Origin of the sequence: Streptomyces ficellus, assembly GCF_030406405.1 — a bacterium.
GTDB classification, from domain to species: Bacteria; Actinomycetota; Actinomycetes; order Streptomycetales; family Streptomycetaceae; genus Streptomyces; species Streptomyces ficellus_B.
Genome location: NZ_JAUEPL010000003.1, coordinates 1 through 57671 on the forward strand (window position 1 = coordinate 1; position 57671 = coordinate 57671).

The 57671-nt window shown below is 71.9% G+C and carries 48 protein-coding genes, 1 tRNA gene and 2 pseudogenes (1 of these 51 running past the window's edge); 26 read left to right on the forward strand and 25 right to left on the reverse strand.

What is annotated here, in order from left to right; all coding sequences use genetic code 11:
• Window positions 1-1217 (forward strand): outer membrane protein assembly factor BamB family protein (locus QWM81_RS02750; RefSeq protein ID WP_290109808.1); only part of this gene is annotated, 1217 nt, incomplete at its 5' end.
• Here QWM81_RS02750 and QWM81_RS02755 read toward each other — a convergent pair.
• The 4 genes from QWM81_RS02755 to afsR all read right to left on the reverse strand — a co-directional run bounded on the left by QWM81_RS02755 (window position 1214) and on the right by afsR (window position 5668).
• Window positions 1214-1882 (reverse strand): hypothetical protein, encoded by a 669-nt coding sequence (locus tag QWM81_RS02755; RefSeq protein WP_290109809.1) that lies wholly within the window; start codon window positions 1880-1882, stop codon window positions 1214-1216. The genes QWM81_RS02750 and QWM81_RS02755 overlap by 4 nt on opposite strands.
• A 146-nt stretch (window positions 1883-2028) precedes the next feature.
• Window positions 2029-2211 (reverse strand): hypothetical protein, encoded by a 183-nt coding sequence (locus QWM81_RS02760; RefSeq protein ID WP_290109810.1) that lies wholly within the window; start codon window positions 2209-2211, stop codon window positions 2029-2031.
• A 91-nt stretch (window positions 2212-2302) separates the two neighbouring features.
• Window positions 2303-2530, reverse strand: coding sequence for a hypothetical protein (locus QWM81_RS02765; RefSeq protein ID WP_290109811.1), 228 nt, complete (start codon window positions 2528-2530; stop codon window positions 2303-2305).
• Window positions 2531-2722: 192 nt separating this feature from the next.
• Window positions 2723-5668: an SARP-family global regulator AfsR gene (afsR, locus tag QWM81_RS02770; protein WP_290109815.1), complete on the reverse strand. Its 2946-nt coding sequence runs from the start codon at window positions 5666-5668 to the stop codon at window positions 2723-2725.
• A gap of 508 nt (window positions 5669-6176) precedes the next feature.
• On the opposite strand from afsR, the gene QWM81_RS02775 reads away from it, so the two are divergent.
• Together QWM81_RS02775 and QWM81_RS02780 are read left to right on the forward strand one after the other, a co-directional pair.
• Window positions 6177-7730 carry an APC family permease gene (locus tag QWM81_RS02775; RefSeq protein ID WP_290109816.1) on the forward strand — a complete coding sequence of 518 codons (1554 nt, stop codon included), beginning with the start codon at window positions 6177-6179 and terminating at the stop codon, window positions 7728-7730.
• Window positions 7731-7826: 96 nt separating this feature from the next.
• Complete coding sequence (locus QWM81_RS02780) at window positions 7827-8144, forward strand: cupin domain-containing protein (protein WP_290109817.1); 318 nt, start codon at window positions 7827-7829, stop codon at window positions 8142-8144.
• Window positions 8145-8171: 27 nt separating this feature from the next.
• Here the strand turns inward: QWM81_RS02780 and QWM81_RS02785 are convergent, their stop codons facing one another.
• From QWM81_RS02785 to QWM81_RS02795, 3 genes are read right to left on the reverse strand one after another with little or no spacing between them, the layout of a single operon-like run.
• The gene (locus QWM81_RS02785; RefSeq protein ID WP_290109818.1) at window positions 8172-8501 is read right to left on the reverse strand and encodes a putative quinol monooxygenase; all 330 of its coding nucleotides are present in this window, start codon (window positions 8499-8501) and stop codon (window positions 8172-8174) included.
• 37 nt (window positions 8502-8538) lie between these two features.
• Window positions 8539-9309: an IclR family transcriptional regulator gene (locus QWM81_RS02790; protein WP_290109819.1), complete on the reverse strand. Its 771-nt coding sequence runs from the start codon at window positions 9307-9309 to the stop codon at window positions 8539-8541.
• A 10-nt stretch (window positions 9310-9319) separates the two neighbouring features.
• A complete protein-coding gene (locus QWM81_RS02795; RefSeq protein WP_290109820.1) occupies window positions 9320-10786 on the reverse strand; it encodes a CehA/McbA family metallohydrolase in 1467 nt (488 codons plus the stop codon).
• 90 nt (window positions 10787-10876) lie between these two features.
• On the opposite strand from QWM81_RS02795, the gene QWM81_RS02800 reads away from it, so the two are divergent.
• The 3 genes from QWM81_RS02800 to QWM81_RS02810 all read left to right on the forward strand — a co-directional run bounded on the left by QWM81_RS02800 (window position 10877) and on the right by QWM81_RS02810 (window position 15550).
• Window positions 10877-11704, forward strand: a complete 828-nt coding sequence (locus QWM81_RS02800) for an LLM class F420-dependent oxidoreductase (RefSeq protein ID WP_290109821.1) — start codon at window positions 10877-10879, stop codon at window positions 11702-11704.
• Window positions 11705-11758: 54 nt separating this feature from the next.
• Window positions 11759-14350 carry a bifunctional FO biosynthesis protein CofGH gene (locus QWM81_RS02805; RefSeq protein ID WP_290109822.1) on the forward strand — a complete coding sequence of 864 codons (2592 nt, stop codon included), beginning with the start codon at window positions 11759-11761 and terminating at the stop codon, window positions 14348-14350.
• A gap of 78 nt (window positions 14351-14428) precedes the next feature.
• Window positions 14429-15550, forward strand: a complete 1122-nt coding sequence (locus tag QWM81_RS02810; protein WP_290109823.1) for an ADP-ribosylglycohydrolase family protein — start codon at window positions 14429-14431, stop codon at window positions 15548-15550.
• On the opposite strand, the gene QWM81_RS02815 is transcribed toward QWM81_RS02810, so the two are convergent.
• The 4 genes from QWM81_RS02815 to QWM81_RS02830 all read right to left on the reverse strand — a co-directional run bounded on the left by QWM81_RS02815 (window position 15535) and on the right by QWM81_RS02830 (window position 19937).
• Window positions 15535-17109: a sodium:solute symporter family protein gene (locus QWM81_RS02815; RefSeq protein WP_290109824.1), complete on the reverse strand. Its 1575-nt coding sequence runs from the start codon at window positions 17107-17109 to the stop codon at window positions 15535-15537. The two genes, QWM81_RS02810 and QWM81_RS02815, sit on opposite strands and share 16 nt — an antisense overlap.
• A gap of 464 nt (window positions 17110-17573) precedes the next feature.
• On the reverse strand, window positions 17574-17774 hold the full coding sequence (locus tag QWM81_RS02820) for a DUF397 domain-containing protein (protein WP_290109825.1): 201 nt from the start codon (window positions 17772-17774) through the stop codon (window positions 17574-17576).
• Window positions 17775-17997: 223 nt separating this feature from the next.
• Window positions 17998-18864 (reverse strand): helix-turn-helix domain-containing protein, encoded by an 867-nt coding sequence (locus QWM81_RS02825; protein ID WP_290109826.1) that lies wholly within the window; start codon window positions 18862-18864, stop codon window positions 17998-18000.
• Between the two features lie 338 nt (window positions 18865-19202).
• Window positions 19203-19937, reverse strand: coding sequence for a GOLPH3/VPS74 family protein (locus QWM81_RS02830; RefSeq protein ID WP_290109827.1), 735 nt, complete (start codon window positions 19935-19937; stop codon window positions 19203-19205).
• A gap of 179 nt (window positions 19938-20116) precedes the next feature.
• Between QWM81_RS02830 and QWM81_RS02835 the strand changes: the two genes are divergently transcribed.
• The 3 genes from QWM81_RS02835 (at window position 20117) to QWM81_RS02845 (ending at window position 25017) form a co-directional block, all read left to right on the forward strand.
• On the forward strand, window positions 20117-22558 hold the full coding sequence (locus QWM81_RS02835) for a D-alanyl-D-alanine carboxypeptidase family protein (RefSeq protein ID WP_290109828.1): 2442 nt from the start codon (window positions 20117-20119) through the stop codon (window positions 22556-22558).
• 190 nt (window positions 22559-22748) lie between these two features.
• Window positions 22749-24614: a DUF8823 domain-containing protein gene (locus QWM81_RS02840; protein WP_290109829.1), complete on the forward strand. Its 1866-nt coding sequence runs from the start codon at window positions 22749-22751 to the stop codon at window positions 24612-24614.
• Window positions 24615-24675: 61 nt separating this feature from the next.
• On the forward strand, window positions 24676-25017 hold the full coding sequence (locus QWM81_RS02845; RefSeq protein WP_290109830.1) for a deoxyxylulose-5-phosphate synthase: 342 nt from the start codon (window positions 24676-24678) through the stop codon (window positions 25015-25017).
• Between the two features lie 78 nt (window positions 25018-25095).
• On the opposite strand, the gene bla is transcribed toward QWM81_RS02845, so the two are convergent.
• From bla to QWM81_RS02860, 3 genes are all read right to left on the reverse strand, one after another.
• On the reverse strand, window positions 25096-26013 hold the full coding sequence (bla, locus tag QWM81_RS02850) for a class A beta-lactamase (RefSeq protein WP_290109831.1): 918 nt from the start codon (window positions 26011-26013) through the stop codon (window positions 25096-25098).
• Window positions 26014-26129: 116 nt separating this feature from the next.
• Window positions 26130-27485, reverse strand: a complete 1356-nt coding sequence (locus QWM81_RS02855) for a tetratricopeptide repeat protein (RefSeq protein ID WP_290109832.1) — start codon at window positions 27483-27485, stop codon at window positions 26130-26132.
• A gap of 165 nt (window positions 27486-27650) precedes the next feature.
• A complete protein-coding gene (locus QWM81_RS02860) occupies window positions 27651-28079 on the reverse strand; it encodes a hypothetical protein (RefSeq protein WP_290109833.1) in 429 nt (142 codons plus the stop codon).
• Window positions 28080-28750: 671 nt separating this feature from the next.
• On the opposite strand from QWM81_RS02860, the gene QWM81_RS02865 reads away from it, so the two are divergent.
• Entirely contained in the window at window positions 28751-33085 is a 4335-nt protein-coding gene (locus tag QWM81_RS02865) for an nSTAND1 domain-containing NTPase (protein WP_290109834.1), read from the forward strand.
• Between the two features lie 7 nt (window positions 33086-33092).
• Here the strand turns inward: QWM81_RS02865 and QWM81_RS02870 are convergent, their stop codons facing one another.
• Window positions 33093-33992: a hypothetical protein gene (locus tag QWM81_RS02870; protein ID WP_290109835.1), complete on the reverse strand. Its 900-nt coding sequence runs from the start codon at window positions 33990-33992 to the stop codon at window positions 33093-33095.
• 235 nt (window positions 33993-34227) lie between these two features.
• On the opposite strand from QWM81_RS02870, the pseudogene QWM81_RS02875 reads away from it, so the two are divergent.
• The 3 genes and pseudogenes from QWM81_RS02875 (at window position 34228) to QWM81_RS02885 (ending at window position 35045) form a co-directional block, all read left to right on the forward strand.
• A pseudogene (locus QWM81_RS02875) lies at window positions 34228-34445 on the forward strand (prevent-host-death protein).
• Window positions 34435-34654, forward strand: a pseudogene (locus QWM81_RS02880) (PIN domain-containing protein); the annotation flags it as partial. The pseudogenes QWM81_RS02875 and QWM81_RS02880, both read left to right, overlap by 11 nt.
• A gap of 157 nt (window positions 34655-34811) precedes the next feature.
• Window positions 34812-35045, forward strand: a complete 234-nt coding sequence (locus QWM81_RS02885) for a hypothetical protein (RefSeq protein WP_290109836.1) — start codon at window positions 34812-34814, stop codon at window positions 35043-35045.
• On the opposite strand, the gene QWM81_RS29240 is transcribed toward QWM81_RS02885, so the two are convergent.
• Together QWM81_RS29240 and QWM81_RS02895 are read right to left on the reverse strand one after the other, a co-directional pair.
• Window positions 34957-35379, reverse strand: coding sequence for a cold-shock protein (locus QWM81_RS29240; RefSeq protein ID WP_435372311.1), 423 nt, complete (start codon window positions 35377-35379; stop codon window positions 34957-34959). The genes QWM81_RS02885 and QWM81_RS29240 overlap by 89 nt on opposite strands.
• Window positions 35380-35474: 95 nt before the next feature.
• The gene (locus tag QWM81_RS02895) at window positions 35475-35891 is read right to left on the reverse strand and encodes a hypothetical protein (RefSeq protein ID WP_290109838.1); all 417 of its coding nucleotides are present in this window, start codon (window positions 35889-35891) and stop codon (window positions 35475-35477) included.
• Window positions 35892-36615: 724 nt separating this feature from the next.
• Between QWM81_RS02895 and QWM81_RS02900 the strand changes: the two genes are divergently transcribed.
• From QWM81_RS02900 to QWM81_RS02915, 4 genes are all read left to right on the forward strand, one after another.
• On the forward strand, window positions 36616-36930 hold the full coding sequence (locus QWM81_RS02900) for a hypothetical protein (protein WP_290109839.1): 315 nt from the start codon (window positions 36616-36618) through the stop codon (window positions 36928-36930).
• Window positions 36931-37065: 135 nt separating this feature from the next.
• The gene (locus QWM81_RS02905; RefSeq protein WP_290109840.1) at window positions 37066-37482 is read left to right on the forward strand and encodes a hypothetical protein; all 417 of its coding nucleotides are present in this window, start codon (window positions 37066-37068) and stop codon (window positions 37480-37482) included.
• Window positions 37479-39914, forward strand: coding sequence for a caspase, EACC1-associated type (locus tag QWM81_RS02910; RefSeq protein ID WP_290109841.1), 2436 nt, complete (start codon window positions 37479-37481; stop codon window positions 39912-39914). The genes QWM81_RS02905 and QWM81_RS02910 overlap by 4 nt, the downstream gene beginning before the upstream one ends.
• Window positions 39908-41206 (forward strand): DEAD/DEAH box helicase, encoded by a 1299-nt coding sequence (locus tag QWM81_RS02915; RefSeq protein ID WP_290109842.1) that lies wholly within the window; start codon window positions 39908-39910, stop codon window positions 41204-41206. Before QWM81_RS02910 ends, QWM81_RS02915 begins: the two co-directional genes overlap by 7 nt.
• Window positions 41207-41231: 25 nt before the next feature.
• Here QWM81_RS02915 and QWM81_RS02920 read toward each other — a convergent pair whose 3' ends face one another.
• From QWM81_RS02920 to QWM81_RS02935, 4 genes are all read right to left on the reverse strand, one after another.
• A complete protein-coding gene (locus QWM81_RS02920) occupies window positions 41232-41843 on the reverse strand; it encodes a restriction endonuclease (RefSeq protein ID WP_353938275.1) in 612 nt (203 codons plus the stop codon).
• Window positions 41844-42426: 583 nt separating this feature from the next.
• Complete coding sequence (locus tag QWM81_RS02925; protein WP_290109844.1) at window positions 42427-42873, reverse strand: PIN domain-containing protein; 447 nt, start codon at window positions 42871-42873, stop codon at window positions 42427-42429.
• On the reverse strand, window positions 42870-43112 hold the full coding sequence (locus QWM81_RS02930; RefSeq protein WP_073757835.1) for a type II toxin-antitoxin system Phd/YefM family antitoxin: 243 nt from the start codon (window positions 43110-43112) through the stop codon (window positions 42870-42872). Before QWM81_RS02930 ends, QWM81_RS02925 begins: the two co-directional genes overlap by 4 nt.
• A gap of 374 nt (window positions 43113-43486) precedes the next feature.
• Window positions 43487-43559: transfer RNA gene (locus tag QWM81_RS02935), tRNA-Arg, on the reverse strand.
• A gap of 342 nt (window positions 43560-43901) precedes the next feature.
• Here QWM81_RS02935 and QWM81_RS02940 point away from each other — a divergent pair.
• Window positions 43902-45590 carry a class I adenylate-forming enzyme family protein gene (locus tag QWM81_RS02940; protein ID WP_290109845.1) on the forward strand — a complete coding sequence of 563 codons (1689 nt, stop codon included), beginning with the start codon at window positions 43902-43904 and terminating at the stop codon, window positions 45588-45590.
• Here QWM81_RS02940 and QWM81_RS02945 read toward each other — a convergent pair.
• Window positions 45563-46843: a M6 family metalloprotease domain-containing protein gene (locus QWM81_RS02945; protein WP_290109846.1), complete on the reverse strand. Its 1281-nt coding sequence runs from the start codon at window positions 46841-46843 to the stop codon at window positions 45563-45565. The two genes, QWM81_RS02940 and QWM81_RS02945, sit on opposite strands and share 28 nt — an antisense overlap.
• Window positions 46844-47110: 267 nt before the next feature.
• Between QWM81_RS02945 and QWM81_RS02950 the strand changes: the two genes are divergently transcribed.
• The 4 genes from QWM81_RS02950 to QWM81_RS02965 all read left to right on the forward strand — a co-directional run bounded on the left by QWM81_RS02950 (window position 47111) and on the right by QWM81_RS02965 (window position 50788).
• The gene (locus QWM81_RS02950; protein WP_290109847.1) at window positions 47111-47779 is read left to right on the forward strand and encodes a TetR/AcrR family transcriptional regulator; all 669 of its coding nucleotides are present in this window, start codon (window positions 47111-47113) and stop codon (window positions 47777-47779) included.
• Between the two features lie 349 nt (window positions 47780-48128).
• Complete coding sequence (locus QWM81_RS02955; RefSeq protein WP_290109848.1) at window positions 48129-49034, forward strand: LysR family transcriptional regulator; 906 nt, start codon at window positions 48129-48131, stop codon at window positions 49032-49034.
• 117 nt (window positions 49035-49151) lie between these two features.
• Window positions 49152-49703 carry a cysteine dioxygenase family protein gene (locus tag QWM81_RS02960; RefSeq protein WP_290109849.1) on the forward strand — a complete coding sequence of 184 codons (552 nt, stop codon included), beginning with the start codon at window positions 49152-49154 and terminating at the stop codon, window positions 49701-49703.
• Window positions 49703-50788, forward strand: coding sequence for a YeiH family protein (locus QWM81_RS02965; RefSeq protein ID WP_290109850.1), 1086 nt, complete (start codon window positions 49703-49705; stop codon window positions 50786-50788). Before QWM81_RS02960 ends, QWM81_RS02965 begins: the two co-directional genes overlap by 1 nt.
• 150 nt (window positions 50789-50938) lie before the next feature.
• Here QWM81_RS02965 and QWM81_RS02970 read toward each other — a convergent pair whose 3' ends face one another.
• Window positions 50939-51454, reverse strand: coding sequence for a MarR family winged helix-turn-helix transcriptional regulator (locus QWM81_RS02970; RefSeq protein ID WP_290109851.1), 516 nt, complete (start codon window positions 51452-51454; stop codon window positions 50939-50941).
• A gap of 66 nt (window positions 51455-51520) precedes the next feature.
• A complete protein-coding gene (locus QWM81_RS02975) occupies window positions 51521-52042 on the reverse strand; it encodes a GNAT family N-acetyltransferase (protein ID WP_290109852.1) in 522 nt (173 codons plus the stop codon).
• A gap of 148 nt (window positions 52043-52190) precedes the next feature.
• Here QWM81_RS02975 and QWM81_RS02980 point away from each other — a divergent pair, with 148 nt between their 5' ends.
• A complete protein-coding gene (locus QWM81_RS02980) occupies window positions 52191-53192 on the forward strand; it encodes a sigma-70 family RNA polymerase sigma factor (RefSeq protein ID WP_290109853.1) in 1002 nt (333 codons plus the stop codon).
• 190 nt (window positions 53193-53382) lie between these two features.
• Here the strand turns inward: QWM81_RS02980 and QWM81_RS02985 are convergent, their stop codons facing one another.
• The gene (locus tag QWM81_RS02985) at window positions 53383-54339 is read right to left on the reverse strand and encodes a helix-turn-helix transcriptional regulator (RefSeq protein ID WP_290109854.1); all 957 of its coding nucleotides are present in this window, start codon (window positions 54337-54339) and stop codon (window positions 53383-53385) included.
• A gap of 62 nt (window positions 54340-54401) precedes the next feature.
• Between QWM81_RS02985 and QWM81_RS02990 the strand changes: the two genes are divergently transcribed.
• From QWM81_RS02990 to pfkB, 3 genes are all read left to right on the forward strand, one after another.
• Window positions 54402-55943, forward strand: coding sequence for an MFS transporter (locus tag QWM81_RS02990; RefSeq protein WP_290109855.1), 1542 nt, complete (start codon window positions 54402-54404; stop codon window positions 55941-55943).
• A 157-nt stretch (window positions 55944-56100) separates the two neighbouring features.
• Complete coding sequence (locus QWM81_RS02995) at window positions 56101-56862, forward strand: DeoR/GlpR family DNA-binding transcription regulator (RefSeq protein WP_290109857.1); 762 nt, start codon at window positions 56101-56103, stop codon at window positions 56860-56862.
• On the forward strand, window positions 56859-57671 hold the 5' portion of the coding sequence (pfkB, locus tag QWM81_RS03000; protein WP_290109858.1) for a 1-phosphofructokinase. It continues 126 nt past the right edge of the window; the window shows 813 of its 939 coding nt (coding positions 1-813); it begins with the start codon at window positions 56859-56861; the stop codon falls past the right edge of the window. The genes QWM81_RS02995 and pfkB overlap by 4 nt, the downstream gene beginning before the upstream one ends.

Sequence of the window (57671 nt, forward strand, 5' to 3'; positions counted from 1 at the left end):
CCCCGCCGCCCCCCTCGGCCCCGCCGGTCACCGGGCCCGCCCCGGCGCCCCCGGCCGCGTCCGCGCCGGAGGCGGCGGGCCCCGGGCACTGGCGCCCGTGGCGGTTCCGGATGTCCAACGACGTGTGGGGCACCCCGGTCGTCGAGGGCGACCTGCTGTACGTCACCTCCTTCGAGGTGCACGCGCTGGACGTCGGCACCGGCCGGCGCCAGTTCAAGACCCGGGACGTGGCCTGGTCCATGGCGGTCTCCGGCGGCCGTATCCACGCCTCGGACGGGCCCACCCTGTACGCCCTCGACGCGGTCGACGGCAGCGAACGGTGGCGGCTGCCGACCGACGCCTGGGTCTACTGCCTCCAGGTCGAGCGCGGCACCGTCGTCACCGGCACGCGCGGCGGCGGCGTCCAGGCCTGGGAGGCCGCCAACGGCGCCAAGCTGTGGGAGGTCACCGGCGCGCAGAGCGACTTCGAGACCCCGGAGGCCGGCCCGGCCCTCCACGGCGACACCGTGTACGTCTGGCAGGACGCCCGCCTGCGGGCCCTGGACGCCCGCACGGGCACCGAGCGCTGGTCGTACCCGATCGGCGACGCGGCCTCCTGCGGCGGGGTGCCCGTCCGCGTCACTCCGGCCGAGGACGGCCACGTGTACGTCTCGGCCGGCACCCGGGTGCTGTCCATCGACATCGCCTCCGGGCACGTCCGCTGGCACTTCGAGGCCCCGGCCGTCTTCCTGTGCCCGCCCGCGTTCGCCCCCGGGCCCGCGGTCACCGGCGGCGGGGTCTACCTGGCCGACTACCTGGGCACGGTGTACGCGCTCGACGCCACCACCGGCAAGGACCGCTGGCGCATCGCCACCGAGTCCCGCCCGTCGACCGAGCCGGTGCTCGTCGCGGACGGCAACGTCCACGTCGGCAGCGGCAGCGCGGTCTACACCCTGGACGCGGTGACCGGCACCCCGAAGTGGCGCTTCCCGGCCGGCGGCCCGGTCATCGGCGCCCCGGTCGTCGCGGACGGCCGCCTGCACTTCGGCTCCGCCGACCACGTCCTCTACACCCTGGACGCCGGCGGCGGCCAGCTGCGCTGGAAGCTCACCACGGGCGGCGAGATCACCGGCTCGCTGGTGGCGCGGGCGGGTGTCGTGTACGCGTGCAGCAAGGACCGCTGCGTGTACGCGCTCGACGCGGTGAAGGGCACGGCGACGGGCAGGAGCGGACGCTAGCGGCGCGGGGGGCCCTGGTCCTCGGGCCCGCGCGGGCCCTCCTGGCCGTACCCGTACCCGTACCCGTCGTCCGGCCGGCGGCCATCGGCGGGGTCGTGACGGGGGTACTCCGCGGTGGGGGCGTCGCCGCCGGGGTGACCGGTGTAGGGCTGGTGCGGGTACGGCCTGCCGTGCCCGTCGCCGTACCCCTCCCCGTACACCTCCGGCTCGCCGTCCACGCGGCGGCGCCGGCCGAACCTCCGGCCCTCTCCCCGCCGCCGCCCGCTCATCAGCACGGCGGCCAGCAGCAGGAGTATTCCGCCGCCCGCCGCGGCGCCGACGCCCGGGCCGAGGCCCGAGCCGTCGGACTCGACGCTCAGGCTGCCCACGGCCTGGCCCTGGCGGATCATCCACAGGACGGTGAAGCCCAGCACGACCAGCCCCGCGAGGGCCACCAGGAGGCGGGACCGCAGGAGCAGCCCGATCAGCGTCACCAGCGCGGCGAACGCCAACGGCAGCAGGATCGACGTGGCCAGGCCGGCCTTGGTGGCGGTGATGCCGGTGAACAGGTCGGCGACGCGGTAGTCGCGTCCGGGACGGCCGTCGTACCAGGCACGGAAGGGGCTCAAGACGGCGGCCGTCGCTCCGATGAGAGCGAGGACCGAGCCGATGACATTGCGGACCATGCTCGGCCTCCTTGGGTCCGACTCTCGCTTCCGAACCTACGCCGGGCGCCCGGCCCCCGCCACAGGACGGCGCGACCGGCCGGGTGGGCGGGCGGCGCACGACGAAGGGGCCGGACCGCGTGATGGTCCGGCCCCTTCGGGGCGTGTCAGTTCCGCGGGCCGGTGGGCGAGTGGTTGTCGGCCAGAGTGGTGGCCTCGCCGCCGGCCCCCCGGGCGTACGCGGGGGCGACGTCGGACCGGCCGACCGCCACCGTGGACGTCGCGGTGCCCGCGGTGAGGGCCGCGGCGATGAAAGCCACTGCCAGCAGGCGTCGCCTGGTGCGGGCCATGGTCGTCTCCTCGGATCACGATGTGCGTATACCGCGGCCGCGGCGGCTCCCCCTCCGCGCCGCCGCGGCCGCCCCCGTCGGGAGGTGGGTCTCAGGAAGTGGCCGGCGGGATGGGCGAGTGGTTGTCGCTCATCGTGGTGATGCCGTCCTTGGGCGGGATGGGCGAGTGGTTGTCGCTCACCGTGGGGATGCCGTCCTTGGGCGGGATGGGCGAGTGGTTGTCGCTCATCGTCGTGATGCCGTCCCTGGGCGGGGCGGGCGAGTGGTTGTCGCTCATCGTGGTGATCTGTTCGCTCTTGGCGTCGCTCATCGTCGTCATCTCCCCTGTGTCGGCGCCGGTCGGCAACGCCCGTTCGGCGACTCCCCCGTGGGTCGCCGAACGGGCGTGTCGGGACCGCTCACCTTAACGATGAGCACCTTCGACCCGTCTGCCCCCCGACGCGACGGCCCGTTGAGAACAGAGTGCCGGGCGGCCATAAACGAATGCTGAACGCGCCGGTCGGAAGGGGTCTCAGGCAGCGGCGGCCGGCGTCAGGAGCGACCTGACGTCCTCGGCTTCCTCGGCACCCAGGTGCTCATAGAGGGCAAGCGCCTCCTGCCAGCACGCGCGGGCCCGGTCGCACTGCTGGAGGGCGTCCAGCGCCTTGCCCAGGGCCATCAGTACGTTGCCCCGCATACGGTCGCCGCCGATGCAGCCGGCGGCGAGGGCCTGCTCGGCGTGTTGCGCCGCCTGCGCCGGACGCCGTGCGGAGAGGTGGAGCTGAGCGATACGGAAGTGTGCCGTCCCCTCCCAGAGGCGCTGACGTTCCTTGCGGAACATATGGAGCGCCTCGCCGAGCTGCTCCAGCGCCTCGTCCTGCCGGCCGGCGCGCGTCAGCGCGACCCCCAGGGCGTACCTGCCGTTCCCCAGCCGCAGGGTGCTGCCGATACGGTCGTAGATCTCGATGCCGCGGCGGGCGAACGCGATGGCACTGGCGGTGCGGTCGGTGCTCTCGTGCAGACGGGACAGATTGCACAGACCGCTCGCCTCTCCGGGCATGTTCCCGTCGGCCCGGCAGTTGTCGATGGCCAGCAACAGGTGCGTCTCGGCCTCGTCGTAACGGCCCTGATTCAGCGCGATGATCCCGCGGTCGTTGTCCGCCCAGTACACCGGCGCCGTGTCACCGACCTGGAGCGCCAGCTCCCGGGCGCTGCGCGCCTCCTCGTCCGCCTCGGCGTACCGGCCGGCCACCAGGTGCACATTGGTCAGCGTCGTCCGCGCCCGGCCTTCCGCGCGCTTGTCGCCGGCGGCCTGCGCCGCGTCCCGCGCGGCCAGCGCGGCGGCCTCGTACAGCTTGGAGTTGGCGCCGGACTCCGCCAGGTCCTTCGACGCCCACAGCAGGTCCACCGCCCGGCGCAGCCTGCCGTCCGTGGTGCCCTGGCGGGCACAGGCGAGGAGACAGGTTCCCTCCGCGTAGAGCCAGTCGAGGGCGTCATGCCGGTTGCCGAACTCAAGGCCCGCGTACCGCGTCGGCTCCAGGTGGTCCACCGTCGTGTCACCCGGCCGCTCCATGGCGAAGACCCGTACCGCCGTCGCCAGGTAGAAGTCCAGCAGCCGCGACAGGGCCAGGTCCCGTTCGCCCGGGGGCTGTTCGTCGCGTTCGGCGCACGCACGCGCGTAGAGGCGGACCAGGTCGTGGTAGCGGTAGCGGCCGGGCGCCGCCGACTCCAGCAGGGACGTGTCGACGAGGGACTCCAGCAGGTCCTCCGCCTCCTGGACCGGGAGGTCCAGGACCGCCGCCGCGGCCGCCAGGGAGATGTCCGGGCCGTCGGCCAGGCCCAGGAGGCGGAACGCCCGGGCCTGGGCGGGCTCCAGCTGGCCGTAGCCGAGTTCGAAGGTGGCCTTCACCGCGAGGTCGCCCGCCTGGAGCTCGTCCAGCCGGCGGCGCTCGTCCGCGAGCTTGGCCGCGAGCACCGAGACCGTCCAGGTGCGGCGGGCCGCCAGGCGGGAGGCGGCGATACGGATGGCGAGCGGGAGGAAGCCGCACGCGGCGACCACGTCGAGGGCGGGCTGGCGCTCGGCCTGCACCCGCTCGGCGCCCACGATCTTGGTGAAGAGCTGGAGCGCCTCCTCCGGCGACATCACGTCCAGGTCCACCAGGTGCGCACCGGCCAGGTCCACCATCCGCACCCGGCTGGTGACGAGGGCCGCGCACCCGGCCGTACCGGGCAGCAGGGGCCGCACCTGGGCGGCGTCCCGCGCGTTGTCGAGGAGGACCAGCACCCGCCGCCCGTCGAGCGCCGAGCGGTACAGGGCCGCCCGCTCCTCCAGCGTGTCGGGGATCGCCGAGTCGGCCGTGCCCAGGGCGCGCAGGAAGGCCCCGAGCACCGTCTCGGGCTCGGCGGCCCGCGCGCCCGCGCCCTGGAGGTCCACATACAGCTGCCCGTCCGGGAAGCCGGGGCGCGCGGCGTGCGCGACGTGCACGGCGAGCGTCGTCTTGCCGACCCCGCCGATCCCCGCGAGCGCCGACACGGCCATGACCGAGCCCTCGGCCGTGGCCAGCCGGTCGCCCAGCTCCCGTACGAACCCGGCCCGGCCCGTGAAGTCCGGCACCGTCGCGGGCAACTGGGCGGGCCGGGACAGGGCGGGGGCGGGGGAGGACTCCTCCACCGGCTGCGCGAGCTCGGCGTCGGCCTGGAGGATGCGCTGCTGGAGACGGGAGAGTTCGGGCCGGGGGTCGACGCCCAGTTCGTCCGCGAGCAGCCGGCGCGTGTCGGCGTACACGGCCAGCGCCTCGGCCTGGCGCCCGCTGCGGTACAGCGCCAGCATCAGCAGCTCCCGCAGCCGCTCGCGCAGCGGATGCGCGGCGGTCAGCGCCGTCAGCTCGGACACCGCCTCCGCGTGGTGCCCGCACTCCAGGTCCAGGTCCAGCCGGGTTTCGAGCAGCTGGAGCCGCCACTCCTCCAGGCGGGCGCGCTGCGTCTCGGCGTACGGGCCGGGTACGGAGGCGAGGGGTTCGCCGTCCCACAGGCCCAGTGCCTTGCCGATCAGCACGCGGGCCTGGCGCCGGTCGCCGCCCGCCCGCGCCTTCTCCGCCTCGGCGGCCAGTTCCTGCGCGACGTTGAGGTCGAGGGCGTCGGCGCGGCCGCGGATGGCGTACCCGCCCGATTCGCTCACCAGCACGCCCGCGGGCAGGATCTTGCGCAGCCGGGAGGCGTACGTGCGTACCGCCGCGAGGGCCTGGGAGGGCGGTTCGTCGCCCCAGATGGCGTCGATCAGCTCGGCCGCCGTCGCCGTCCGCCCGTCGCGCAGCAGAAGCGCGGCCAGCAGCGCCCGTTGCTGCGGCGACCCGGACGGCAGGGCTTCGCCGTCCCACCAGGCGCGTACCGGGCCGAGCACGCCGAAGCGCAGGTCGCTCACCGCGTTCCGTTGCGGAGCGCGCTGTTCCGGCACTCGCGGCCCGTCGTCACGGTCCATAGCTCCCCCTGCCCGTACCGCTGGTTTCGCCGTCGACAGTCTGCCTTGTCGATGGCGTACGCGTCAGCAGTGGGTGACGCTCTGCACAAGGTCGTGACACGATCCACCCGCCACGGGGCTGACGGGCCGTCAGTCGGGTGCGGCGGTGGGCGGTGAGCGGTGGGCGGTGGGCGGTGGGCGCGGGAGGGCCTCGGCCGGGCCGGCAGCCCGGTCGGCCCTGCGCGGCCCCACCCCGAGGCCGGGATGACGGGCGGCTCGCCGGCCTGGCCGAAAGCCTGGGGTTACCGGCTGAAAAATAACGTGGGAAAATTTAGAAACGGGCAAATCGGACACGGCTGCGGTTCCCGTATATCGAACAGCAGCCCGGGCCCCTACCAATCGGTCGGCTCGGCCGGGAGCGGATCTTTCTTTCCTCGCCCGCCGGCCGCTTCGTACCTCGTAATGCAAGGAAAAGATCGCGGACTTCCATCTTCCGGATGTGGAAACCGCAGCACCTAACGTCCCTCATATGACTCAGCTGGAAGCACGGCCCCAGGCCGGAGACACGGTAACGGGCGCCTCCCCAGGCGGCGTCCGCAGCAAGGGGCTCGGCGGGAACTCGGTCGGGCTCATGGGCGGCGCCGTCATCGGCGTGTCCACCGTCGCCCCCGTCTACTGCCTCACCGCCACGCTCGGCCCGACGGTGAGCGAGGTCGGGCTGCAGATGCCGGCCATCTTCCTCGCCGGCTTCCTGCCGATGCTCCTCGTGGCGTTCGCCTACCGCGAGCTGAACCGGGCGGTGCCCGACTGCGGCACCTCCTTCACCTGGTCGGTGAAGGCGTTCGGGCCCCGCATCGGCTGGATGTGCGGCTGGGGCCTGCTCGTGGCCACGATCGTGGTGCTGTCCAACCTGGCCGGCGTCGCGACCTCCTTCTTCTACCTGCTCCTCGGTGAGGCCACCGGCAGCGAATCGGTCGCCGCCCTCGACGGCAACAAGGCCGTGCACATCCTCACCACGCTCGCCTTCATCGCCGTCGCCACGGCGATCAGCTACCGGGGCATCACCGCCACCAAGTGGGTGCAGTACGCCCTCGTCGGTCTCCAGCTGACCGTCCTGGTGATGTTCGCCTTCATGGCCGTCACCAAGGCCGACGAGGTCGCCGGCTCGCTGGACTTCTCCTGGTCCTGGATGAACCCCTTCGGCGTCGAGTCCTTCGCCGCCTTCACCGCCGGCCTGTCCCTGTCGATCTTCATCTACTGGGGCTGGGACGCCTGCCTGTCCATCAACGAGGAGAGCACCGGCAGCGCCCGGACGCCCGGCCGCGCCGCCATGCTCGCCATGGTCGTCATCGTCGCCTCGTACCTGATGGTCGCCATCGCCTCCCAGATGTACGCGGGCATCGGCGAGGAAGGCACCGGCCTCGGCAACCCGGAGACCTCCGACAACGTCTTCGCCGCCCTCGCCCAGCCCGTCATGGGTTCCGGCCTCGGTGTCCTGCTGTTCACCGCCGTCGTCGCGTCCGCCGCCGCCAGCCTCCAGACCACCTTCATCCCGGTGGCGCGCACCGCCCTGGCCATGAGCACCTACCAGGCGATGCCGGCGTCCTTCGCCAAGGTCCACCCGCGCTTCAAGACCCCCGGCCGGGCCACCGTCTTCGCGGGTGTCGCCACCGGCGCCTTCTACGCCGTCATGTCGCTGGCCAGCGAGAACGTCCTGATCGACACCATCTACGCGCTGGGCCTGATGATCTGCTTCTACTACGCGATCACCGCCTTCGCCTGCGTCTGGTTCTTCCGCCACGAGCTGCGCCGCTCGGTGCGCGACCTGGCCGTCAAGGGCATCTTCCCGGGCCTCGGCGGCCTGATGCTCACGGCCGTCTTCGCCCAGACGCTGTACGACATCCGCGACCCCGCCTACGGCAGCGGTTCGTCGGTCTTCGGCATCGGCTCGGTCTTCGTGATCGGCGTGGGCCTGCTGCTGCTGGGCGTGGTGCTCATGCTGGTGATGCAGCGCCGCAGCCCGGCGTTCTTCCGGGGCGAGGTCCTCACCAAGGAGACGCCGGCCCTGGTCGTCCAGGACTGACGGCCGATCCGGGCGCGGAAGAGCGGTCACCGTGGGACGGCACGGTGGCCGCCCTTCCGTATGCGTAGCTTCGAGCATGGCGGCAAGGTGGAGCGTATGTATGACCTCAACGCCATCGCAGAGGAACACCTCGTCGCCGCCCACGCCGATGAGCACGGGCGCAGCGCCAACCTGATCCTGCGCGACCCGCCGCTGCGGCAGACCGTCATCGCGCTCACCGCCGGTACCACGCTCGACGAGCACAACCCGCCGCCCTCCGGGTCCCTCCAGGTGCTGCGGGGCGTGGTGAAGGTGACGACCGCCTCGGGCGACGTGGAGCTGACCATGGGCTCGCTCTACCTGCTGCCGCCCGAGCGGCAGGGACTGACGGCGGTGACGGACGCCGCCGTCCTGCTCACCGCCGTCAACGACTGAGTACACCGGCCGAGTGCGCCCGGGGCTTCAGTGGCGCGGGCTCAGCTCCGCCATGGCGCCCCAGCCGCTCTGGCCCGGCACCTCGACGTTGATGATCTCCGGCGTACGGGCGATGGCGCCGGCCATGGCCTCCAGACCGGCCTTGAAGTGGTCCGACGCCACGTGCGCGGCGCCCGCCTCCGCGTCCGCGAAGGCCTCCAGAAGGACGAACCGGTCCGGGTCGTCGACACTGCGCGACCAGTCGAAGAACAGGTTGCCGGGCTCGGCGCGGGTGGCGCGGGTGAAGTCGTCGACCAGCGTCAGCCACTGGTCGCGGTACTCGGGACGGACGGTGAACCTGACAGCGATGAAGATCATGCCGTTACGGTCCCCCGCCCGGCGCCGCTCGTCCAGCTCACCCACCCGCGATTCCGGCACCGTCGTAAAACGCGCGCACGCAGTCCGCGACCGCCGCCCGCACCTGCCCGTGCCGGTGGCGGAAGTCCTCCGTCGGCAGCGACACCGACAGGGCGTGCAGCACACCGCCGTCCGCGCCGCCCGGCAGGGCCATCGCGAGACAGGTGTACGCCGGGTCCGCCTCGCCCACCGAGACGGCGAAGCCCTGCCCCCGCACCCGTGACAGCTCCGCCTCGAACCGCTCGGCGGCGGTGATCGTACGGTCCGTGAACCGGGCCATCCCGTGCTCGGCCAGATACCGCCGCCGCACGCTCCGCGACACCCCGGCCAGCAGCACCTTGCCGTGCGCGGTGGCATGCGCCCGCACCTCCGGCCCGGGCACGAAGGGGATCGCGGTGTCCGTCACCGGCGCCGTGCTGTCCACCACGGTGATCCGGCCGTCCCGGTACGCCGTGAAGTACGCCTCCGCCCCGCTCGCCCGCCGCAGCCTCCCCAGCACCTCGCCCACCCCCGGGGCGAGCCCCACATGCCGCTGGAACGACCGGTGCAGCGCCGCCACCCGGGGCCCCGGCGCGTACCCGCCGTCCGCCCTGACCAGGTGCCCGCGCGCGGTCAGCGGCCCCAGCAGGTGGTACACGGTCGACAACGAGCACCCCAGCCGCCGCGCCATCGCCCTGGCGCCGACGGGGCCGTCCGCGTCGGCCACGATGTCCAGGATCTCCAGCGCCCGGTCGACGGACCGGGGCCCGGGGGGAGTGGTGGCGGTCATGGCCCCGACCCTACGCGGAGCCCAGGAACACCGGGTTGGTGAACGCCGCCAGGGCGCCCGGGAGGCCCGGGAGCGTCGCCGGGTGGCGCACCTCCGCCCGTACGTAGGCCGCGTACGCCGCCGTCGTCGTCCACTCCACCGCGCCCGTGCCCGACGCCGGCAGGGCGGCCGTGTGCAGGACGCCCTGGTCCGTGACGAAGCGGGCCGTGCGGCCGGGGGCGCCGGTGACCTCCAGGCGTACGGTCACGGGCGCGTCCGGCGCCACCCGCAGCCGCTCGCCGATACCCGCGTGGCCGCCGCGCCCGCCCGTCGCCGAGAACGCCAGCGAGAGGGCCGCCGACTCCGCCACGTACGACCGCCCCGCCCGCAGCCCCGCCAGGACCGCCTCGCGCGACAGGTCGTCGGCGAGCACGACGGTCTGCGGCTCGCCCACCTTCTGCGGCTCACGGTGCGCGTCGCTGCTGCCCATCGCCGGAATCCACCGCCCCCGGCCGGCGCTCAGCATGCTGTCCCAGTCGGCGAGCGCCACCTCGTCGTCCGGGGTGTACGGGCCGTTCCACACCTCCACCACGTCCGCCTCGCCGAAGCCGAACTTCCAGTTGCAGCCGATGCAGGTGGCGTGCGGGTGCGCCGGTACGACGAGGCCGCCGGCGCGCCGGATCTCGCGGGCGTAGTGCCCGAACCGGTTGTCGCGGGCCCGGTAGCGCCAGTCGACGAACGTGCCGGGGTCGGTGCCGACGGCGACGACGTGCCCGCTGCGGGTGGTGACCTCCTCCCCGGTGAGGATCAGCAGGTCGTCGCCCCACAGGCCGTCCCACGCCCGGTGCGCGGCGTGGGTGTTGTGCTCGGAGGTGTTGAGGAAGTCCAGTCCGGCGGCGCGGGCGGCGGCCGCGATCTCGGCGGGGGTGCGCCTGCCGTCGGAGTACACCGAGTGCAGGTGGCAGTCGCCCCGGTACCAGGCCCGCCCGCGCCCCCTGGCCCGCGACGGCGGGTACACGGGCGCGGGTGTGCGACCCGGCGTGCCGTACGTCAGCGCGACCGTCACCGTGTACGCCAGCCCCTGCGGCGCGACCGTGTACGGGCCGAGCGCCATGTGCCAGGTGCCCGCCCGGACCGGCCCGGGGAGGTAGCCGGGGGTGGCGTCGTCCGCGCGGAGGAAGAACTCGCTGCGCGCCCCGCCCGACCAGCCCCTGAAGCCGCGCCCGCCCAGCTCGGTGCCGCGCTCGTCGAAGATGCCGATGTCCAGGGCGTTGCCCTGCGTGCCGGGCGGGACGGCGGGCCGGTCGTAGGCGTACGACACCCGCAGCTCCCGCACCCCGCGTGGCATCTCCACCGGCACGTACACGTAATCGGGCGAGCCGGGCGGCAGCGTGCCGCGCAGCACCACCTCGCTGCGCCCGCCCGCGAAGCTCACGCCCGGCAGCGTGAACGCCGCCGCCCCCGCCGCGCCCGCCACGAATCCCCGCCTGCCCACCATGCGTACCACCCTCCCGGTGCTCGGTGAATGCCCCGCCAACCCAAGGCGACGGTCTCGGAATTCGCCGCCGTACGCCATACGTTGGGCCGTATGCGCATCGCGACCACGATCTTCCTCACCGACCAGACGATCACCCCGGTACGGCTCGCGCGCGAGCTGGAGCAGCGCGGCTTCGCCGGGCTCTACCTGCCGGAGCACACCCACATCCCCGTCGAACGGGCCAGCCCCTACCCGGCGGGCGGCGACCTGCCGCCCGAGTACGGCCGCACCCTGGAGCCGTTCATCGCGCTCGGCCAGGCCGCCGCCGTCACCGAACGGCTGGGGCTCGGCACCGGCATCACGCTGGTCGCCCAGCACGACCCCATCGACCTCGCCAAGCAGGTCGCGACGCTCGACCACCTCTCCGGCGGCCGCTTCACCCTCGGCGTCGGCTACGGCTGGAACCGCGAGGAGGCCGCCGACCACGGTGTGGCCTGGACGACCCGCCGCGACCGCACCCGCGACCACATGGCCCTGATGCGCGCCCTGTGGGCGGCCGAACCGACCGCGTACGAGGGGGAGTTCGGCTCCGTACGCGCCTCCTTCGCCTACCCCAAGCCGGCCGGCGGCGCCCCCCGCACCCTGCTCGGCGGCGCGGCGGGACCGAAACTCTTCGCGCACATCGCCGAGTACGCCGACGGCTGGCTCCCCATCGGCGGCCGGGGCCTGACGGAGACGATCCCCGTCCTGCGCGAGACGTGGGAGAAGGCGGGCCGTGACCCCGAGGCCCTCCACGTCGTGCCGTACGCCGTGCACCCCTCGCCCGGCAAGCTCGCGCACTACGCGGAGCTGGGCGTCACGGAGGTTGTCCTCCAACTCCCCCCGGCCGGCGAGGCGGAGGTCCTGCGGACGCTCGACGACTACGCCCGGTACCTGTAGCCCCGGACGGGAGCGCACCACGCGTACGTCCCCCGCACTCGTATGCTCGGGGCCATGACGGATGACCAGGCCGGACGCCCCACCGAGAACGCCATGCGACGCGCCCTGAAGCGGGCGAGAGACGGCGTGGCGCTGGATGTGGCCGAGGCCGCCGTCCTGCTCCGGGCGCGCGGCGGGGACCTGGAGGACCTGGCCGCGTCGGCGGCGCGCGTGCGGGACGCGGGCCTGGAGGCGGCCGGGCGGCCCGGGGTCATCACGTACTCCAAGAGCGTGTTCATCCCGCTCACCCGGCTGTGCCGCGACACCTGCCACTACTGCACCTTCGCGACCGTGCCCGGCAAGCTGCGGCGCGCCGGGCACGGGGCGTTCATGTCGCCCGACGAGGTGCTGGACATCGCGCGGCGCGGCGCCGAACTGGGCTGCAAGGAAGCCCTGATCACGCTCGGCGACAAGCCCGAGGACCGGTGGCCGCAGGCGCGCGAGTGGCTGGACGCGCACGGCTACGACGACACCCTCGCGTACGTACGGGCCATGGCGATCCGCGTCCTGGAGGAGACCGGGCTGCTGCCGCACCTCAACCCGGGTGTGATGTCGTGGACGGACTTCCAGCGGCTCAAGCCGGTCGCCCCCTCCATGGGCATGATGCTGGAGACCACCGCGACCCGGCTGTGGTCGGAGCCCGGCGGGCCGCACTACGGCTCGCCCGACAAGGAACCGGCCGTGCGGCTGCGGGTCCTGGAGGACGCGGGCCGCTCGTCCGTGCCGTTCACCAGCGGGGTGCTCATCGGGATCGGCGAGACGTACGAGGAGCGGGCGGAGTCGCTGTTCGCGCTGCGCCGCGTCTCCCGCGCCCACCACGGCATCCAGGAGCTGATCATCCAGAACTTCCGCGCCAAGCCGGACACGGCGATGCGCGGCATGCCGGACGCCGAGCTGGACGACCTCGTCGCCACCGTCGCCGTCGCCCGCCACATCATGGGCCCCTCGGCCTGCCTCCAGGCCCCGCCGAACCTGGTGGACGGGGAGTACGGGCGGCTCATCGGCGCCGGGATCGACGACTGGGGCGGGGTCTCACCCGTCACCATCGACCACGTCAACCCGGAGCGGCCCTGGCCGCAGATCGACACCCTCGCCGAGAGGTCCGCCGCCGCCGGTTTCGAGCTGCGTGAACGTCTCTGCGTCTACCCCGAGTTCGTACGGCGCGGCGAGCCGTGGCTCGACCCGCGCCTGCTGCCGCACGTCCGCGCGCTGGCCGACCCGGCCACGGGGCTCGCGAACCCGGACGCGGAGGTACGCGGCCTGCCCTGGCAGGAGCCCGACGACTCCTTCGCCGCGTCGGGCCGCACCGACCTGCACCGCACCATCGACACCGAGGGCCGTACGGCCGACCGGCGCGACGACTTCGACGAGGTGTACGGCGACTGGGAGGCCCTGCGGGAGGCCGCCGCGCCCGGCATGGTGCCGCAGCGCATCGACACGGACGTACGCGAGGCGCTCGCCGTCGCCGCCGACGACCCGACGCGGCTCACCGACGACCAGGCCCTCGCTCTTCTCCACGCGGACGGACCGGCGCTGGACGCGCTGTGCCGCGTGGCCGATGACGTCCGCGCGTCGGCCGTCGGCGACGACGTCACCTACATCGTCACCCGCAACATCAACTTCACCAACGTCTGTTACACCGGCTGCCGCTTCTGCGCCTTCGCCCAGCGCCGCACCGACGCCGACGCGTACACCCTCTCGCTCGACCAGGTCGCCGACCGCGCCCAGCAGGCGTGGGAGGTGGGCGCGGTCGAGGTGTGCATGCAGGGCGGCATCCACCCGGACCTGCCCGGCACGGCGTACTTCGACATCGCGCGCGCCGTGAAGGCCCGCGTCCCGGGCATGCATGTGCACGCCTTCTCGCCGATGGAGGTCGTCAACGGCGCCACCCGCACCGGCATGTCGATCCGTGACTGGCTGACCGCCGCCAAGGAAGCCGGCCTGGACTCCATCCCGGGCACGGCCGCCGAGATCCTGGACGACGAGGTGCGCTGGGTCCTCACCAAGGGCAAGCTGCCCACGGCCACCTGGACCGAGGTCATCACCACCGCCCACGAGCTGGGCATCCGCTCGTCGTCCACGATGATGTACGGCCATGTCGACCAGCCCCGGCACTGGCTGGGGCACTTCCGTACGCTGGCGGCGATCCAGCGCCAGACGGGCGGGTTCACGGAGTTCGTCACGCTCCCCTTCATCCACACCAACGCGCCCGTCTACCTCGCCGGCATCGCGCGCCCCGGCCCGACGACCCGCGACAACCGCGCCGTCACCGCGATGGCCCGCCTGCTCCTGCACCCGTACATCCCCAACATCCAGACGAGCTGGGTCAAACTCGGCGCGGACGGCGCGGCCGACATGCTCCGCTCCGGCGCCAACGACCTGGGCGGCACGCTCATGGAGGAGACCATCTCCCGCATGGCCGGCTCCTCCTACGGCTCGTACAGGTCCGTCCGGGACCTCGTCGCCATCGCCGAGGCCGCCGGCCGCCCGGCCCGCCCCCGTACGACGCTGTACGGGGACGTCCCCGAGGAACGGCGGCGGGCGGCGGCGGCGTCCGACGGACACCTGCCGGAGCTGCTGCCGGTGCTGCCGGTGCTGACGGACTGAGCGGCCCGCGGCCCCCGGGCGCCCCCGTACCCGTTCGATTACAGTGCTGGCGGCGAACGACGGGAAGGGGCGCGAGGCGTGAGTGCAGCAGCCGCGGCTGTCTGGGGCCGGGCCGAGCAGCAGGACTTCCGTGCCCGGGTACGGGGCTGCCTCCTCGGCGCCGCCATCGGTGACGCCCTCGGGGTCGGCGTGGCCACGCTGTCCGTGGAGGCGATCCGCGAGGCGCACGGACCGGACGGGCTCACCGACCTGGCGCCCGCCTACGGGCGGCGCGGGGCCGTCACGTCCGCCACCCAGCTCACGCTCTTCACCGTGGACGGCCTGATACGCGCCCAGGTCCGCCGCGACACGGGCGCCTGGCACCCGCCCACCGATGTGCACCGCGCGCATCTGCGGTGGGCGGCCACCCAGCGCGACTGGGGCCCCGACGAGCGGCGCAAGGACAACGGCTGGCTGGCCTGCGAGGAGTGGCTGTACGCCCGCCGCGACCCGGCCAGGGCCAACCTCACCGGCCTCGGCGACGAGATCCTCGGCACCCTCGACAAGCCGAAGAACCCCACCGCCCGCGACGCCGGCGCCCTCGTGCGCTCCGCGCCGTACGGGCTGCTGGTCGGCTGGGAGCCGCACCTGGTGTGCCAGCTCGCCGTCGAGTGCGCCACCCAGACGCACGGCCACCCCGCCGCGTACCTGGCGGCCGGGGCCTTCGCCGTCGTGGTGCACGGCCTGGCCCGGGGCGAGAGCGTCGACGGCTCCGTGCAGCGGGCGCTGGCCCAGCTCGCGCCGCGCCCCGGGCACGAGCCGGTCACCGAGGCGCTGAAGCACGCGCTGGGCGCCGTACGCCAGGGCATCCCCAGCCCCGCGCGGATCGCGTCGCTCGGCGACACCGACGGCGAGCACGCCGAGGACGCCCTGGCCATCGCCGTCTACTGCGCGCTCGTGAGCGAGGACGTACGGCACGGGCTGCGCCTGGCCGTCAACCACGACGGTCCGTCGCAGACCACCGGCTCGCTGACCGGCGCGCTGCTGGGCGCCCTGCACGGCGAGACCGCCCTGCCGCCGGCCTGGCTGGCCGAGCTGGAAGGGCGGTCCACGATCCTGGAGCTGGCGGACGACTTCGCCATGGAGATGACCCAGGGCCCGGCGCTGCACGGCCCGGCGGTGTCCGCCCCGGGCTGGCTGGCCCGCTACCCGAGGGGCTGACGCTCGGCGGGCCCGGGGGGCTCCGGTACGGCGGCCGCCCCGCCCGACGCTCCGCCAGCCGCTCCGCCCGCCGGGCTGCCGTCGTCGGAGTGCAGCAGGTCCAGCACGCCGTCCCGCTCGGGCGTGTCCTCCGGCTTGATGAACCCGATCAGGATGTAGAGCACCAGCGAGGTCGCCACCGGCGAGACGATCTGGATCTGGAGCTCGATGCCGTCCAGCCCGTAATTGGTCAGCCAGAAGGCGAACAGACCGGCCGCCCACGACACCAGCGCCGCCGTAGGCCCGGACTTGCGGAACGTACGCAGCAGACCGAGCATGAACGGGATCGCGATCGGCCCCATCAGGCCGGCCACCCACTTGATGACGACGGTGATGATGTCTTTGAAGGTGGGGGAGTTGACCTGGGTGGCGACCGCCATCGACAGCGCGAGGAAGGCGACCGTCGACCAGCGGGCGGCCAGCAGCCCCGCCCGGTGCGTCCAGGTGCGGGCCGCCTTGGACAGGGCGGGCGCGATGTCCCGGGTGAAGACGGAGGCGATCGCGTTGGCGTCGGACGAGCACATGGCCATGGTGTGGGAGAAGAACCCGACGATGACCAGGCCCAGCAGCCCGTGCGGCAGCAGCTGTTCGGTCATCAGGGCGTAGGAGTCGGAGGCGTCCGGCTTCTCGGGGGTGACGAGCAGCGGCGCGACCCACATCGGGAAGAACAGCACCAGCGGCCAGATGAACCACAGCACGGCCGACAGCCGCCCGGAGCGGGTGGCCTCGCGGGCGCTGGGCGTGGCCATGTAGCGCTGGGCCTGGTTCCACATGCCGCCGCTGTACTCGAAGGTCTTGATGAAGAGGTACGCGAGCAGGAACGTCACGGTGTACGGGCCGGCCGTCGGCTCGGCGTGGCCCTGCAACTCGGGCCGGTCCCACACGGTCCACAGCGCGCTGAAGCCGCCGAGCTCGGCCAGGACGGCGACGAGCATGGCGATGCCCGCGAAGAACTGGATGATGAACTGCCCCAGTTCGGTCAGCGCGTCGGCCCACAGGCCGCCGACCGTGCAGTAGACGCCGGTGATGACACCGGTGATCAGGATGCCCTGGTTGAGCGAGATACCGGTGAAGACGGACAGCAGGGTCGCGATCGCCGCCCACTTCGCGCCGACGTCCACGATCTTCAGCAGGACGCCGGACCAGGCGAGCGCCTGCTGCGTGGGCAGGTTGTAACGGTTCTTCAGGTATTCGAGGGGCGAGGCCACATGGAGCCGTGAGCGCAGCCGGTTGAGCCGGGGCGCGAAGAGGTGCGCGCCGATGGCGATACCGATCGCGATGGGGAAGGACCAGGTGACGTACGAGGTGACGCCGTAGGTGTACGCGATGCCCGCGTACCCGGTGAACATGACCGCGCTGTAGCCGGACATGTGGTGCGAGATGCCCGACAGCCACCACGGCATCTTGCCGCCGGCGGTGAAGAAGTCGCTGACATTGTCCACGCGTTTGTGGGACCAGAGTCCGATCGCGACCATCACGCCGAAGTAGCCGATGAGCACGGCCCAGTCGAGACTGTTCATGTGCCCCCTCCAGGGGTCCGCCTTGTGAACGTCGGCGCGCGTCGTCAGTACGTCCGGTCAGCGGTGGCCCCCGTGCGGGAGCGGGGACTTCGGGGATTGAACCGTCTGTTCGAGCAGCTGGTCAAGTGTCCACTGAGTCATGCACATGAACGCAGGACAGAAAGCAGAACGCTTTTACCTGTTCTTGACCCATCGGGGCGTTGTCGCGGTCATGGCGGCGGCCACACGATGATCGGGCGCTTCGTCAGGTCCGTACACGGCCGTACGCGCCGTCACGTCCGTACGCGCCGTACACCCCGTACGCGCCGTACACACGACACAGCGAACCGCACGGGATGCGGGTCCCGTGCGGTCGGCGGAAAGAGGCAGTCGCTGCTCGGTGGTCTGCGTTGGCACATGACCGAGCCCCCTCGGCCGGGACGGCGGACCAGTCGAGAGGGCTCATCGGTGATGCTTCGGCAGGCTCAGAGAGCCCCCGTGCCCACTTCACGCACGAACGCGTTCCACGACGCGGGGACGAACGTGATGGACGGACCGGCGGGGACCTTCGAGTCCCGCACCGCGATCGACGCGACGACGGGGGACTTGACCTCGACGCACGCGCCGTTTCCGCCGGAATACGAGGACTTGGTCCAGGTCTCCGTGGCGCCCTGAATGATTGCCATCTTCTCCGCTCCGGTTCTCGACAGTGACAGCAGTGACTCGCACCGGCCCTGACTGCGGGCTGGCGTGATCGACGCTACTCGTCGCGATCTGTATACGGGGCGGGCGTTCACTCGACTGGATGGCATATTCCACGCGGCCTTCCGCTGGAAGCCGGCCGGGGTGTACCGTACCGGCTTCTTCCCCGGCGGAATGGGTAAATCCCCGGCATCCAGGGCAGAATGATCAGTGCGTCGCGGCCGCGTAGTCCTTGATGACCTCGCCGATGAACTGCCGCGTCTGATCCACGTTCAGCGCCTGCGCGCGCAGATGCTCGTACATCACGCTGTACCGCTGGACGTCGTTCGCCTTCTCCAGATACAGATCGCTGGTGACGCCCTCGATGTAGACGACGGAGGAATCGGCGGCGTCCGGGAACTCCAGGATCGCGTAATGGCCGCTGATGCCCGGATGCGCGCCCATGTCGAACGGCAGCACCTGCACGGTGACATGCGGCAGGTGCGACTGCTCGACGAGGTGCTCCAACTGCTCGATCATCAGCTGCTTGTCACCGACCACGCGGCGCAGCGCCGACTCGTCGATCACGGCCCACAGGCGCAGCGGCTGGTCGGCGTCCTTGATGCGCTCCTGGCGGCGGGCGCGGACGTTGACGCGCTTGTCGATGTCGACGGGCGACGACTCCGGCAGCGCGCCGCTGATCAGCGCCTCGGCGTACTGGCGCGTCTGGAGCAGGCCCGGCACGATCTGCGGCTCGAACACCCGCAGGGAGGCGGCATCGGTCTCCAGACCGATGTAGACGCTGTACGGGATGTCGCCGAAGGCGTGCCACCAGCCCTGCTGGCGGGAGTCCTTCGCCATCTGCATCAGCGAATCGACAATGCGGTGGTCCTCGACCTCGTACACCCCGCACAGGTCTCGGACATCGCGCTGACTGATGGAACGGCGGCCGTTCTCAAGGCGGCTGATTTTCGACTGCGAGACGAGCAGTCGCTCCGCCACCTCCTCCGCTGTCATGCCCTTCTGCTCACGCAGCCGGCGCAGCTCCTGGCCCAATCTGCGTCGCCTGACGGTGGGGTTGACGTTGGACGCCACGGGAAACTGCACCTCCGGCTGCTTGACTGTCGCTGGCGTAGCTCTGCGTATCTACTGCTCAGCAGACTGCCACCAATGGGCGTTCCGCGCTGGAAAATGGCCACACGCGCACCACTGCGTACGCACGTGCGTACACGCGCGAGCACGCGAGCGCGCGGGGCGGCCATGACGGCTGCCCCGCGCGCTCCTGCGGCTCCCGAAGGTGGTTCGCGTGGTGCGTGTTCGCGTGGTGGTGCGTGGTGTGCGTCGTGGTGCGTGGTGGTGGTGCGTGTGCGCGTGGTGCGTGGGACTGCGTGGTGGTGCTCGGTGCTGCGGACGGACGCGTGCGCCGGTACCGCTCAGTGCGCCACGGCGCGGGCCATCGCCCCGCTGCGCGGCTGCGGTTGCATCGGTACGGCCGTGGCCTGGCGGCCACCGCCTCCCGAGCCGGAGTTACGACGTGGCTGTGCGCCCACGCCGTTCTGAACGTCCATCACGGCGTGCGCCACGAGGCCGCCCATGGGGTCGTGCCTGATCAGATCCCGGAGCCGGGAGCGCGATGAACGCCCCTCGTTCCCGGGGTAGAGGTGCTTGCCGAGACCGACCGAGTGGGCCAGCGCGGCGAGCGCCGCGGTCCGCGGGTCCGGCGGTACGCCGGTGCGGATCGCGCTGTCCAGCCGGGCCCTGATCTCCCGGCTGATGGCCGTGTCCGTCGCCTGGTAGCGAGTCGTCGGCAGCACCCCGCACATCTGGCCCTCGACGGCATGCACCATGCCGCACCGTTCCAGATGCGAGAGATACGTCTGGCGCAGCCCCAGCCGGGGCCCGCCGATCCAGTGGACCGCCCGCACCGGACTGCCACGCCTGCGCAGCAGTTCCAGCGCGGAGTCCAGTGTCGGATCTCCGGTCGGCCGTGGCATCACCACGGCGATACGATCCCCGTCTGGGGCTATCCGTCCTGCCAGAGCCAGCTCCACTAGCTGTGCTCCGGCCAGGCCGAGGTCGAGCGACTGCGGCTGCGCTGTGGTACCCGTGGCCGGGTCCAGAGCGAGCAGCAGAAGCTCCTCCGGAAGTGTTCTGCGGCTCCTGCCCATCCATGCCTCCCCGCGTGGATGAATGACAGGGTGACCCCTCTCACATTGGTCTGTCGAGAGCGCCTGGGTGCTTCGTACGGGAACCGGTAGGTATGTCGTTCTCGTCTAGCACGGGAGCCAAGCGCTCACACAGGACACTGGTACATGGTTCGGACAACGCGTTGATTGAAGGAGGCACGGTGGCGGGCGAGTCCCCCGACAAGTCGGAGCAGCAGAAGTCGCCGGGGGAGACGGCTTCGAGCGAGCGCGATCCGCGGCTTGCCGTGCTCGGCGACGCGCCGTCTTCGGACGGGGACGCAGATGTCCGCGTCGACCAGCCGACCGCGGTGTTCAGGGCGGTCTCCCCGCCCGCCCCGGACCCGGCTCCCGAGCCGGCCGATGAGCCGGCCGATGAGCCGGACCCGGCCGAGGGCGACGCCCGCCTGCGGGCGGCCGTGGCGGCGTGGGTGACCAAGCCGGACGAGCCCGAGCCGGCCGAGAAGGGTGCCGTGGGGACGGACGAGCCCGAGGCCGCCGCCAAGGGCGCCGGGGGCGGAAACGACCCTGCTGCGGCGGCGTCGCGGGCGAAGGCGGCGCCGCGGGGTGCTGGTGCCGGAGGGGCTTCTGCCGCGTCGGTGACGCGGGGCGGGGGTGCCGGGGATGACGACGCCGCGTCGCTGACGCGAACTGCTGGTCCGGGGGACGACGCCGCCGCGTCGGCGAGGGCGGCCGTTGCGGCCGCGAGCGACGCTCCGGCGACGGACGGCGCCCGGCCCGCGCGGAGCGGCGCGTCCGCGAAGACGGACGTACCCGCGAAGCCCGAGGTCCCGCCGGTATCGGAGCCGGACGTACCCGCGAAGGCTGTTCCGTCCCCGGAGTCGAACGTATCAGCCAAGCGCGACATTCCCGACGAAAAGACCGGTGGGCCCGACGCGTCCGACGAGTCGGCGCCGAAGCCGGACGCATCCGCGAAGCGCGACGTTCCGGCCGCAAAAGCCAACGCGTCCGACGCGACCGACCAGACCGACCCGGCGGACGAGTCGCCCGTGGACCAGCCCACCGCCGTGTTCAAGGCGGTGCGGCGGCCCGCAGTGGACCAGCCGACCACCACGCTGAAGGCCGTCACGCCCAAGCGGCCCGAGCAGGCCCCCGAGTCCCCCGCCGAGCGGACGAGCAAGTTCGTCCCCCTGCGCGCGGATGACGTGCGACCCGCCGCGAAGAAGCCCGAACCGCAGGTTCAGGCCCCAGCCCCGGCCCCAGCCCCGGCCGCCCCCGCCGCTGCCGCTGCCGCCGACAAGGCAGCCCCCGCCGCCCCCGCCTCCCTCACCGAGGCCGAGCGGACCAAGCAGCAGCCGATGCCGCCGCGCCCGCCGCTCGACATGCTCGCCGAGCTGACCAACACGCCGCCCCCGCCGGAGACCCCGGTCCGTACGGTCGTCCGGCGCATCAAGATCTGGACCCCGCTGGTCGTCCTCCTGGTGATCGTCTTTGCGATCGTGCAGTTCGTGCGGCCGCTGCCCGCGCCCACGCTGGCGCTCACGGCCAAACCGTCGTACACCTTCGAGGGCGGCAAGCCGTCCCTGCCGTGGCCGAACGAGGGCCAGGGCTACATGTCGGCGACGGGCCTCGGCACCGTCGACTCGTTCGGCGAGCAGAAGCCCGTACCCATCGGCTCCGTGGCGAAGGCCATGACCGCCTACGTGATCCTCAAGGAGCACCCCCTGAAGAAGGGGGCCAAGGGCGAGATGATCGAGATCGACGCCCTGGCCGAGAAGGAGGGCGGCTACGACGCGCAGAACGAGTCCACGCTGAACACGGTGAAGGCCGGCGACAAGATCTCGCAGTACGACGCGCTCGCCGCCATCATGATCCCCTCCGCCAACAACATCGCCCGGCTGCTCGCCCGCTGGGACGCCGGTTCCGAGGCGGCGTTCGTCAAGAAGATGAACGACACCGCCAAGGAGCTGGGGATGAAGAACACCACGTACACCGACCCCTCGGGCCTGAACCACACCACCGTCAGCTCCGCCGAGGACCAGGTGAAGCTCGGCGAGAAGCTCGTGGAGATCCCCGCGCTGGTGGAGATCACCGCGATGCCGTGGTGGACGGACCCGTCGGGCAAGAAGTGGCGCAACTACAACGACCTGGTCCCGTACGACGGCGCGCTCGGCATCAAGACGGGCAGCACCACCAAGGCCGGCGGCAACCTGCTCTTCGCCGCGCACAAGAAGGTCGGTGACACCGACCAGCTGATCGTCGGCGCCGTCCTGGCCCAGTACAAGACGCCGATCCTCGGCAGCGCGATCGCCGCGAGCAAGGAGGCGATGCTGGCCACGCAGCAGTTGCTGAAGAGCCAGACGGTCGTCAAGAAGGGCGATGTCGTGGGCGCCGTGGACGACGGCCTCGGCGGCCGTACCCCGGTGGTGGCGACCAAGGACGTGAAGGTCGTCGGGTGGTCGGGGCTGACGGTCAAGCTGGAGCTGAGCAACGCCGGCCGCGCACTGCCCCACTCGGCACCCGCCGGAACCCAGGTCGGCGTCCTGACCGTGGGGGAGGGCGCCAGCCAGGTACGGGTACCGGTCGCCCTGCGGAGCGCCATGGCCGAACCGGGCCTCGGCGACAAGCTGACGCGTCTCGGCTGAAACCCTCAAGGGCGCCCCGGATTTCCGGGGCGCCCCCGTGTTAGCGTCCCGGAAAGTCGAGTCCGGGCAACGCGAGGTGCCGGAACGACGTCTTCGCACGCAGCACATAGCACGCAGCACGCAGCAAGGGCCTGGGAGTGTGTGGGAGCCCGGGGGCCGGGGGGACGACGCAGAGAGCAGAGAGGCCGCAGTGACCACCGCTGAGCCGACGCGCGTGGAGAGCGCTCCGGCTGCCCGGGCGCGAATACTGGCGCCCAGGGCACCGGCCCTCTCCCCACCGCGCACGTCCGCGCCCCGTACGTCCGTGCCCCGTACGTCCGTGCCCCGTACGTCCGCGTCCGGGACGTCCCTGGCCCGCCTGTCCCTGCTCCGGCATCCGGTCACCGTCGCGACGGGGCTCGCCGCACTCACCCATGTCGTCTGGTTCTTCGTCTTCGCGAACAGCGGCGGCGACCTCGCCGCACAGGACGCGTGGGCGGAGTTCGTGGGCCGTCACCCCGACTCCGCGTACAACCTGGCCTGGTACGGCGGGATGCACCCGGTGTCGTACAGCGTCGTGTCCCCGTACCTCATGTCGCTGCTCGGCGTGCGTACGACGATGATGATCGCCGGTACGGCGTCGGCGGCGCTGACCGCGCTGATCCTCGTGCGGGTGCGGGCCGTGCGCAACCCGCTGGCGTGCTCTCTCGCGGGCGTGTTCGCGTTCCTCTGCAACGCGCTGTCGGGGCGCGTCACCTTCGGGCTGGGCATGATGTTCGCGCTGGGCGCGGTGGCGGCGGTGTTCTGCTGGCCGTACCGGTGGCGTACGAAACGCTGGGCCAAGGCGGCGGTCGCGGCGCCGCTGGCCGGGCTCGCCACGGCCGCGAGTCCGGTGGCGGGGCTGTTCCTGGGGGTGGCGGCGGCGGCCCTGTTCCTCAACAAGCGCCGCCCGGGGGCGTACGCGCTCGGTCTCGCGCCGGTCGTGGTCGTCGCGCTGTCGTCGTGGCTGTTCCCCTTCTCCGGTACGCAGCCGATGTCGTTCGGCTCGACGCTGCTGCCGTTCGCGTTCGGGGTCCTCGTCTTCCTCCTCGTACCGGAGGACTGGCGCACCGTCCGTACGGGCGCCGCGGTGTACGCCCTCGGCACGCTCCTCACGTGGCTGATCGACTCGCAGATCGGGTCGAACGTGTCGCGGCTGCCGATGCTGTTCGCGGGCGTGGTGCTGCTGGCCGCCCTGCCGTACACCGCCCCGCGCACGCGCAAGTGGTACGCGCTCGTCCTGGCCTTCGCGGGCCTCAATCTGTGGATCGGCTTCAAGAGCGCCGACGACATCATCCGTACGGCGCCGGACGCGTCCTGGGCGCGCGAGGCCGCGCCGCTGATCAACCAGTTGCAGCAGCTGGGCGCCGAGAAGGCGCGGGTGGAGGTGGTCCCGGCGCGCAGCCACCGGGAGGCGTCCGCGCTGACCCCGTACATCAACCTGGCCCGCGGCTGGAACCGCCAGGCGGACATGAAGCGGAACCCGATCTTCTACGACGACACGCTCAACTCCGCCACCTACCGCGACTGGCTGCACCGCTGGGCCGTCCACTACGTGGTGCTCCCCAAGGGCGAGCCGGACACCGGCGCCCAGCAGGAGGCGGAACTCGTCAAGGACGGCCAGCCCTACCTGCGCCCGGTCTGGTCCGACGCCAACTGGCGGCTGTACGCGGTGGAGGACCCGACCCCGCTCGCCGACCCACCGGCGACGGTGGACCGCGCGGGCGCCGGGGAGGTGACGATCCGGGTGCGTACGGCGGGCAAGGTGCTGATCCGCGTACCCTTCTCGCCCTGGCTGGCTCTGCTGGACGAGGACGGCAAGAAGGTGGAGCCGCCGCAGGAGACGGAGGCGTCGAAGCTCCGCGAGGAGGGCCCCAAGTCCTTCGTCAACACCCACGGTTGCCTGCTCAAGGCCGAGGAGGACCGGGAGGGCGACGAGTGGACGGAACTGCTCGCCCCGAAGCCCGGCGTCTACCGCCTGGCGGCCCCGTACAAACTCTTCCCCCGCGGCACCCCCTGCCCGGAGGAACTCCGCTGACGAAGGCCAGCGGTACGGAAATCGCTGGTGCGCGGCGGTGGACGATCCCTACTGTGGCCACATGTCCGGTCATGGGAAAACCTCATACGTCTGCCTGCCGTGCCGGGCCTCCTACAAGCAGTCCTACCCCGACCCCCATACCGCCGACGAACGACGCTGCGCCCGATGCCGCGAACCCCTGATCCACGTCGGCTCGGCCTTCGCACCGCCGCGAAGGCGCGACGACGCCGGATGGCGCGTCCTGTCGGTGCTCCTCAACGCGGGCATCCGCTTCCACAAGAGCTGCTGCGGCGGCCCTGGCTACCGTCCCCGCACCCTGCGCGAGGTGAAGGAATGGATCGCGTACGCCAAGGCCGGCGGCGAGCCGATCGCCCGGGCGCTCCTCCGCCACGAGCTGCCCTGACGGGGAACACGAGAACGGCCCTGCCCCCTGCCCTGACAGTGGCGAGCTGTCAGACAGGGGCAGGGCCGTGCCTCGGCGCTAGACGAGTTCCGCCGCCAGCAGTTCGGCCGTCTTTCTCACCAGCGCGTTGTCGGCCGGGGCGTCTTCCTCGGGTTGGGTCGTCAGGACGGCCATCACGATCGGGGGGCCGTCCGGCGGCCAGGTGATGCCCACGTCGTTGGCGCCGCCGTACATGCCGCTGCCGGTCTTGTCGGCGAGCAGCCAGTCGGCCGGGAGGCCGGCGCGGAAGCGCTCGGTGCTGGTGGTGTTGCGCAGCAGCCAGTCGGTGAGCCGGTGCCGGTCCCGGGGCGTCAGCACGTTGCCGAGGGTGAGGCGGGCGTAGGTCAGGCCGATCGCGTGGGGGGTGGTGGTGTCGGTCACGCGCCAGGGCTCCGCGGAGTTGAGTTCGGGCTCCCACCGGTCGAGCCGGGTGATGCCGTCGCCGATCGAGCGGCAGAACCGGGTGATGGCGGTCGGTCCCCCGAGTTCCCGGAGCAGCAGGTTGGCCGCGGCGTTGTCGCTGAAGCGGATGGCGGCGTCGCACAACTCGCTGACGGTCATTCCACCTGTGAGGTTGTCGGCCTTCGCGGTGATCGGGGAGTAACCCGACCTCTTGACGTACTCCTGGGTGTACCGGATGCGCTTGGCGAGGAACTCACCGTCACGGTCGAGGTCGCGCAGGACGGCCGCGGCCGCGAGCGTCTTGAACACCGAGGCCATCGGGAAGCGTTCGTCGGCCCGGTACGCCACCGTCCTGCCCGTGCGCATGTTGCGGCCGAACACACCCAGCCGGGCGGTGTGCTCCTCCTCAAGCTCCCTCAGCCGCGAGCCGACGCCGCCCGCGCCGGGTAAGGCGTATGCCGTCCCGCTGCCGAGTGAGAGGGCGGCGGACAGTGCCGTGCCGGCGCCCAGAGCCAGCGCGGTACGACGGGACGGGTGTGGTCCTTCGATGGGCAAGGGTCTTCCCTTCTGAGGCGATCACTGACGTACTTCACCACGCGCCGGCGGCTGGGCTGGTTTCGCCGCGTGTGGACCTTTCCGGCACGGCGCCGGTGAGGAGCCGTTCGGCGTGGTCACCGTGTGACGACCGGCCGGAACGCGTCCCGTACGCCGGACTTGGTGGTGGAGACGAACTCGTCGCCGCCCGGCCCGAGGTCGTACGTGCCGTAATACTCGTAGTGCAGGACGCGCGGGCAGCTCGTGCCGCTGATCTGCACCTCGCGCGGGTCGACGCGCTTTCCGGTGCGCAGCTCGTAGACCTTCAGCGGGATCTTGACCTTGTGGAACGTGACCTTGTGGGGGAGGTACTTCGACCGGTCGTTCTCGTAGTAGCACGTCTCGACGGCGGCTCCGTTCTCCGCCGTGTCGGCGCAGACCACGAGCGCGGCCTTGGCCGGGTCGCCGGTGCGCCAGTCGCCGGGGAGCTGGGCGGTGTACTCGGTGTCGCCGAGGAACAGCGCGCGGTTGATTCCCTTGCGGTACGGCGGGGCGCCGCTGTACTTGGCGGGCGTGTCGCAGTAGCCGGACTCCGCGCCGAACGTGTCCTTGACCAGACGGCGTACCGTGTCCAGCTCGATGGCGAGACCGGCCTTCTTCACACCGCCGCGTGCCTCGTCCACGCGTGCGTCGTCCGGGTACGTGTCGAGGAGGCGTTGGTAGTGCGCACGCGCGTGCTGCCAGTTGCCCTCATCCATCAGATCGTCGCCACATCCCACCAACGCGGCGGGTTCCACACGGGTCGCGGTGTCGGCGGACCGGTCAAGTACGTCGTGGGTGGGCTCACGGTCGCGGAGCCAGCCGGTGATGTCGGCGGTCTCGCAGGAGTCCTCGGTGGGCAGGTCGTCGAGGAAGGCGTGCAGGGCCGTCTCGACGGTCTTCTCGTTGCCGGGCTCGCTCAGGACGCGGGCGAGGATGCCGAAGCCCCGCTCCAGGTCCTTGATGCTGCCGTTCCCTCCGGCGCCGGCCAGGGCGGACGCGGCCCGCTCCAGCCGGTGGCACGCCGCCACCACCGCGTCGCCGGGTTCGACCACCGGCGCGCCCGCCAGGCGGTGGCCGAACCACACCTCGCCCTGCGCGGCCACGGCCGTCCGGCAATCACCGCCCTCGCGGGCCTCGGTCACGCGGTCCTCGATCCCGTACGCGTCGACGCGCAGCAGCACGGCGGTCAGCAGCACCGCGACCGTGACGGTCAGTGCGCCCGCGCGCTGCCCGCGCCGTACGACGTGCTCCGCGCGCCCGCGCGCCAGGAACCAGCCGTGGGCGATGCCGGCCGCCCACCACAGGAGCAGCAGGAGCTCGCACCAGGTCGCGGCGGCCGAGGCGGTGAGGTGGAGAAGCATGCCGGTGCCGAGCAGGGCGATGGCGGCCAGCCGCCACTGGCGCAGCAGCAGATAACCGATGCCGAGCAGTGAGGCGTTGCCGAGCGCCACCGCCACCGGGTCGCACGGGGCATGGGCCCTGGGCGCAGGGGCCCTGGGCGGCTCGGGGGGCTCGGGAGGCCCGGGAGGTTGAGGCGTTTCCGGCGGCCCGCCGGGCGGCCCGCCGGGCTGCGGCCGGTACGGGTCGTGTTCGTACGTCGGGTCTTCCATGGGTGATCACCACCGAGGTGCGGTGGGCGCCTGACTGCGTACGGAGAACCAGCGGCGGCCGGTTTCGCCAAGCACCACCCACAGGGCCACCACATCGATGCCGGAGACCACGAGCATGGCGAGGCTGGGCGTCCCGGCGGCCAGCGAGCCGATGAAACTGAGGACCGTCGAGAACACCACGAGGATCAGCCACACGGCGAGCACCACACGGACCCAGGGGCGGCGCTTGCGAGCCAGTACGACGCAGACGACCTGGAGCGCGGCCATCCCCCAGCAGAACAGCGCCACGAACCAGGCCATGCCCATCGGCATGAGCAGGTTCTGCCCGTGCTCCTGCTTGCTGTAGTTCTCCTGGAGGATCGCCCAGCCGCCGAAGGCCGTGCCCAGCGCGTGCACGGTGACGATCACGAGAACGAAGACGAGCGCCCCGGTCATGCGCGCCGTTTCGGGCGGAGTGGAGGGAGTGGACGGACCGGGCGGACCGGGCGGACCGGGCTGACCGGATGGATCGGGCGGGCCGGGCTGACCTGGCTGACCGGTCTGATGGGGCTGGTGCGGAGAGCTGTGCATCGCGGAATCACCTCGCGCTTTTGTTGTCCGGCAGGTTGTAGACCCGGGCCCAGTCCACTTCGCAGACGGCGCTCTGCATGTCGTCCCCCTGGAAGTTGCCGAGCTGGATGGTCTGGTGCATGGACGGGGCGCACTGGACGCAGTCGCGGTGTGCAGTCGCGGTCCGCGTTCGCGCCACCGGCGAACCGGCGAACCGGCGAAGCGGAACCAGGCGGGCCCGAACCCTCCCCCGTTTCGCCGGGCTCGGACCACGCCATGGCCCGTCGTGAGTCCGTCCACGTCATGTCCCTCGGGTATTCGACCGCCGTACGCCGTTGTTCAGCAGGCCCTCTTCCGGCCCTGAACAACTCGGAGGCGTGAACCGGACCAACTGGCCGGGAGGATGCGCGAGGATCGCGTGAACGCCCCTGCCCCGCCTGCCGATACGGCGGGAGTCCGATTGCGCCCGTCCCCGCGGCTGCCTACCGTGGGCGCCCGGGTGGGCGCGCTGGGTGAGGGCCCGGCGATGGCAGGGGTGGACGAGGGGAGGGCGGGACGTGGCGGGACAATCAGGGCCGGGCCGCACCGAAGGGGAACTGGATCCGGCGGCCGGACCGGTGCCGCGATTCGCCGCCGGGCTGCGCGCGCTGCGCGAGTCCGCGGGGAAGCCCACGTACCGGGCGATGGCCAAGCAGGCGGGGTACGGGGTGACCGCCCTGTCGCAGGCGGCGGCCGGGAAGCAGCTGCCCACCCGCGCGGTGACGCTCGCCTACGTGAAGGCGTGCGGCGGTGACGTGAACGAGTGGGAGCGGCGCTGGCGCGAGACGTCGGCCGAGGTGGCCGCCGAGGCCGCCGAGGCCGCCCACGACGAGACCTCCCGGCCCCCGTACCGGGGCCTGACCCGGTACGAACCGGGCGACGCCGAGCTGTTCTTCGGCCGCGACCAGCTCGTGGAGCGGCTGACCGAGCTGAGCCGCAAGCACCGCTTCACCGCCGTCTTCGGCCCCTCCGGCAGCGGCAAGTCCTCGCTGTTGCGCGCCGGCCTGATCCCCCGGCTGCGGACTCCGGGTGACGGCGACCGTGATTCCCCTCCGGCAGCCGTACGCATCCTCACGCCCGGTGCGGACCCGCTGCGCACGCACGCCGACCGGCTCACGCCCGTACCCGGCACCGACGCCGACACCTGGCTGATCGTCGACCAGTTCGAGGAGCTGTACACCCTCGGCGCCGACCCCGCTGGCGTCGCCCCCGCCGACGCCGCTCACCCCGGCGGCCTGGCCTACCCCGGCGGCCTCGCCGACCCAGGCGGCCTCGCCGGCCCAGGGGGCCCCGCTGGCCCTGCCCATCCCGGCGGCTCGCCTAACCCCGCCGGCCCCGCCCACCCCGCCGGCCCCGCCCACCCCGGCGGCCCCGCCCATCCCGCCCATCCCGGCGGCCCCGGCCACCCCGCTCACCCCGGCGGCCCCGCCGACCCAGGGGGCCCCGCTGGCCCTGCCCATCCCGCCGACCCCGCCCACCCCGGCCACCCCGGCGGTCCCGCCGACCCAGGGGGCCCCGCTGGCCCCGCCCATCCCGGCGGGCCCCCTAACCCCGCCGACCCCGCCAACCCCGGAGGCCCCGGCCACCCCGGCGGCCTCGCCGACACCGCCCACCCCGCTCACCCAGGCCGCCCCGCCGGCCCCGCCGACCCCGCCCGCCCCGCCCACCGGGACGCTTTCATCGACCGCCTTCTCGCCGCCACCGACGCCGACAGCCGGCTGCGCGTCGTCATCGCGGTGCGGGCCGATTTCCTCGGCCGCTGCGCCGAACACTCCGGCCTCACCGCCGCGTTGCAGGACGCCACGCTGCTCGTCGGGCCGATGAGCCGCGCGGAGCTGCGGGAGGCCATCGTCCGCCCGGCCGCCGCAGCAGGTCTGATCGTCGAACGCTCCCTGACCGATCGCCTCCTGGACGAGGTCGAGGACGCCCCGGGCGGACTGCCGCTCATGTCGCACGCCCTGCTGGAGACCTGGCGCCACCGCAGCGGCCGCGTCCTGACCGAGGCCGCGTACGAGGCGGCCGGCGGGCTGCACGGCGCCGTCGTCCGCACGGCCGAGCAGGTGTACGGCGAACTCACCGCGCCGCAGGCCGAGCTGGCCCGCCGTATCCTGCTCCGCCTCGTCGCCCCCGGCTGGGGGGCCGCCTTGGAGGGAAGCCCACAGTTCGGGGCAGGCGCACCCGACACGCGTCGCCCCGCCGAGCACGCGGAGCTGGACTTCGGCAACCCCGCCGACACCCGGGTGGTACTGGAACGTCTGGTCCGAGCCCGGCTCATCACCTTCGACGACGGCACCGTCGACCTCGCCCACGAAGCCCTCATCACCGCGTGGCCCCGCCTGCGCGCATGGGTGGACGCCGAACGCGACCGGCTGCGCGTCCACCGCTCCCTCTCCGAGGCGGCCCGCACCTGGCAGGCACTCGGCCGAGAGAACGCCGCGCTCTACGCCGGCTCCCGCCTGGACGCCGCCCGCGACGCCTTCCCGCAGAACGCCGCACCGGGCGACCCCGAGCAGCGCCGCGCCGACGAACTGACCTTGCTGGAACGGCAGTTCCTGGCCGCCTCGCTCCGGCGCCGGCACCGCGCCGCGCGACTGCGCCGTACGGTCGTGGCCGTACTCGCCGCACTCGTGCTGCTCGCCACCGGCACCGCCGTCGTCGCCCTCCAGGCGCGCGCCACCGCGCGGGCCGAACGGGACGACGCGGTCTTCGGCCGCCTCACCACCGAGGCCGACAGCGTCCGCGAGACGCACGCGGGGCTGGCCGCCCGGCTCGACGTCGCCGCGCACCGCATGCGCTCCACCCCGGACCTGCGGACCCGGCTGGCCTCGGACGCGGGCCGGGTGCTGGCCACCCGGCTGCCCGGCCACGACGGTCTCGGCAGTTCGGTGGCGTACGCGCCGGACGGCCGCACCCTCGCCAGCGGCGGCCACGACGGCACGGTCCGGCTGTGGGACACCGCCACGGGGCGGCAACTGGTCCGGCCGCTGCACTTGCGTACGGGACGGGTCGGCGCGGTCGCCTTCACACCGGCGGACGGTGACCTGCTGGTGGCCGCCGGGAGGGGCGGCGCCATCCAGCTCTGGGACGTACGCGACCGGGAGCGGCCCCGCGCGGTCGGCCGGCCGCTGGTGAGCCACGGCGAGCAGAACGTCGTCTCCGTCGCGTTCGCCCCGGATGGCCGGGCGCTGGCCAGCGCGGGCGACGACGGGACCGTACGGCTGTGGGACCTGAGCGACCCGGCCCGCCCCGCGCCGCTCGGCGAGCCCGCCGAGGCCGACGAGTCCGAGGCGGGCAGCGTCCGCGCCGTCGCGTTCGCCCCGGACGGGCGCACCCTGGCCACGGCCGGCTTCGACGGGGCCGTACGGATGTGGCGGTTCAGCGAGGACGACGGGATCGCACCGCTCGGCAAGCCGCTGCGCGCACACACCGCCTCCGTCTGGTCGCTGGCCTTCTCCCCGGACGGGGACACCCTGGCCACGGCCGGCTTCGACGAGACCGTACGGTTGTGGGACGCGTCCGACCGGGGCCGCCCGAAGCCGCTGGGTCAACCGCTCACCGAGCACACCGCGCCCGTCATGTCGGTGGCCTTCAGCCGTGACGGCCGTACCCTGGCGACCGCGGGCGAGGACGACGCGCCGATCCTGTGGAACGTGGCCAACCCCGCGTACCCGCAGCAACTCGGGGAGCCGCTGACCGGCCACACGGAGGCCGTGTGGGAGGTGGCCTTCAGCCGCGACGGCCGCACCCTCGCCAGTACCGGCGCCGACGGCAGCGTCCTCCTCTGGCACCGGCCGCCGACCGTGCTGACCGACTTCACCAACCCGCTGACCGCCGTCGCCTACAGCCCGGACGGCCGCCTGCTCGCCGCCGCCAGTACCGACGACGCGCTGATCCGCCTGTGGGACGTGGGCGAGCCGGGCCGCCCGCGCCGGCTGCCGCGAGCCCTCACCGGCCACGAGGACGAGGTGCTGGCCGTCGCGTTCGCCCCGGACGGCCGTACGGTGGCCGGTGGCTCGAAGGACGGCACCGTACGGCTGTGGGATCTCTCCACGCCCGAACGTCCCGCCCCGCTCGGTCAGCCGCTGGCCGCGCACGACGGCGGTGCCCTCGCGGTCGCCTTCGCCCCGGACGGCCGCACGTTGGCCTCCGGCGGACGTGACGGCGCGGTGCGGTTGTGGGACGTACGCGGGCCGGACCGGGTTCGGCCGCTCGGCGAACCGCTGCGCGGCCACGCGGACGCCGTCACCTCCGTGGCCTTCGCCCCGGACGGCCGCACCCTGGCCACCGGCAGCGAGGACGACACGGCGCGCCTGTGGCACGTGGGCGCCGGGGCGCGGGTGCGGCCCGCCGGCGCTGCCCTGACCGGGCACGACGAGGCGGTCAACGCGGTGGCCTTCGCCCCGGACGGGAAGACGCTGGCGACGGGCGGCGACGACCGTACGGTGCGGCTGTGGGACGTGGAACGGGCGGGCCGCGCGCGGCCGGTGGGGGCGGAGCTGGCCGGGCACCGCGGGCCGGTCACGTCCGTGGCCTTCGCCCCGGACGGGAAGACACTGGCGACGGGCAGCGGGGACCACACGGTCCGCCTGTGGGACGTGGTCGACCCGGCCCGCGCCGGGATGGCCGGCCAGGAACTCACCGGCCACCTGGAGACGGTCACCTCCGTCGCGTTCAGCCCGGCAGGCGACGCCCTCGCCTCCGCCGGCTACGACCTGACGGCCCGGGTGTGGACCCTGGACGCGGACCGTGCCGCGGAGTACGTCTGTGACCGCACCGGCGGCGTCCTCACGCGAGCCGAATGGGAGGAGCACCTGCCGCGACTGGGCTACCAGGAGGTATGCGAGGAGCGCTGATGACAGCTCAGGGGATGGTGAACTTCAGCACGGCACCGTCCTCGTTCTGCGCGACGACGGTCGCCTTCAGATCGTCGCCGAACTCCGCCACACCGCCCTGGCCGCCGAGCTGCATCACGCTGTTCGGCGTCCGGAAGGTGACGAAGTCGTCCCCCGCGGTGACATGCACGCTCAGCCCGTTCGCCGTGATGCTCACCGGCGAGGTCACCAGAACCTCACACTCGCCGTCCGAGCACGCGCCGGTGTTCTTGCCGTCCGCCGCCTTGGGCAGCGGGCCGGAGGGATCGGGCGCGGGCGAAGCCGTCTCCTCGGCGGGTTTCCACCCCGGCGCGCACTGCGCCGCGCTCTTGTACGCGGCGGCGAGCCGCGGGTCCTTCTTCGTCAGCGCGGGCAGGTCCGGCTTGGGCGGTGCGAGGGACTGGACGAGCCTGTCGACGCCCGCGGCACTGCCCTCGGCATCGTCGAAGGCCGCGCTCGGGGACACCTCGTCGAGTTCCACCACGACGCCCTTCACCTCCTTCAGCCAGGCGTCCCGCAGCCGGTCGGCCACGGGCACGCCCGACGCGCCGAGGTCCGTCAGGTCGCGTTCCACGTCCTCCACCGCCATCGGCGTCCGGGAGAGGTAGCTCATGGCGAGGACTTCGGCGGACGCACCGATCTCTTCCGGGTTCCGGATCTCCTTCAGGTCCGCCGCGCTCTCCGCCCGAAGGTCCTCCAGCGCGATCGCCGACTCGCACATGCCGCCGACCCACGTCACCAGCTCCCTCGACGGTGGCCGCACCGGCGCCGGCTCGGCCGACCCCTTGCCCACCGAGCGGGCCTTCTCATCCGCCCCGCCCCCGCAGCCCCCAACGACCAGCACCACCCCGGCGGCGGCCACCACGGCGACGCTCCCCCTCTTGACCATCCCACGACCTCTCTCCGCGCGGCGATCGCATCTTCGCGGGCAGACACCCGCCCCTCAGGCCCAGTCCACCGCCGCACGGATTGTTCAGCCACCCGATCCGAGCCCTGAACAACGCCCGGGCTGGACGCCTTGGTGCGCACCGAACACGCGAAGCACCAGGGCTGCCCAGTCCAGCCTCGTTGGGTGGCAGCCCGAAATCACCCAACGGGATCTCCGCAACCGCTCCCGGAAGATCATGGACGCCATACAGGGCGACCAGTCGTTCACCGTCACCCGCGACGGACACCCGGTCGGTCAGCTCGTTCCTCTCCGCTCCGGCGCCACCGCCGCTTTGTCTCCCGCCAGGAGTTCGCCGCGCTGTCCAAGGCCGCTCCCGACGTCGACCTCGACCTGTTCCGCGCCGACCAGGAGGCCACGGCCGATACCTACCCGGACGATCCCGATGTCCGCTGACCGCTCGGCCTATGCGCAGGGGCTCCTCGACACCCGCATCATTGCGCCGTTGGGTGGCCCCCGAGGAACTGCCGGACGAAATGGCGATCAGCACCATCACCCTGGCTGAGTTGTCCGCCGGTCCGCACGACGTCCGTCGCAACAATGAACAGAGCGGTTACGACCAACACGCTGAACGCGCCCGCAGGCTCGACGTCCTGCAACCAGCTTCGCCAGCGTGTGCACCCGCTGGGCGGTCAGTCTGCCCCCGGGGAGGCTGGTGTGCTGGCGCTCGAAACTCTGAGCGAGGAGAGGCAGGCACGATCACGATGCCGCATCGCTCGTCGGCGGCGGTGACCTGCGGCAGCGGCGGCCGTTGATCAGATCATGATGAAGCGAAGCATCCTTACCACTGCCGTATTCGCTGTCGGCACGGCCATCGTCGCCATTGCGCCAGCACACGCGGGGATCGTCGACGGCACCCTCAACAACCTCCAGCTCGTCGACCACATCTCGCTGCTGGACTCGAACATCAACAGCGACTCGCAGTCCACCAAGAACACCAACGCCAACACCCGCAGCGACGGTGAACTGAACAACGCCAACGGTCAGCACCAGTAAGGCACTCACCACGACTGCCCACTGTCCTTCTGCCGGGCGGTGGTAGCCAGTCGAAAAGGTCGGATGGTAAGGCCGAAGGTGGCCTTACCGTCCGGCGGTTTCTACCACGCCGGCCGGGAGGCGAGTCGACCCGGGCGGACGAGCTCATGCCTCTGCCGATGACCGCGTCCGCCTGCATGCCATTCTCGCGCGGCACCTCAAGGGAGGTCACTTTTTGACCTTCCTTGAGGCTTTTGAAGCCACTGCCCTGGATCGCTCTGCAGTGCACGAAGAGATCGGGGCCGGCTTGTGGGGTGATAGAGCCGAATCCCTTCTCCTGGTTGAACGACTTCACGATGCCGGACTGTCGCTGAGTTGCTGACCTGCGGCGGCTGGGTTGGTCGGCGAGGCCCCGGCGGTCAGTGACCGCCGGGGCCGGGTCCTGTTTGATCAGGCCGTGGACTTGTGGATCTTCCAGTCGGCGACGTTGGAGCTGCGGTTGAAGTAGCCGTTCGTGCAGAGGTCGTACTTTCCGCCCGTGGCGGTGCTGTGGCCGTTGGTCTCCAGGAAGCCGCCGTTGTCGCCGTAGGTGTTCCAGAAGTGGACGACGTCGCCGGCGCGGACGTTCTGGTCTGCAGGTGAGGAGGTCTGCGCGAAAATCCTCCATCGGCCGGTGCCCGTGGCGCGGTCCCTGGTCTGTGAGGTGGAGACCTCGTACTTGGCGCCGGCGTTCCTCTGGTCGGTGGTGGCGTGGCCGTTCGTGTCGAGGTAGCCGCCCTCGCCGCCGTAGAGGTTGCGCAGGTAGACCAGATCGCCGCTGATGATGAGCTGGCCGGCGGCCTTGCCGGAAGCGGAGAGGATCCTCAAGGGTCGATACCTTGTGTCATTGGTTTCTAGGCCGTGTCCAATGGGGCGAGCGCCTCCTCTCACCCATGTGGCTTTTACGCGGGAGCTGACACCACTTGTCGCTCAGGGCGGGGAACGCTCAGTTTTTCCGGAGGGCAGTGTTGCTGAGTTCTGGCAACACTCGGGGCCATGCGGTGGGAGCCTGAGGGTGCTCGGCGACATGAGGGTGCGATGGCGCTCGTGGTCGTCCAGTCGATCAGCGAAGCGCCCCGCTCCCTCGAGCGGCAAGCCTATGTACGTGTCGGACTACGCCTTGGCTAGGCGCCAGGAGGCGGAGCTGTTAGGGCGGTCGGAGTTGCTCGGGATGGTGACTCGCTGAGTGGTGTAGCAACTGGCCAAGCTGGTCCAGTTTCGAGTGTCGAGCAAGCTGGCGGTCATCCTCGCTCGGCTTGGCGGTGAGAAGTTCGACACCTCGTCCAGGACCAGGATGCTCAGCATCATCCTCGCCCGGCAGCACAGCGCCAGGTGTGAGTAGTCGGGGTGCAGGAAGTAGCGCCGAGGATGATCACGGTCGGCTATGGCGGAGGGCTCTGCCGGAGTTCGATCGCTCCTCGGCACTGCCGGGGAACCACCCGGTCACACCGGCCGTGTCGGACCGCCCAGGAGTGCTGGAGTCCGGCGTCGTTGATGTCACTCCTAGATGTCAGAGCGGAGCAACCCGCGCGCTCGCTGGCACGATGAGCCCGTGGTTGACCTGGAGCGCACCAAAGCAGAGACCGTGGCGTACTTCCGAGCACTCGATGAGAACGCCACCCTGCGACACCACTTCCGCCATGCTGACGAGGACGGCAACTCGTGGTACTTCGAGGCCGTACTGGACCGCGGCGAGATGATCGCCGTCAAGCAAGCCGAGCTGACTTCGGCCGGCCAACTCCACCGGTACAGCTGGGAGCACCTGGAGGACGTGCACGGCTTTCTGACAGACCAAGCGATCGACCCTGAAGAGGATCCGTTGGAGGCCATCCCGGCCGAAGAGTTCCAGCGAGTGTGGGCTCGGTGAGCGGGCTGGACAACCACTTCAGGAGAGCGGGCGGCTGGCTGAATGGTGCCCCTGCGGATACCCGCCGAGCTGTTGCCAGGGGCACCTTCATGCCAGAGTCATCACACGTGACGGCTCGATAGCAAGGAGTGGTGAATGCGGGACAGGGGGCGCCGGTGGCAGCTCGTGGTGCCGACCGGCGGGGACGCGCTGCGGCAGGAACGGCTCACGCGTGATCTGTATGCGGCACTGCAGGAGTCGGAGGGCGTGGTTGCCGGTCTCGCTCAAGACGATGCGGCAGTCCAGCCCGGTCACAAGGGCGCCGGTGTTGGCGACCTGGTGCTCTGGGCTGCCACGGCAACCGCTGTCGCCCGGCCCGCTTCCCAGGTCCTGATCACCGCGATCAAGGAATGGTGCGCCAAGGACCGTCACCGCAAGGTCGAGGTCACCTACGACGGGCACACCGTCGCCATCACGGGCCGCCCTGACGCCGCTCAGGAGCGCGTGGTCCGCGAGTTCCTGGACAAAGTGGGTGACGCCCCGTCCAGCGCGCCGGAGGACGACGGGGAGTGACTCGACTGGTCAAGCGCCGCGCCCTGCTGATCGGCAATGAGCACTACGACGACAGCCGCTTCCCGCCGCTGCCGTCGACACAGGCCGACATCTGGGGCATGGAGCAGGTCCTGAGACACCGCAACATCGGCGGGTTCATCTCCATCGAGTCCCGGGACAACCTGACCGCCGACGACATGCGGCAGGCCATCAGCGAGTTCCTGGAAACTTGCGAGCAGGACGAACTGGCCCTGGTGTACATGTCCGGACACGGCGCGCGACTCGTCCGCGACGGCGGGGAGTTCCACTTCATTGCCACCGACACCGACTTCGACCGGATCGCCGAGACCGGCGTGAGCGCCGGCTTCGTCAACGAGCAACTAGAGCAGTACTGGTCCCCGCAGAAGGTCCTGGTGATCGACTGCTGCCGCAGCGGCGGCTTCGCTGTGGGCCTGCGTACGTCCGACCGTCGGCCCGAATCGGTGGCGAAGTCTGCTGAGGAGCCCTTGCTGACCAGCCGTGGCGTGTACGTGCTGTCGTCCTCACGGGCCGGCGAGGACTCGTACGCCGACACGAACAGCACCGGCGAGGTGCGGCCGTCCGCCTTCACCGCCGAGGTCATCGAAGCCCTGCGCACCGGCAAGGTGAGCAAGGACGGCAAGGGCGACGTCTCGGTGGACGACTTGTTCCACTACGTCAACCGGCGCATGCGAGCCCAAGGCGCCCGTCAGGTGCCCGTGAAGTCCGCGCACAGCGTTGACGACCGCATCGTCATCGCCGACTGTCCTCTCGGGACCGCCCCGCTGCTCGTACCTCTCACCCGTCGCCCGTCCCCCGCGGCGCCGGATCAGCCAGCCCAGGCAGCCACTCCCAAGTCCGTGCAATCTCAGCCATCTTGGCCCCAGCTCCTGGACTACTACCGCGAGTGCGTGCTGTCCGACGAGACCGAAACGCCGTTGATGTCGGTGAGCGACCACGACACCTCGTACGTCTGCCTCTCCGGGGCGGAGCGACTTCTCTCCGGCGATGTCGACGACGACGGCTGCATCCCCGTCCCCGCGGAAGCCGTCCCGCTGATCGAGTCGGCCACCGAGCAGGAAGCCGAACTCTGGGCCGGCTACCCGGCCGTCGTCGTGACCGGACCACGCGGCGGACGCCCCTGGCGCCACCCGAAGTTCGCACCACTGCTGATCCGCCGCGTCGAGATCGTCTCCGAAGACGGCCAGGTACGGCTCAAACCCTACGGTCCCGTGCAGCCGCACCCTCAGCTGGCGCGGGACTGGCTCGGTGAGGAGGAGGCCGCACAGCTCGCCGATACCTTCCAGCCGACCTGGCATCGCGGCCAGCACGACCGCATGGCCGTCGAAGCGAGCAAGCTCCTCATGGAGGAGTTCGAGATCCCGTGTGTTCAGGAACTCCATCCCGATCAGCTCGCCGACCGCATCGACATCCACACACCCGGCCACGGCGCCCGCAATACCGCCGTCCTCTTCACCGCACTGCCCGACACCGCCTACACGAAGAAACTCCTGGACGACTTCGCTGGCATCGCCGAGCAGACGGACCGCATCCAGGCGACAGCACTCTCCGCCCTCTCCCCCGACCTAGCGGAGCGGACCCGCGCACTGGCCCTGTCGGAGCAAGAGCCGTCACGCCTGGTGACACCACTGTCCTGTAACGAGGCCCAGGCCGCTGTGCTGTGCTCAGCCATGACGCGGCGTCTGACCGTCGCCACCGGACCGCCCGGCACCGGCAAGAGCCAGCTCGTGGCCAATCTCGTCGCCACAGCAGTCACCAGCGGCCAGACCGTTCTCGTGGCGTCCAACAACAACGAGGCGGTGGACGAGGTCTGGCGCCGCTGCGACAAGCTCGTACCCGGAAGCGTGATACGCACCGGATCAGCCCGGGCCAAGTCCGGGAACTACCTCGAGACCGAGGCCAAAGGCCTGGACACCCTGCGCACCGCGCCGGAACCCGTGCTCAACACGGCCACTGCCGCCATGGACGTCGACATCGCCCTCGGCCAACTCGCCCGCGTCCGGCAGGACCTCGCCCAGGTCACCAAGACCGAGAAGGATCTGCTGCAAGCCGGCAAACTGCGTGAGGAGCACGCCGAACAACTCGGCCGGTCCGTATCCGAACTCACCGAGAACCTGTCACAGGCAGAGCGGCTGGACGAGCTGGAAGTCCGTGCGCGACGTCTCGCCCGCGCACGGCTCTTCGGCCCATGGCGGCGCAGGCGCTTTCTGACCAAGATCGGTCTGGGAACCTTCGAAGGTGACCGAGTAGAAGGCTGTCTCGCTCTCGCCGGCTTCGCGGCCGCGGAAGCATCATGGCGCAACGGTTACGCACGGGTCGCCGACCTCGATGACGACAAGCTCGCTAGACACTCGGCACCGCCCAAGCCGGAGTACAGAACGCCTCTCGCACCCTCCTCGAAAGCACTGTGCTGACCAACGCGCGCGCCGGACGCCAGCGCATCCGCAACCTTCTGAGCGCGAGGGACAGCAACCGCACCGACTGGCCCGCCGTACGCGAAGTACTCCCCGCGGCACCCGGCTGGGCGGTCACCAGCCTTTCCGCGCGACGCTTCCCCCTTGGTCCCGCCCTCTTCGACCTGGTCGTCATCGACGAAGCCAGCCAGTGCGCCATCCCGCACGTGCTTCCGCTGCTGTTCCGGGCTCGGCGCGCCCTGATCATCGGGGACGCCATGCAGCTACCGCACATCGCAAAGATCAGCCCGGAACGCGAGGCTCTGATCCGCCGCAAGACCGGCCTGCGCTCCGACTGGTTGGAGAAGCGCCGGCTCGCCCACCGCCGCCACTCCGCATTCCACGCCGCCGAGCGGGCTGCCGGAGACACCCTCCTCCTCGACGAGCACTTCCGCTGCCACCCGGACATCGCCGCCGTGTCCAACGAGCTCTTTTACGACCAGGGACTGACGGTCCTCACCGACACTCGAGGCCGCCCCTCCTTGCCCAGACGACCGATCTTCTGGTCCCACGTTCCCGGACGGGCCACCCGACCCCCTTACGGCGGCTCCTGGGTGAACCACGATGAGATCCGGCAGGTGGACAGTTTCGTCCGCGCCCTGCTGGAGCAGCTGTCCGATGAGGCCACGATCGGTGTGGTCACTCCCTTCGCACCCCAGGCCGACGAACTCCGCAGCCAGCTGAGGCGATACGGCCAGCAACGGCTGCGCGTCGGCACCGTGCACACCTTCCAGGGCGGCGAGCGCGACGTCATGATCTTCTCCCTCGTCGCGGGTGAGGGCATGCATGACAGCGCGATCGGCTGGGTTCACCGCCAGCTCAACCTGTGGAATGTCGCCATCACCCGGGCCCGCAGCCACCTCATCGTGGTCGGGGACATGAACCTGTGGCGTAAGTGGGGCGGTGTCGCCGCCGAGCTCCTGAACGCCGCCACCACGAACCGCCCTCGCGTCGACGAGCGCGCCGGAGACGACCTGCTGCGGCGCCTCTACCAGGTCATGTCCGCACAGCCTGGTACGAGGGCGGCGCTCGGCGAGAGCGTCAACGGGCACCCTGTCGACGTACTGGTACGGCCCCAGGACGCTGCCGGTCCACGCGCGGTCTTGCTCGACCTTGGGCCGGACGACGACGTCGACGAGGCACGCCACCTGCGTCTCATGCTGCACCGCCGCCAACTCCTGGACGGCGCCGAAACAGGTGGTCAGGCCATGCGCTACCCGGCGTGGAGGCTCTACGACACCAGCACCGACTGACCCAGCGGCGGCCCTTCGGAGCAGGTCACTTCCCGTAGGCCTGGTTCCAGCGCGCCCGGTGACGGGAGTCCCCTTGACCGTGCCCGTTCACACGGCTCAGCGCCAGAAGGGACGCTCCGTTGTTCCACAGACCGAGGTGATCGCGATGCACGGCGAGAATGCCGTGCTCCACCGCGAACCTCTCGGAGGGACGGCTGAACCTGGTGGTCGTCACGAATACCGCCACGTCGGCCCGGAAGTGCACTTTGGCGCCCAGCAAGTCACGTAGCTCACGGCTGGCGATGGTGCTGCTGGGCGCGTACCGCTTGCATTGAATCACCATCGTCCGGCCATCCGGCAGACGACCGACGACATCGGCACCGTTGTCGTGCGAACCGCCCACCCGCCGAACCTCGGTGCACCCGTCCCGGCGGCACAAGCCGGCAACCAGCTCCTCGAACTCGGTGCCCGTCATCGCATCCACCTCGGTCAGGGTCCGCCGACCGGCCTTCACCGCCTCGTCCTGCCGCCAGCGGCAGTCCCGAGCACGCACACTCCGGTCGGTACGCCACAGCCACCAACCCACCGCTCCCGTGCCGCCGAGGAGCACGCCCCCTACGACGTACGGCCATACCGCCGACCAGAAGGTCACCAGCACGATCAGCAACCCACCACCGGCGAGCACGATCGGCTTCGCCCGCGCCCTCCGCCGACGACGACCAGCCGGAATGCGTCCACGTCGAACAGCCAATTCGGCCTCCCCCCCCTGCACTGCCCCGAACCGAGAGTCTCGACAACGCAGGACGAGCCCGGAAGAGCGCGACTCAGCCATGGCCGATTCGGCTCAGCCATATCCGGGACGCCGAGGTAGTCCGGCGCCGCGGATCGGCCGGCGTCACCGGGGCGGGTCCCGCCGGACGCGGCAACCTCCGTGGCCTTGCTTGGACAGGAAGGATCTTGGTTGCAGGACTCTTGGGCCCGTGCTGGAGATGGCGGTGGTGAGGCAGCCTCGCCGATGTACACCACGTTTACGCCCCCTGTGCCGGTGCATGGCCAGGCTCCAGTACCGCGCCGGTCGAGGCGCTCCTCGCTACGTGCTGGCCACTCGTACCACTGTGGACAAGTGCGCGCGGGATTAACTGCGACTGGCACATTCGGTGGTCTCGGCAGGTCACGGCAAAAGTGGCCACCACGGTCCGGAAGGTGGCTCGCGCGCCCCAATCCGTCCCCGTCCACCATCTCTACAGGTCGTCGGGCAGGAGTCTGAAGGCCGGGTGGCCGGTCAGGGGCCGGACCATGCGGAAGTGGTGGTCGGTGGTGAGCAGGGCATCGGTGCGGTAGGCGGCGGCGAGGGCGACGTTCATGGCGTCGGTGAGGCCGATGCCTTTGCCGCCGTCGGCGTCCGCGTAGCCTTCGGCGACCGCGATCGCCGCGCTCAGCTGAGTGCTGACGGAGGGCACCTCGAAGCGTCGGGTTGCGACGTTACGTTCGATGAAGCGCGCCGCGATCAGGGCCTTCTGGGCTCCGGCACGGGTTGAGATCAGGTAGTCCAGTTCGGCCAGGACCATGGGGGAGATGACGAGGTGGCTGGTTGCTGCCAGGGCCTTCTTGTGTTCCTGGTGGCCGGTGAGTTTCGGGTCGAGCAGGCGGTACAGGCCGTTGGTGTCGGCGACGGCGACCAGGCTCACGCGCCCATCCCCTTGAGGGTGTCCTCGATCTCGTCGTCGGTGAGGTCGGGCAGGCCGAGATCGGGGAGGTCGAGGTCGCCCATGGCGTCGGTCGGGTACGGGGGCACCTCGGTGTCGTTTATCGGGACGACCCGTGCGACGGGGGTCCCGTTCTTGGTGACGGTGACGGTCTCGCCGCGGGCTGCTGCGGCGAGGATCTGGGAGGATTTCTGGTTGAACTCGCGGGCCGTGGTCTCCATGTAGTACATGTTACTACGCGAGTGATGTGCATCGGTGGGCACCTCGTACCCATGGAGTACGGGCCTGAAGTGCGGGACTCGGGGCGGGTGCGCACCATGGCGATCGAAGCGGTGTGCACCGCTTTCTCCAGAGGGTTCTCCGGTACGTGCGGCCAGGTGTTTCCGTCGACGCCCAGCATCGCCGAAGCGGTCCGGCCAGGGCGGGAATGTCATACAGGTCATGGAGAAACCGTGCGAAACGCCGGGGGGTGCTCGACGTAAAGCTGCCTGATGTTAGTCATCGTGCCGCTCCCATCAGGTCCCACTTGGGACAAAAACACCCCTCCGTGACATCCGCGGAGGGGTGTTATGTCCAACTACTTGGCGCTTTGTCGTGCCCCCGGCAGGATTCGAACCTGCGACACCCGCTTTAGGAGAGCGGTGCTCTATCCCCTGAGCTACGGAGGCGGGGAGCTGTAGGACACGTGGTTCCTGCAGTGTGGGTGGTGCGCTGCCGTGGCGGAGCACCGGCGTCAGTGTAGCGGGTGGGGGTGTGGTGGTGGGGGCCGCCGGGGGTGGATGGCCCCGTTGGGGTGGCGGGTGACGTCTTGGGGGGTGGCGCGTTCCGGCGGGTGGCCGTAGCCGTTGGTGGCGGGGCGCTCGTGCAGGCCGTCGCTGCGCGCTGCCGCAGCCGTTCGGCGGCCTGTGCGGCGGGGGGATGGGTGGTGGATACATCGACCTTGACGGAGTGGTGGTGGGGCGCATAGCGTCGGGCGCAGGGGCTGAGCAAGTGCTTAGGAAGAGGCGAGGGTGCCGCACACCGATCCGTCCACGTCGACGTATCCGTCCGCGTACGACCGGCTGACCGCGCCCGGGGCGCCCTTCGCGGTGGTGGCCGGGGAGGACGGGCGGGCCGTGTATGCCCAAGGGCCGCGCACCTTGCGGGAGTTCGTGGAGGTCACCTGGGGGTACGGTGAGCGGCCGTTCCTCGTGGGGGAGCACCGGGCGTACACGTACCGGGAGTTCTTCGCCGTGGCGTGCGCGCTCGCCCGGCGGTTCACCGAGGTGTACGGGCTGCGGCCGGGTGACCGGGCCGTCATCGCCATGCGGAACCATCCCGAGTGGCAGATCGCCTTCTGGGCGGCCCAGTTGGCGGGCCTGGTGGCCGTGCCGCTGAACGCCTGGTGGACCGAGGACGAGTTCGCGTACGCCCTCGACGACTGCCGGCCGCGTGTCCTGCTCGTGGATGGGGAGCGGGTCGGGCGGGTGCGGGACTGGGCCCGGAAGGCGGGCGTCCCGGGCGTGGTCTTTCACGGGGACGGGGAGGCGGAGGAGGGGTTCGAGCGGTACGAGGACCTGCCGGCCGCCGACCCCGCGCTCGGGCCGCCGGACGTGGACGTACGGCCCGAGGACGACGCCACCATCATCTACACGTCCGGCACCACCGGGCGCCCCAAGGGTGCGGTGGCCACGCACCTCGCGCAGGCCGGGGCCGCGATGAACCCCCGCTTCCACGCCGCCGTCGCCGCGCTGGAGCGCGGGGAGATCCCCGGGCAGGGGCCGGCGCCCGTGTCGCTGACGACGTTCCCGTTCTTCCACGTGGCCGCGTTCACCTCGTTCTACGCGGTGATGGCGGCGGGCGGCACGCTGGTGCTGATGCGCAAGTGGGACGCCGCGAAGGCGCTGGAGCTGATCGACCGGCATGGCGTGACGCATTACGCCGGAGTGCCCACGACCGCGCTGCAGTTGCTGGACGCGGCGCAGGACACGGGGCTCGGGACGCTCACCCACCTCAGTACCGGTGGCGCCGCCGCCCCGCCCGGCCTCGTCGCGCGCTGCCCGCAGGGCGTCGAGGCGCGCAACGGGTACGGGCTGACCGAGACGAGCGGCGGGGTCCTGGCCGCCTTCGGGGAGGCCTACCGCGCCTTCCCCGGCAGCGTCGGGCGGCCCACACCCGTCACCGAGGTGCGCGTCGCCGCCCCGGACGGGCGGGCCCTGCCCGAGGGCGAGGTCGGCGAGCTGTGGCTGCGCGGCCAGTCCCTGTGTCGCGGCTACTGGGAGGACCCGGAGGCGACCGCGGCGGCGTTCACGCCCGACGGCTGGTTCAGGACCGGCGACCTCGCGACCGTGCGCGAGGGGCGGGTCAGCGTGGTCGACCGGCTCAAGGACATGGTGATCCGGGGCGGCGAGAACGTGTACTGCGTGGAGGTCGAGGCCGCGCTCCACGACCACCCGGACGTGGCGGACGCGGCCGTGCTCGGAGTGCCCCACCCCGTACTGGGCGAGGAGGTCGCCGCCGTGGTGCGCCTGCGGGCGGGGGCCCGGGCCGGGACGGGCGCCGACGAGCTGCGGGCGCATGTGGCGCGCAGGCTCGCGGCCTTCAAGGTGCCGGCCCACGTCCTGGTGCAGGACGGGCCGCTGCCGCGCAACGCGACGGGCAAGGTGCTCAAGCGGGAGCTGCGGGAGGACGTTCAGGCGCGGGTGACGCGGACCCGGTAGGAGCCCGACTCGCGGTCCTCGGACAGCACGGTGATGTGGACGCCGCTCTCGGGGTCGGTGAACGACTCGCCGGGGCGGTACGGGGCGTCCGACAGCTCCGCGTGCACATTCGGGCGGCGCGTGCAGCCGCCGCTGCCGCGGTCGCTGTCGGCGACGGTGACCGGGCCGTTGCCGGTGTCCACGTCGGACTGGACGTGGTAGATCAGCACGCCCGGCTCGCACACCGCCTCGTCGTTGCCGTCCCGGGTGCGGACCTCCACCGCGTACCCGGACTCGGGCGTCAGCGGGATGAAGGCGAGCTTGGGGCCGCCCTTGGTGGCCAGCGGGGTGAGGGTGTACTCGCGGCTGCCGGACGTGGCGGAGCAGCGCACCTGGTCGTCGTCGAGCCAGCCCAGCTTCCACTTGTGCCAGCCCAGCAGGTCGTTGTTGGCCCCCCAGTCCTCCGACATGATGTCCCAGTGCCCCACCGCGCCGCCGCCCTCGGCCGTGTACAGGTCGGGCAGGCCGAAGACGTGGCCGTTCTCGTGCGGGAGGACCCGGTAGCCCGTCTCGTGGTAGGAACCGGAGCCGTCGTCCTGGCGGCTGTAGATGAAGGACGTGTTGGCGACGGGCGAGCCGTCCGCGTGCGGGGCCTCGCCGTTGCCGGAGAAGGTGACGGACAGGACGGTGTCCAGCGCCGAGGGGCCGGCGTTCGGCGTGACCAGGACGTTGACCAGGTCGTACGCTCTGAAGTCGACCTTCGGGTCGGCGGCCGCCACGATGTCCTGGACGAGCTGGCGGTAGCCCGGTTCGTACGGTGAGCCGCGCTCGATCCCGTACGAGGCGAATGGCATCGGCATCCGCAGCCAGTCGCGCAGCGGGGCCTCGGGGCGGTAGCTGAGCCGCCCGTAGGAACTGGTGCGGAACCAGTCGGTGGTCTGCGGGAAGAACTCGGCGAACCGGTTCATCGCCGGTCCTTCACCGCGGGCGTCCGGGAAGTCGATCATCAGGGTGAGGGCGCGGACCTTGCCCGTCGAGCGGGCGTAGCCCGGCGCCGTGGGTATGCCTTCCGACAGCTGTACGCCGAGAGGCGAGGCGATCCGGCAGGGCGCGAGCGCCGATTCTTCGTCGGTGGAACGGGCGGATATGGGGCCTGCCGAGGCGCGGGTCGGGTCCGGGAGGGTGGAGCTGGCCGTGGCCAGGCCGGTTATGAGGAGGGTGGTGGCCGCCCCGAAGGCGACCGGTCTGCGTATCCGCCGGCGGGTCTGCTCCATGCGCGCTGATCGCCTTCGGTCCGCGGCAGCCGGCCGGATCCGGACTGCTCTCCTGTCCGATCAGCCTCAGCCGGGTGGTGCGTGGGCGCGCGCCGGATGAGCCCGTTCGGGCGTTTCTTCGCCGAAGAGGCGTGATGCGGGTCACAGGCAGTGAGGGAGATAACCGGGGATGGGCTCCCCGGTTACGACTGTGTCGCCGACAAGCGGGGAAGTCGTCCCCGCTTCACCGGTGCGTGCGATCGACAGGAACAGGAAAGGGAGTGGGCCGTGACCAGCCCCGCCGACACCGCGGCACACCGTGCCCCCCGGACGGGGGCGTCCCGCCCTCGGGCGGACGCCCTGCGCAACCGGGAGCGGATCCTGACGGCGGCCCGCGAGATGTTCGTCGAGATCGGGCCCGACGTCCCGTTCGACGACATCACCCGCCGGGCCGCGGTCGGCAACGCCACGCTCTACCGGCACTTCCCCGACCGCGCGGCCCTCATCCACGAGGTCGTCCTCTCCGTCATGTCCCGCACCACCGAACGGGCCCTCGAAGCGGCCGCCGAGGAGGCCGACGCCTTCCAGGCGCTGCGCCGCTTCACCCACGCCGCCGCCGACGAGCGCATCGGCGCCCTGTGCCCGATGCTCTCCGGCGCCTTCCACAGGGACCACCCCGAACTGGACGCCGAGCGCACCCGGCTGGAGCAGGCCGTGGTGGCCCTCGTCGACCGGGCACACGCGGCGGGCCGGCTGCGCCCCGACGTCGCCGTCGGCGACCTGCTCGTCGCCCTGTCCCAGCTCACCCGACCCCTGCTGGGCACGGCCTGCCCGGACATCGACCGGTTCGTCCACCGCCATCTTCAGCTGTTCCTCGACGGCCTGGAGGCGCCCGCGCGCTCCGAGCTGCCCGGCGCGGCCGCGACCCTGGAGGACCTGCGCCGCACGCCGCGGTGACGCCGTAAGCCGCAAGCCGCAAGGGGTAAGGCCGGTGAGCCGTGGCCGTAAGGCCGGTAAGCGGTAAGGCCGGTGAGCCATCGGCCGTAAGGCGGTGACGATCGCGTTCGCGCTCATCAACACCGGCCGTCCCGGGCGCCGGTTGGCATCCGGTCGCCGGGGGTGCCGGTGCCACCGGGGGTGGTCACGGTGTCGAGGGCGGGGACGGGGGCGAGGACCAGGTGATGATTCCCGTCGCCGCGCACTGACGCACCAGCTGAGCCGAGGGGGTGCGTTCCCCGCCAGGGTCCTCGATAACCTGGCGGGGAACGCATCTTTTCGTACCCCAATTCCCGCTTATGCTTCAGCTGTGTTCGATTCCCGGTACATCAAGACCTTCCATGAAGTGGTCAGGACCGGTTCCTACACGGCGGCCGCCCGCTCCCTCGGCTACACCCAGCCGGCCGTCAGCCAGCAGATGAAGGCCCTCGAACGGGACGTCGGCACAGCGCTGTTCACCCGTGTCGGGCGCGGCCTGCGGCTGACCGAGGCCGGCCAGGCGCTCACCCGGCACACCGGGGCGATCCTCGACAGCCTGGCGGCGGCGCAGCAGCAGATCGACGCCATCGCGCGGTTGCGCTCAGGCCGCGTACGAGTCTGTGCCTTCCCCAGCGCCGGGGCGACGATACTGCCCGACGCGATGGCCCGCATGGCGGCCGAACACCCCGGCATCCGGGTCGAGTTGGTGGAGAGCGAGCCGCCCGACTCACTGCGCATGGTCGCCCGGGGCGAGTGCGACGTCACCCTCGCCTTCAGCTATCCGGGGCTCCGGGTCGACGTCCCCGACGAACTGGAGGAGTTCAAGCTCCTGGAGGACCCGCTGACGGTGCTCCTGCCCACCGGGCACCCACTGGCCCGCCGCAAGGCCGTGCACCTGGCGGACCTGGCGCACGAGCGGTGGATCGCCGGCTGCGGCCGCTGCCGCGCCAACTTCCTGCACGCCTGCGCCGAGGAGGGGTTCACCCCCGACGTGGCGTGCACGACGGACGACAACCTGGTGATGCAGAGCCTGGTCGCGGCGGGCGTCGGCATCGCGATGGTCCCCTCGCTCGTGCTGTCGTTCCTGTGCCACGCGAAGGTCACCGGACGGATCGTCGAGCCGCACACCCGTCGCCAGGTGTACGCGTACGTGCTCCGCGACCACCTGCGCATACCGGCCACCTCGCTCGCACTTGACGCGATCGTCGCGGCGGCGGAGGCGAAGGTGGGCTGCTGAGCGAAGGTGGGCTGCTGATGGGTTGCTGAGCCGGGCGCTGACTCATTAGGTGTCCTTGGGGACCCGGCAACGAACCCTCCTTGGACGCCGAGGGCCTGTCCGCCGGACCCTCCCGTCATGACGACCACCCCCCTCCCCACGGCCAACCCCCGCCTGCGAGCCCTGGTCGCCGACTTGCGCGACGCCGTGGACCGCGGCCTGCCGCCCGGGACGACCGCCCGGCTCGTGGCCGAGCGCCTCGCCCCGCACCTCGGCGCCCCCGACCTGCTGACCGCCGCCCAGTGCGAAGGCGACCCCGCGCGCTACCGCCAGCACGTGCTGCACGCCGAGCCCGACGGCGGCTTCTCCGTCGTTGCCCTGGTCTGGCTGCCCGGCCAGGCCACGACCGTCCACGACCACGTCTCCTGGTGCGTGACCGGCGTCCACCGGGGCGAGGAGCACGAGCGCCGCTTCGCCCTCGTCCCGGACGGTACGTCCGCGCGGCTGGTCGCCACCCAGGACGTGGTCAGCCGAGCGGGAGAGGTCGCCGCCTTCGCGCCGCCGGGCGACATCCACCTCGTACGCAACGGGGGCGACGACACGGCCGTGTCGCTCCACGTGTACGGCGCCGACATCACGCGGCTGGGCACCAGCATCCGGCGGGTGTACCGGCTGCCGGTGGACGCGTGATGGCCCTCATCGGCTCGCGTGCGACCGCGCGGACGGCTACGGGTGAGACCGCGCGAACAGCTACAGGTGTGACCGTGCGGACGCGCACGCCGCCCGCGCGTCCGTCGCCGCTCCCCGGGCTCGTGCTCGCCGCCGCCGGGGTGGGCGCCGCCTGGCTCGTGCACCTCGCCGTGCCCGCCGTCCCCATGCTCACCGCCGCCGTGGTCCTGGGCGTCGCCGCCGCGCACGCGCCGTGGCTGCGCACCCGAATACGCGGCCGTTGCCGCGCCGGGCTCACCCTGGCCGCCAAGCGCCTGATGCGCGTCGGCGTCGTCCTCCTCGGGCTGAAGCTGAGCCTGTCCGACGTCCTGGGGCTCGGCTGGCGCACGGTCGCCATGGTGCTCGCCGTCGTGGCCGCCACCTTCTGCGGTACGTGGTGGCTGGGGCGCCGCATCGGGCTGCCGGGGGACCAGCCGCTGCTCATCGCGACGGGGTACTCGATCTGCGGCGCGTCCGCCATCGGGGCGGTGAGCGCGGTGCGCGGCAGCGACGAGGACGACGCCGCCACGTCGGTCGCCCTGGTGACCCTGTGCGGCACGCTCGCCATCGCCGTACTGCCGCTGCTGCACATGCCGTTGGGCCTCACCGACGCGCAGTTCGGGCGGTGGGTGGGGGCGGGCGTGCACGACGTGGGCCAGGTGGTGGCCGCCGCGCAGACCGCCGGGCCCGCCGCGCTGGGCGAGGCCGTGCTGGTCAAGCTCCTGCGCGTGGCGCTGCTGGCCCCGCTGGTGGCCGGGCTGGTGGTGGCCGGGCGGCGCCGGGGGCGTACCGCGCGGGACGGTCACCGTCCGCCGCTGGTGCCGCTCTTCGTCGCCGGGTTCCTCGCGATGGTCGCCCTGCGCACCACGGGACTGGTGCCCGCGCCGGCCCTGGCCGCCGCCGGGACGGCCCAGGAACTCCTGCTCGCCGCCGCCCTGTTCGGCCTCGGGAGCGCGGTTCACCTGCCGACGCTGTCGCGGACCGGGGCGCGGGTCGCGGCGCTGGGGCTCACCGCCTGGGTGATCGTGGCGGGGGCCTCGTACGCGGGCGTGCTCCTGACGACCTGACGCGGCCAGGCCCAGGGCGACCTGACGCAGTCGGAGGCGATCCATCTCAGCCAGGGCCAGGGGGTCCAGCGCAGCCACGGCCAGGCGACCACCCAGCGCAGCCGGGCCCAGGGGCGACCCAGCGCAACCGGGGCCGGGGCCGGGGACGGGCTAGCGCAGCCAGGGCAGGTCGGCGTCCGGGCCGGACGGCTGGAGGCCCTCCGCCATCACCCGCATGATCTCGCCCAGTTCTTCCACCTGCTCCGGGCTGAGCCGGTCGAAGATCGCCTGGCGTACGGCCGCGACATGGCCGGGCGCGGTCCGCTTCAGCACCTCGTACCCCTCGTCCGTCAGGTGGGCGTTCTGGCCGCGCTTGTCGGAGGGGCAGTCCTCGCGGCGTACCCACCCGTACTTCTCCAGGCGGGCGACGGCGTGCGACAGCCGGGACCGGGTGATCTTGGCGTCCTTGGCGAGCTCCGTCATCCGCTTGCGGCGGCACGGGGCCTGCGAGAGCTGGACGAGCAGGCCGTAATAGATGTGCGGCATCCCGGCGTCGCGCTGGAGCTGGCGGTCGAGGTGGTCCTCCAGGAGCGTGGTGGCGTGCAGATACGCACGCCAGACGCGCTGCTCCTCGTCGCTGAGCCAGCGCGCCCGGTCGCCGCCGCCGCCGTTCGATGCCGTATCCATGTATCCCACACTACGGCTGTGACATGGGGCTCTTGAAATTTAAAAGAGCTTCAGTGGGGCACGCGGTCAGAGTGTCTTCTCGTACCAGGCCACGTCCCAGTACCGCCCGAACTTGCGGCCCACCTCGCCGAAGGTGCCCACGTGCCGGAAGCCGAAGCGGGTGTGGAGGCGTACGGAGGCGTCATTCGGCAGGGCGATCCCGGCGTACGCGCGGTGCACGTCCTCATCTGCGAGGACCTCGAAGAGGCGCTCGTAGAGCAGCGTGCCGATGCCGCGCCCGGCCGCCTCCGGGGCGAGGTAGGCGCTGACCTCGACGGAGGTGGAGTACGCGGGCCTCGCCCGGAAGGGGCCGGAGGTGGCGTACCCCAGAACCCTTCCGGCATTCCGGACATCGCGAGCAACCAGCAAGCGGTGCGGGCCGTCTTCCGGATGGGAGCGCAGCCAGGGGCGCCGCTGTTCGGGGGCGAAGGGGACGGTGTCGAATGTGATGGCGGTCTCACGGACGTAGTGGTTGTAGATGTCCGTGAGGGCCGTGAGGTCACCTTCCGCGCCTGGCCTGACCTGCACCTCTTCTTTACCGTGCGGCATCCGTCCTCCCAGGGTGGCGGGACAGGGTACTGCAAGATCACGGAAATCGACGGGCGGCATGGGAATTCTGTCCGGATTCCAGTCGTTGTTTCCGTCGGATGCAGGGCACCCGGGAGGGTGTCGCGACCTACTCAGCAAGGGAGCTCGCATGGCAACCCGTGCCGTCGCTCGTCGTCAGTCCGGCACCAGTGGGACCACCGACAGGGCAAGCAGCGTTCGCGCCGTGGGCGGGGAGATCGCCGACCGCGACCTGGTCGGCATGTACCTCGACGAGATCGCGCGCACGCCCCTGCTCGACGCCGCCAAGGAGGTCGAGCTGTCCCAGATCATCGAGGCGGGTGTGTACGCCCGGCAGATCCTGGACGGTGAGGTGGACTCCGACGCCGCCGGCGCGTCCCGAGAGGAACTGGAGCGTCTGGTCGCCGAGGGCGAGCGTGCCAAGGACATCTTCATCCGCTCGAACCTGCGCCTGGTCGTAGCGGTGGCCCGCCGCTACCCGCGCAGTGGCCTGCCGCTGCTCGACCTCATCCAGGAGGGCAACGCGGGCCTGGTGCGGGCGGTCGAGAAGTTCGACTACACCAAGGGGTTCAAGTTCTCGACGTACGCCACGTGGTGGATCCGTCAGGCCATCACGCGGTCGATCGCCGACCAGTCGCGCACCATCCGGCTCCCCGTCCACCTGGTGGAGGAACTGGGCCGCATCCGCCGCGTGCAGCGCGAGTTCAACCGCGAGCACGGGCGCGATCCGGAGCCCGCGGAGATCGCCGCCGAGCTCGGCTCCAACCCGGAGCGGGTCATCGACGTCCTGGACTGGGCGCGTGACCCCGTCTCGCTGAACATGTCGGTGGACGACGCCGGCGAGACGCAGTTCGGCGACCTCCTGGAGGACACCTCCGCGGTGTCGCCGGAGCAGTCCGTGCTGACGCTGCTGCGCAGCGAGGAGCTGGACGACCTGATCGGCAAGCTCGACAACCGTACGGCCTCGATCATCCGCATGCGGTACGGCATCGAGGACGGCCGTGAGCGGACGCTGACCGAGGTCGGCAAGGAGCACGGCCTGACGCGCGAACGCATCCGCCAGATCGAGAAGCACGCCCTGCTCGAACTGAAGCGCATGGCCCGCGACACGGGCTTCGACGCGGCGGCGTAAGCGTCGTAAGGGTCGTCCGGCGACGGTGGCCCGGGGTGGTTGCCCGGGGCGGGTCCCCGGGGCGATGGCCCCCGGGACCCCGCTCGCGGCCGTGTCGCCGCGCGTGCGGCCGGCTCGGGAAGGGGCGGCTCCGGAGGGCCGGCTCCCGAAGGGGTGGCCGGGGGCCCATGGGCCCATGGGCCCGTGAAGCCTAGGGCACCGCGCGGGACAGGCGGGCGCCCAGATCCGCGACGTACGACACGAGCGCGTCCGGGCCGTGGACGGTGAACTCGCAGTCGGCCAGCGCCAGCCGCAGCGCCAGGTACTCGACGGAGTCCGCCGAGCGGGTGCGCAGCCGGCAGGTGTCCGGGCCCGTCGGCGCCGGGGCGAGCGGCGCCGGCAGGCGGGCCGTCACGAACTCCGCGGGCGCCGCGAAGGTGACGTCCACCTCCTGCTCGGGCTGCGCACGCGTCACCGAGTGGGCCAGCAGCTGCGCCGCGTCACCCGCCGGCAGGTCGCGCGGGGTGAACCGGGCACCGGTCGGGAAGGGCTCGCCGACCCGGTCGACACGGAACGTACGCCAGTCCTCCCGCTCCAGGTCGTACGCCACCAGGTACCACCGGTGGCCGGTCGAGACGAGGCGGTACGGCTCGACCTGCCGCCTGGTCTCCGTGCCGTCGCCCGCGCGGTAGCCGAACCGCACGCGCTCATGGCCGGTGACCGCCGCCGCGAGCGCGGTGAGCGTCGAGGGTGCGACGGTCGCGCCGTCACCGCGCGTGAGCGGGATCGTCGCGTTCTGGAGGGTGGAGACCCGGTGCCGCAGCCGGGACGGCAGGACCTGCTCCAGTTTCGCCAGCGCCCGTACGGCCGCCTCCTCCACACCCTCGATGGCGTGCCCGGCCCCCGCCCGCAGCCCGACCGCGATCGCGACCGCCTCCTCGTCGTCCAGGAGCAGCGGCGGCATCGCGGCGCCCGCCACCAGCCGGTAGCCACCGACCGCGCCCCGGGTGGCCTCGACCGGGTAGCCCAGGTCGCGCAGCCGGTCGACGTCGCGGCGGATCGTACGGGGACTGACGCGGAGGCGTTCGGCCAGCTCGCTGCCCGGCCATTCGCGCGGCGTCTGCAGGAGCGACAGCAGATTGAGGAGTCGTGCCGGAGTGTCCGTCATGTGTCCAGGATGCGCGCCCTATAGGACATGACCTGTCCTATAGGGCGACTAGTTTTCCGTCCATGACCTCCACCACCCCACAAGCAGCGGGAACAGACGCCGACCGGCGGCGATGGCTGGCACTGGCCATCGTGATGACGGCCGCGTTCATGGACCTCGTCGACGTGACCATCGTCAACATCGCCATCCCGAGCATCGAGCGCGACCTGTCGGCGTCGTTCGGCGCGATCCAGTGGATCACCGCCGGTTACGCGCTGGCGTTCGCGGCCGGGCTCATCACCGGGGGGCGCCTGGGCGACATCTACGGCCGCAAGCGGCTGTTCCTCGTCGGCATCGCCGGCTTCACCGTCGCCTCAGCGCTCTGCGGCTTCGCCGCCAGTCCCGAGATGCTGGTCGCCTCGCGTCTGCTCCAGGGCGCGATGGCGGCGATGATGGTGCCGCAGGTGCTGGCGATCATCCATGTGACGTTCCCGCCGCACGAGCGCGGCAAGGTCTTCGGGATGTTCGGCGCGGTCGTGGGGCTCGGCGCGGTCTCCGGGCCGCTGCTGGGCGCGCTGCTCACCCAGTGGAACCTCTTCGGGCTTGAGTGGCGGCCGATCTTCCTGATCAACCTGCCGGTCGGCGTCGCCGGGCTGATCCTCGGGCGCGCGTTCATCACCGAGTCGCGCGCCGACAAGGCGCTCCGCCTCGACCTGGTCGGCGTCGCGCTGGTCACGCTGGGTCTGCTGATGCTGATCTACCCGCTGACCCGCGGCCGTGAGCTGGACTGGCCGCTGTGGGGCCATGTCTGCATGGTCGGCAGCCTGCTGGTGTTCGGCGCGTTCGTCGCGTACGAGAGGTACAAGACGCGCAAGGACGGCTCGCCGCTGGTCGAGCTGTCGCTGTTCCGGGTCAAGAGCTTCGCCGCCGGTATCGCCGTACAGCTCACCTTCGGTGTCGTGATGGGCGTGTTCTTCCTGGTCTGGACGCTGTACATGCAGGTCGGGCTCGGCTGGAGCCCGCTCAGGGCGGGCCTGACGGGCGTGCCGTTCTCGATCGCCGTGTCGGTGGCCGCGGGGCTGTCCGTACAGCTGCTGGTGCCGCGCTTCGGGCGCAAGGTGCTCCAGGCGGGCGCGCTGACGATGGCCGCCGGAGTGCTCCTCTACATCTGGGAGGCGGGCCGGTACGGCACGGCCATCCACTCCTGGCAGATGGTGCTGCCGCTGGTCGTGATGGGTGTGGGCATGGGCCTGATCGTGGCGCCGCTGACCGACGCGGTGCTGTCCGATGTGCCGCGTGAGCACGCCGGTTCGGCGTCGGGGCTCATCAACACCACGGGGCAGATGGGTACGGCACTGGGCCTCGGGCTGGTGTCGGTGGTCTTCTTCGGGGCCATCGACGAGGAGCGGCTCGCGCCCGCCCGGGTCGGCGAGGCGTTCGCGGAGGCCTTCCAGGGCGCGCTGTGGTGGGTCGTGGCGGTGCTCGTGGTGATCTTCCTGGTGATGTTCGCGCTGCCGGTACGCCCCAAGCAGCACCTGGAGGGTGGTACGGGCGGTGCGGGCGGTGCGGGCGGTGCCGGCGGTACGGCTGACGCGCCCGAGGCGGAGCCCGTGCTCACGCGCTGAGACCACTCGGGCGCGGTACGGAGGAGTAACGGCCCGGCTCCGGGGAAATCCCCGGAGCCGGGCCTTCCGGTTGCCCGAGTCTGTTTACTTCTCCGCAAAGCAGTCGTAGCCTGCTGTTGAAACAACAGGTTCGGGCATTGAACGGACGTAAACCCACATGTACGCACCGGAGCGCCAGCAGCTGATCCTGCGCCTCGCCCGCGACAGCGGCCGGGTCGATGTGCTCTCCCTGGCCGAGCACTTCCAGGTCACGGCGGAGACGATCCGGCGCGACCTCAAGGCCCTGGACCGCGCCGGGCTCGTCCGCCGGGTGCACGGCGGCGCCATCCCGGCGGGGCGGCTGGACTTCGAACCCGACCTCGCCGAGCGCGAGTCCACCGCCGCCGACGAGAAGGACCGCATCGCGCGCGCCGCACTCGCCGAGCTGCCCGAGGACGGCAGCGTCATCCTCGACGCCGGCTCCACGGTGGCCCGGGTGGCCGCCGCACTGCCCCCGGAGTGCACGCTCACCGTCGTCACCCACGCCCTGCACGCCGCGTTCCGCCTCGCCGATCACCCGGGCATCGCCCTGCACCTGGTCGGCGGACGCGTCCGGCACCGCACCCGCGCGGCCGTCGACGCCTGGGCGCTGCGGGCGTACGGGCAGATCCGCGCCGACGTCACCTTCGTCGGCGCCAACGGGTTCTCGCTCCGGCACGGGCTCACCACCCCCGACCTCGCCGAGGCCGCCGTCAAGCGGGCCATCGTCGCCGCCGGGCGACGCGTGGTGCTGCTCGCCGACTCCGCCAAGCACGGCAAGGAGCACTTCGCCCGGTTCGGCGACCTGACCGACGTCGACCTGCTCATCACGGACACCGGGCTCAGCCCCGAGGACGCGGCGGCCATCGAGGCGGCCGGAACGGAAGTCGTACGCGCATGATCCTGACCGTCACCCCCAACCCGTCCCTGGACCGTACGTACGAGGTGCCGGCACTGGAGCGCGGCGAAGTGCTGCGCGCCACCGGCGAACGCATGGACCCGGGCGGCAAGGGCGTCAACGTCTCCCGGGCCGTGGCGGCGGCCGGGCACCGTACCGTCGCCGTCGTCCCGCTGGGCGGCGCGCCCGGCGCGCTCGTCGCGGAGCTGCTGGCCGACGAGGGCATCCAGGTGGCGCCCGTCCCGCTGAAGGGACACACCCGGTCCAACATCGCGGTCGCCGAACCGGACGGCACGCTGACGAAGATCAACGCGCCGGGGCCGCGGCTGAGCCCCGTGGAATCCGAGGCCATCTTGTCGATGGTCGGCGCGTACTCACCCGCCGCCGACTGGATCGCCTGCTGCGGCAGCCTGCCGCGCGGCCTCGGGCCCGAGTGGTACGCCGACCTCGTCACCCGCGCGCACGGCCATGGATCCCGCATCGCCCTGGACACCTCCGGCCCGTCGCTGCTGGCCGCGCTGCGGGCCCGGCCCGACGTGGTCAAGCCCAACGCCGAGGAGCTCGCCGAAGCGGTCGGCCGCCCCCTCACCACGCTGGGCGACGCGGTGAAGGCGGCGGAGGAGCTGCGCCAGGCGGGCGCCGGCGCCGTGCTCGCCAGCCTGGGCGCCGACGGCCAGCTGCTGGTCTCCGCCGCGGGCGCCTTCTACGGGTACGCCGCCGTCGGCGCCGTACGCAGCAACGTCGGTGCGGGCGACGCCTCCCTGGCGGGCTTCCTCGCGGCCGGCGGCGAAGGCCCGGCCGCGCTGGCGGCG

Coding starts and splice junctions, on each gene's coding strand:
- QWM81_RS02755 (WP_290109809.1), bottom strand. CDS start 1,882: ATGGTCCGCAATGTCATCGGCTCGGTCCTCGCTCTCATCGGAGCGACG.
- QWM81_RS02760 (WP_290109810.1), bottom strand. CDS start 2,211: ATGGCCCGCACCAGGCGACGCCTGCTGGCAGTGGCTTTCATCGCCGCG.
- QWM81_RS02765 (WP_290109811.1), bottom strand. CDS start 2,530: ATGACGACGATGAGCGACGCCAAGAGCGAACAGATCACCACGATGAGC.
- afsR (WP_290109815.1), bottom strand. CDS start 5,668: ATGGACCGTGACGACGGGCCGCGAGTGCCGGAACAGCGCGCTCCGCAA.
- QWM81_RS02775 (WP_290109816.1), top strand. CDS start 6,177: ATGACTCAGCTGGAAGCACGGCCCCAGGCCGGAGACACGGTAACGGGC.
- QWM81_RS02780 (WP_290109817.1), top strand. CDS start 7,827: ATGTATGACCTCAACGCCATCGCAGAGGAACACCTCGTCGCCGCCCAC.
- QWM81_RS02785 (WP_290109818.1), bottom strand. CDS start 8,501: ATGATCTTCATCGCTGTCAGGTTCACCGTCCGTCCCGAGTACCGCGAC.
- QWM81_RS02790 (WP_290109819.1), bottom strand. CDS start 9,309: ATGACCGCCACCACTCCCCCCGGGCCCCGGTCCGTCGACCGGGCGCTG.
- QWM81_RS02795 (WP_290109820.1), bottom strand. CDS start 10,786: ATGGTGGGCAGGCGGGGATTCGTGGCGGGCGCGGCGGGGGCGGCGGCG.
- QWM81_RS02800 (WP_290109821.1), top strand. CDS start 10,877: ATGCGCATCGCGACCACGATCTTCCTCACCGACCAGACGATCACCCCG.
- QWM81_RS02805 (WP_290109822.1), top strand. CDS start 11,759: ATGACGGATGACCAGGCCGGACGCCCCACCGAGAACGCCATGCGACGC.
- QWM81_RS02815 (WP_290109824.1), bottom strand. CDS start 17,109: ATGAACAGTCTCGACTGGGCCGTGCTCATCGGCTACTTCGGCGTGATG.
- QWM81_RS02820 (WP_290109825.1), bottom strand. CDS start 17,774: ATGGCAATCATTCAGGGCGCCACGGAGACCTGGACCAAGTCCTCGTAT.
- QWM81_RS02830 (WP_290109827.1), bottom strand. CDS start 19,937: ATGGGCAGGAGCCGCAGAACACTTCCGGAGGAGCTTCTGCTGCTCGCT.
- QWM81_RS02845 (WP_290109830.1), top strand. CDS start 24,676: ATGTCCGGTCATGGGAAAACCTCATACGTCTGCCTGCCGTGCCGGGCC.
- QWM81_RS02860 (WP_290109833.1), bottom strand. CDS start 28,079: ATGACCGGGGCGCTCGTCTTCGTTCTCGTGATCGTCACCGTGCACGCG.
- QWM81_RS02870 (WP_290109835.1), bottom strand. CDS start 33,992: ATGGTCAAGAGGGGGAGCGTCGCCGTGGTGGCCGCCGCCGGGGTGGTG.
- QWM81_RS02885 (WP_290109836.1), top strand. CDS start 34,812: ATGATGAAGCGAAGCATCCTTACCACTGCCGTATTCGCTGTCGGCACG.
- QWM81_RS02905 (WP_290109840.1), top strand. CDS start 37,066: ATGCGGGACAGGGGGCGCCGGTGGCAGCTCGTGGTGCCGACCGGCGGG.
- QWM81_RS02930 (WP_073757835.1), bottom strand. CDS start 43,112: ATGGAGACCACGGCCCGCGAGTTCAACCAGAAATCCTCCCAGATCCTC.
- QWM81_RS02945 (WP_290109846.1), bottom strand. CDS start 46,843: ATGGAGCAGACCCGCCGGCGGATACGCAGACCGGTCGCCTTCGGGGCG.
- QWM81_RS02960 (WP_290109849.1), top strand. CDS start 49,152: ATGACGACCACCCCCCTCCCCACGGCCAACCCCCGCCTGCGAGCCCTG.
- QWM81_RS02965 (WP_290109850.1), top strand. CDS start 49,703: ATGGCCCTCATCGGCTCGCGTGCGACCGCGCGGACGGCTACGGGTGAG.
- QWM81_RS02970 (WP_290109851.1), bottom strand. CDS start 51,454: ATGGATACGGCATCGAACGGCGGCGGCGGCGACCGGGCGCGCTGGCTC.
- QWM81_RS02975 (WP_290109852.1), bottom strand. CDS start 52,042: ATGCCGCACGGTAAAGAAGAGGTGCAGGTCAGGCCAGGCGCGGAAGGT.
- QWM81_RS02980 (WP_290109853.1), top strand. CDS start 52,191: ATGGCAACCCGTGCCGTCGCTCGTCGTCAGTCCGGCACCAGTGGGACC.
- QWM81_RS02985 (WP_290109854.1), bottom strand. CDS start 54,339: ATGACGGACACTCCGGCACGACTCCTCAATCTGCTGTCGCTCCTGCAG.
- QWM81_RS02990 (WP_290109855.1), top strand. CDS start 54,402: ATGACCTCCACCACCCCACAAGCAGCGGGAACAGACGCCGACCGGCGG.
- QWM81_RS02995 (WP_290109857.1), top strand. CDS start 56,101: ATGTACGCACCGGAGCGCCAGCAGCTGATCCTGCGCCTCGCCCGCGAC.